The sequence below is a fragment of the Pseudorhodoferax aquiterrae genome (assembly GCF_014652235.1).
Classification (GTDB): Bacteria; Pseudomonadota; Gammaproteobacteria; order Burkholderiales; family Burkholderiaceae_C; genus Pseudorhodoferax; species Pseudorhodoferax aquiterrae.
Genome location: NZ_BMYK01000005.1, coordinates 226305 through 281331 on the forward strand (window position 1 = coordinate 226305; position 55027 = coordinate 281331).

General features: G+C 68.4%; 53 protein-coding genes and 8 tRNA genes (2 of these 61 only partly in view). 37 read left to right on the top strand and 24 right to left on the bottom strand.

The window, feature by feature from the left end:
* From IE209_RS11295 to IE209_RS11310, 4 genes are all read left to right on the top strand, one after another.
* A protein-coding gene (locus IE209_RS11295; protein WP_189687052.1) for a response regulator crosses the window boundary here: on the top strand, positions 1–634 show its 3' portion. 47 nt of this gene lie to the left of the window's left edge; only the last 634 of its 681 coding nucleotides appear in the window; its start codon lies beyond the left edge, outside the window; it ends in the stop codon at positions 632–634.
* Entirely contained in the window at positions 624–2000 is a 1377-nt protein-coding gene (locus tag IE209_RS11300; RefSeq protein WP_189687053.1) for a sensor histidine kinase, read from the top strand. Before IE209_RS11295 ends, IE209_RS11300 begins: the two co-directional genes overlap by 11 nt.
* 182 nt (positions 2001–2182) lie before the next feature.
* Positions 2183–2605, top strand: a complete 423-nt coding sequence (locus tag IE209_RS11305; RefSeq protein WP_189687054.1) for a tripartite tricarboxylate transporter TctB family protein — start codon at positions 2183–2185, stop codon at positions 2603–2605.
* A gap of 10 nt (positions 2606–2615) precedes the next feature.
* Positions 2616–4130 carry a tripartite tricarboxylate transporter permease gene (locus tag IE209_RS11310; protein ID WP_189687055.1) on the top strand — a complete coding sequence of 505 codons (1515 nt, stop codon included), beginning with the start codon at positions 2616–2618 and terminating at the stop codon, positions 4128–4130.
* Positions 4131–4194: 64 nt separating this feature from the next.
* On the opposite strand, the gene IE209_RS11315 is transcribed toward IE209_RS11310, so the two are convergent.
* The 5 genes from IE209_RS11315 to IE209_RS11335 all read right to left on the bottom strand — a co-directional run bounded on the left by IE209_RS11315 (position 4195) and on the right by IE209_RS11335 (position 10574).
* Positions 4195–5925: a bifunctional protein-serine/threonine kinase/phosphatase gene (locus tag IE209_RS11315; RefSeq protein ID WP_189687056.1), complete on the bottom strand. Its 1731-nt coding sequence runs from the start codon at positions 5923–5925 to the stop codon at positions 4195–4197.
* Positions 5915–6727, bottom strand: coding sequence for a formate/nitrite transporter family protein (locus tag IE209_RS11320; RefSeq protein ID WP_145546361.1), 813 nt, complete (start codon positions 6725–6727; stop codon positions 5915–5917). The genes IE209_RS11315 and IE209_RS11320 overlap by 11 nt, the downstream gene beginning before the upstream one ends.
* Positions 6728–6755: 28 nt before the next feature.
* Positions 6756–7094, bottom strand: a complete 339-nt coding sequence (gene nirD, locus IE209_RS11325; protein ID WP_189687057.1) for a nitrite reductase small subunit NirD — start codon at positions 7092–7094, stop codon at positions 6756–6758.
* Positions 7095–7108: 14 nt separating this feature from the next.
* Positions 7109–9625 (bottom strand): nitrite reductase large subunit NirB, encoded by a 2517-nt coding sequence (nirB, locus tag IE209_RS11330; RefSeq protein ID WP_189687058.1) that lies wholly within the window; start codon positions 9623–9625, stop codon positions 7109–7111.
* A gap of 364 nt (positions 9626–9989) precedes the next feature.
* Positions 9990–10574, bottom strand: coding sequence for a BPSL1445 family SYLF domain-containing lipoprotein (locus IE209_RS11335; protein ID WP_145546553.1), 585 nt, complete (start codon positions 10572–10574; stop codon positions 9990–9992).
* A gap of 300 nt (positions 10575–10874) precedes the next feature.
* Between IE209_RS11335 and IE209_RS11340 the strand changes: the two genes are divergently transcribed.
* The 7 genes from IE209_RS11340 to IE209_RS11370 are packed head-to-tail and all read left to right on the top strand — an operon-like array spanning position 10875 to position 18615.
* Positions 10875–12071: a substrate-binding domain-containing protein gene (locus IE209_RS11340; RefSeq protein WP_189687059.1), complete on the top strand. Its 1197-nt coding sequence runs from the start codon at positions 10875–10877 to the stop codon at positions 12069–12071.
* A gap of 7 nt (positions 12072–12078) precedes the next feature.
* Positions 12079–12837, top strand: coding sequence for an ABC transporter ATP-binding protein (locus IE209_RS11345; RefSeq protein WP_189687060.1), 759 nt, complete (start codon positions 12079–12081; stop codon positions 12835–12837).
* Positions 12834–13553 (top strand): ABC transporter ATP-binding protein, encoded by a 720-nt coding sequence (locus IE209_RS11350; RefSeq protein ID WP_189687062.1) that lies wholly within the window; start codon positions 12834–12836, stop codon positions 13551–13553. Before IE209_RS11345 ends, IE209_RS11350 begins: the two co-directional genes overlap by 4 nt.
* Positions 13550–14524, top strand: coding sequence for a branched-chain amino acid ABC transporter permease (locus IE209_RS11355; RefSeq protein WP_189687063.1), 975 nt, complete (start codon positions 13550–13552; stop codon positions 14522–14524). Before IE209_RS11350 ends, IE209_RS11355 begins: the two co-directional genes overlap by 4 nt.
* Entirely contained in the window at positions 14521–15588 is a 1068-nt protein-coding gene (locus IE209_RS11360; protein WP_189687064.1) for a branched-chain amino acid ABC transporter permease, read from the top strand. Before IE209_RS11355 ends, IE209_RS11360 begins: the two co-directional genes overlap by 4 nt.
* 26 nt (positions 15589–15614) lie before the next feature.
* On the top strand, positions 15615–17732 hold the full coding sequence (locus tag IE209_RS11365) for a 3-hydroxybutyrate oligomer hydrolase family protein (protein ID WP_189687065.1): 2118 nt from the start codon (positions 15615–15617) through the stop codon (positions 17730–17732).
* Between the two features lie 7 nt (positions 17733–17739).
* The gene (locus IE209_RS11370) at positions 17740–18615 is read left to right on the top strand and encodes an alpha/beta fold hydrolase (protein ID WP_189687066.1); all 876 of its coding nucleotides are present in this window, start codon (positions 17740–17742) and stop codon (positions 18613–18615) included.
* 15 nt (positions 18616–18630) lie between these two features.
* Here the strand turns inward: IE209_RS11370 and IE209_RS11375 are convergent, their stop codons facing one another.
* The 8 genes from IE209_RS11375 to IE209_RS11410 all read right to left on the bottom strand — a co-directional run bounded on the left by IE209_RS11375 (position 18631) and on the right by IE209_RS11410 (position 27469).
* Complete coding sequence (locus IE209_RS11375) at positions 18631–18819, bottom strand: hypothetical protein (RefSeq protein WP_189687067.1); 189 nt, start codon at positions 18817–18819, stop codon at positions 18631–18633.
* A gap of 413 nt (positions 18820–19232) precedes the next feature.
* Positions 19233–19308 (bottom strand) — tRNA-Thr (locus tag IE209_RS11380).
* A gap of 19 nt (positions 19309–19327) precedes the next feature.
* Entirely contained in the window at positions 19328–20335 is a 1008-nt protein-coding gene (locus IE209_RS11385; protein WP_189687068.1) for a class 1 fructose-bisphosphatase, read from the bottom strand.
* A gap of 22 nt (positions 20336–20357) precedes the next feature.
* Positions 20358–23048, bottom strand: coding sequence for an aminopeptidase N (gene pepN, locus IE209_RS11390; RefSeq protein WP_189687069.1), 2691 nt, complete (start codon positions 23046–23048; stop codon positions 20358–20360).
* A complete protein-coding gene (locus IE209_RS11395; RefSeq protein WP_189687070.1) occupies positions 23032–23706 on the bottom strand; it encodes an HAD family hydrolase in 675 nt (224 codons plus the stop codon). Before IE209_RS11395 ends, pepN begins: the two co-directional genes overlap by 17 nt.
* 2 nt (positions 23707–23708) lie before the next feature.
* A protein-coding gene (gene prfB, locus IE209_RS11400; RefSeq protein WP_145546416.1) for a peptide chain release factor 2 occupies positions 23709–24813 on the bottom strand; the annotation gives its coding sequence in 2 pieces (ribosomal slippage) (positions 23709–24731 and positions 24733–24813; 1104 coding nt in all).
* A 106-nt stretch (positions 24814–24919) separates the two neighbouring features.
* The gene (locus IE209_RS11405) at positions 24920–26479 is read right to left on the bottom strand and encodes a methyl-accepting chemotaxis protein (protein WP_189687071.1); all 1560 of its coding nucleotides are present in this window, start codon (positions 26477–26479) and stop codon (positions 24920–24922) included.
* A gap of 75 nt (positions 26480–26554) precedes the next feature.
* The gene (locus tag IE209_RS11410) at positions 26555–27469 is read right to left on the bottom strand and encodes an alpha/beta fold hydrolase (protein WP_189687072.1); all 915 of its coding nucleotides are present in this window, start codon (positions 27467–27469) and stop codon (positions 26555–26557) included.
* Positions 27470–27573: 104 nt separating this feature from the next.
* Between IE209_RS11410 and IE209_RS11415 the strand changes: the two genes are divergently transcribed.
* From IE209_RS11415 to plsY, 3 genes are all read left to right on the top strand, one after another.
* A complete protein-coding gene (locus IE209_RS11415; protein ID WP_189687073.1) occupies positions 27574–28638 on the top strand; it encodes an aldo/keto reductase in 1065 nt (354 codons plus the stop codon).
* A 2-nt stretch (positions 28639–28640) separates the two neighbouring features.
* Positions 28641–29129: an aminoacyl-tRNA deacylase gene (locus IE209_RS11420; RefSeq protein WP_189687074.1), complete on the top strand. Its 489-nt coding sequence runs from the start codon at positions 28641–28643 to the stop codon at positions 29127–29129.
* Between the two features lie 63 nt (positions 29130–29192).
* The gene (gene plsY, locus IE209_RS11425) at positions 29193–29813 is read left to right on the top strand and encodes a glycerol-3-phosphate 1-O-acyltransferase PlsY (RefSeq protein ID WP_189687075.1); all 621 of its coding nucleotides are present in this window, start codon (positions 29193–29195) and stop codon (positions 29811–29813) included.
* Between the two features lie 7 nt (positions 29814–29820).
* Here the strand turns inward: plsY and IE209_RS11430 are convergent, their stop codons facing one another.
* The 3 genes from IE209_RS11430 to IE209_RS11440 are packed head-to-tail and all read right to left on the bottom strand — an operon-like array spanning position 29821 to position 31939.
* On the bottom strand, positions 29821–30810 hold the full coding sequence (locus tag IE209_RS11430; RefSeq protein ID WP_189687076.1) for an HD-GYP domain-containing protein: 990 nt from the start codon (positions 30808–30810) through the stop codon (positions 29821–29823).
* Entirely contained in the window at positions 30810–31448 is a 639-nt protein-coding gene (locus IE209_RS11435) for a retropepsin-like aspartic protease family protein (protein WP_189687077.1), read from the bottom strand. Before IE209_RS11435 ends, IE209_RS11430 begins: the two co-directional genes overlap by 1 nt.
* Positions 31449–31453: 5 nt before the next feature.
* Positions 31454–31939: a YajQ family cyclic di-GMP-binding protein gene (locus tag IE209_RS11440; protein ID WP_145546423.1), complete on the bottom strand. Its 486-nt coding sequence runs from the start codon at positions 31937–31939 to the stop codon at positions 31454–31456.
* Between the two features lie 75 nt (positions 31940–32014).
* Between IE209_RS11440 and murB the strand changes: the two genes are divergently transcribed.
* Positions 32015–33067 carry a UDP-N-acetylmuramate dehydrogenase gene (gene murB / locus IE209_RS11445; RefSeq protein ID WP_189687078.1) on the top strand — a complete coding sequence of 351 codons (1053 nt, stop codon included), beginning with the start codon at positions 32015–32017 and terminating at the stop codon, positions 33065–33067.
* An 11-nt stretch (positions 33068–33078) separates the two neighbouring features.
* On the opposite strand, the gene ppnP is transcribed toward murB, so the two are convergent.
* A complete protein-coding gene (gene ppnP, locus IE209_RS11450; protein WP_189687079.1) occupies positions 33079–33405 on the bottom strand; it encodes a pyrimidine/purine nucleoside phosphorylase in 327 nt (108 codons plus the stop codon).
* 27 nt (positions 33406–33432) lie between these two features.
* Entirely contained in the window at positions 33433–33780 is a 348-nt protein-coding gene (locus tag IE209_RS11455; protein WP_189687080.1) for an ArsC family reductase, read from the bottom strand.
* Between the two features lie 43 nt (positions 33781–33823).
* On the opposite strand from IE209_RS11455, the gene folC reads away from it, so the two are divergent.
* The 11 genes from folC (at position 33824) to IE209_RS11510 (ending at position 40169) form a co-directional block, all read left to right on the top strand.
* A complete protein-coding gene (folC, locus tag IE209_RS11460; RefSeq protein ID WP_189687081.1) occupies positions 33824–35113 on the top strand; it encodes a bifunctional tetrahydrofolate synthase/dihydrofolate synthase in 1290 nt (429 codons plus the stop codon).
* A 9-nt stretch (positions 35114–35122) separates the two neighbouring features.
* Positions 35123–35944 (top strand): SPOR domain-containing protein, encoded by an 822-nt coding sequence (locus IE209_RS11465; protein WP_189687082.1) that lies wholly within the window; start codon positions 35123–35125, stop codon positions 35942–35944.
* 9 nt (positions 35945–35953) lie between these two features.
* Entirely contained in the window at positions 35954–36439 is a 486-nt protein-coding gene (locus tag IE209_RS11470) for a CvpA family protein (protein ID WP_189687083.1), read from the top strand.
* A gap of 47 nt (positions 36440–36486) precedes the next feature.
* Positions 36487–37989: an amidophosphoribosyltransferase gene (gene purF, locus IE209_RS11475; RefSeq protein WP_189687084.1), complete on the top strand. Its 1503-nt coding sequence runs from the start codon at positions 36487–36489 to the stop codon at positions 37987–37989.
* A gap of 14 nt (positions 37990–38003) precedes the next feature.
* Positions 38004–39395 (top strand): glutamate--tRNA ligase, encoded by a 1392-nt coding sequence (gene gltX / locus IE209_RS11480; RefSeq protein WP_189687085.1) that lies wholly within the window; start codon positions 38004–38006, stop codon positions 39393–39395.
* An 87-nt stretch (positions 39396–39482) separates the two neighbouring features.
* Positions 39483–39558 (top strand) — tRNA-Ala (locus tag IE209_RS11485).
* 43 nt (positions 39559–39601) lie between these two features.
* Positions 39602–39677 (top strand) — tRNA-Glu (locus tag IE209_RS11490).
* A 46-nt stretch (positions 39678–39723) separates the two neighbouring features.
* A tRNA-Asp gene (locus IE209_RS11495) sits at positions 39724–39800 on the top strand.
* Between the two features lie 78 nt (positions 39801–39878).
* A tRNA-Ala gene (locus IE209_RS11500) sits at positions 39879–39954 on the top strand.
* Between the two features lie 16 nt (positions 39955–39970).
* Positions 39971–40046 (top strand) — tRNA-Glu (locus IE209_RS11505).
* Positions 40047–40092: 46 nt separating this feature from the next.
* Positions 40093–40169 (top strand) — tRNA-Asp (locus IE209_RS11510).
* Positions 40170–40235: 66 nt separating this feature from the next.
* On the opposite strand, the gene IE209_RS33805 is transcribed toward IE209_RS11510, so the two are convergent.
* Both IE209_RS33805 and IE209_RS33810 read right to left on the bottom strand, forming a co-directional pair.
* The gene (locus IE209_RS33805; protein WP_229882808.1) at positions 40236–40853 is read right to left on the bottom strand and encodes an RnfABCDGE type electron transport complex subunit B; all 618 of its coding nucleotides are present in this window, start codon (positions 40851–40853) and stop codon (positions 40236–40238) included.
* Positions 40854–40858: 5 nt separating this feature from the next.
* Entirely contained in the window at positions 40859–42208 is a 1350-nt protein-coding gene (locus IE209_RS33810) for a polyhydroxyalkanoate depolymerase (protein ID WP_229882809.1), read from the bottom strand.
* A gap of 200 nt (positions 42209–42408) precedes the next feature.
* On the opposite strand from IE209_RS33810, the gene IE209_RS11520 reads away from it, so the two are divergent.
* Positions 42409–43638: a spore maturation protein gene (locus IE209_RS11520; RefSeq protein WP_189687087.1), complete on the top strand. Its 1230-nt coding sequence runs from the start codon at positions 42409–42411 to the stop codon at positions 43636–43638.
* Positions 43639–43696: 58 nt separating this feature from the next.
* Here the strand turns inward: IE209_RS11520 and IE209_RS11525 are convergent, their stop codons facing one another.
* Positions 43697–44893: an amino acid aminotransferase gene (locus IE209_RS11525; RefSeq protein ID WP_189687088.1), complete on the bottom strand. Its 1197-nt coding sequence runs from the start codon at positions 44891–44893 to the stop codon at positions 43697–43699.
* A 143-nt stretch (positions 44894–45036) separates the two neighbouring features.
* Between IE209_RS11525 and uvrB the strand changes: the two genes are divergently transcribed.
* The 10 genes from uvrB (at position 45037) to IE209_RS11575 (ending at position 53557) form a co-directional block, all read left to right on the top strand.
* Positions 45037–47130 (top strand): excinuclease ABC subunit UvrB, encoded by a 2094-nt coding sequence (gene uvrB, locus IE209_RS11530; protein WP_189687089.1) that lies wholly within the window; start codon positions 45037–45039, stop codon positions 47128–47130.
* A 208-nt stretch (positions 47131–47338) separates the two neighbouring features.
* A complete protein-coding gene (gene iscR / locus IE209_RS11535) occupies positions 47339–47875 on the top strand; it encodes a Fe-S cluster assembly transcriptional regulator IscR (protein WP_189687090.1) in 537 nt (178 codons plus the stop codon).
* Positions 47876–47926: 51 nt separating this feature from the next.
* A complete protein-coding gene (locus IE209_RS11540) occupies positions 47927–49147 on the top strand; it encodes an IscS subfamily cysteine desulfurase (protein ID WP_189687091.1) in 1221 nt (406 codons plus the stop codon).
* A gap of 27 nt (positions 49148–49174) precedes the next feature.
* Positions 49175–49561: a Fe-S cluster assembly scaffold IscU gene (gene iscU / locus IE209_RS11545; protein WP_145546438.1), complete on the top strand. Its 387-nt coding sequence runs from the start codon at positions 49175–49177 to the stop codon at positions 49559–49561.
* Positions 49562–49563: 2 nt separating this feature from the next.
* A complete protein-coding gene (gene iscA, locus IE209_RS11550) occupies positions 49564–49887 on the top strand; it encodes an iron-sulfur cluster assembly protein IscA (RefSeq protein WP_145546439.1) in 324 nt (107 codons plus the stop codon).
* A gap of 84 nt (positions 49888–49971) precedes the next feature.
* Positions 49972–50517 (top strand): Fe-S protein assembly co-chaperone HscB, encoded by a 546-nt coding sequence (gene hscB, locus IE209_RS11555; protein WP_189687155.1) that lies wholly within the window; start codon positions 49972–49974, stop codon positions 50515–50517.
* A 4-nt stretch (positions 50518–50521) separates the two neighbouring features.
* A complete protein-coding gene (hscA, locus tag IE209_RS11560) occupies positions 50522–52393 on the top strand; it encodes a Fe-S protein assembly chaperone HscA (RefSeq protein ID WP_189687092.1) in 1872 nt (623 codons plus the stop codon).
* A 5-nt stretch (positions 52394–52398) separates the two neighbouring features.
* On the top strand, positions 52399–52737 hold the full coding sequence (fdx, locus tag IE209_RS11565) for an ISC system 2Fe-2S type ferredoxin (protein ID WP_189687093.1): 339 nt from the start codon (positions 52399–52401) through the stop codon (positions 52735–52737).
* Entirely contained in the window at positions 52734–53456 is a 723-nt protein-coding gene (dnaQ, locus tag IE209_RS11570) for a DNA polymerase III subunit epsilon (RefSeq protein WP_189687156.1), read from the top strand. Before fdx ends, dnaQ begins: the two co-directional genes overlap by 4 nt.
* 26 nt (positions 53457–53482) lie before the next feature.
* Positions 53483–53557: transfer RNA gene (locus IE209_RS11575), tRNA-Val, on the top strand.
* A gap of 134 nt (positions 53558–53691) precedes the next feature.
* Here IE209_RS11575 and IE209_RS11580 read toward each other — a convergent pair.
* The 3 genes in view from IE209_RS11580 to IE209_RS11590 are tightly spaced (at most 23 nt apart) and all read right to left on the bottom strand, a layout consistent with a single transcriptional unit that may run on beyond the window.
* Positions 53692–54036, bottom strand: coding sequence for a hypothetical protein (locus tag IE209_RS11580; RefSeq protein WP_189687094.1), 345 nt, complete (start codon positions 54034–54036; stop codon positions 53692–53694).
* Positions 54033–54479 carry a hypothetical protein gene (locus IE209_RS11585; protein WP_189687095.1) on the bottom strand — a complete coding sequence of 149 codons (447 nt, stop codon included), beginning with the start codon at positions 54477–54479 and terminating at the stop codon, positions 54033–54035. Before IE209_RS11585 ends, IE209_RS11580 begins: the two co-directional genes overlap by 4 nt.
* A gap of 23 nt (positions 54480–54502) precedes the next feature.
* A protein-coding gene (locus IE209_RS11590) for a Bug family tripartite tricarboxylate transporter substrate binding protein (RefSeq protein ID WP_189687096.1) crosses the window boundary here: on the bottom strand, positions 54503–55027 show its end. It continues 528 nt past the right edge of the window; 525 of the gene's 1053 nt are visible here — the last part of the coding sequence; its start codon lies off the right edge, out of view; the stop codon is at positions 54503–54505.

The window sequence follows — 55027 nt, forward strand, 5'->3', positions numbered from 1 at the left end:
CGCCGGCGCCCTGCAGGCGCAGGGCTGGCGCGTGGACGTGAGCGCGCGCGGCGAGCCCGTGCCGCGCTCGCTGCTGCAGGACGCCTACGACCTGCTGGTGCTGGACCTGGGCCTGCCCGGCATCGACGGGCTGGAAACGCTGCGCCGCGTGCGCGCGAGCGGCTGGCTGCAGCCGGTGCTGGTGCTGACCGCGCGCGACAGTGTGGAAGACCGCGTGGCCGGCCTGGAAGCGGGCGCCGACGACTACATGTGCAAGCCCTTCGCGCCGGCCGAGCTCGTGGCCCGGCTGCGCGCGCTGGTGCGCCGGCACGAGAACCGGCGCGAAGGCCGGCTGGCGCTGGCGGCGCTGCGCTTCGATCCGCAGGGCATGCGCGCAGCCATCGGCGATCAGCCACTGCCGCTCAGCGCGCGCGAGTCCGCGCTGCTGCAATACCTGATGACGCGTGCCGGCCAGATCGTCGCGCGCGAGCAGCTCATGGCCCTGGTGCCGGGCTGGGCCGCGGGCACCTCCGACAACGCACTGGAACTGCAGGTGTCGCGGCTGCGCGCCAAGATCGAGCCGGCCGGCGTGCGCTTGCGCACCGTGCGCGGCCTGGGCTATCTGCTCGAAGCCGCGGACCCCGATGGCGGCTGAAGCGCCCAGCCTGCGGCGCACGCTGCTGGTCTGGCTGCTGGCGCCGCTCGTGGTGCTGGTGCCGCTGGCCACGGCCCTGCTGTACCTGCTGGCCGTGCAGCCGGCCATGGACAGCCTGGACCGCGCGCTGACCGACACGGCCGTGGCGCTCGCCCAGATCCTCGAAGAGCGCGATGGCCAGACCGCCCTGCCGCTCAGCGCGCAGACCGCGCATGCGCTGCGCGCCGACCTGGTCGACGAGGTGGTGTTCGCGGTGGGCGATGCGCAAGGCCGCCTGCTGGGCGGCGAGCACGCACTGCTGGCCCAGAACCCGCATCTCGCGCGGGGCGCCTGGCGCTTCTTCGACGGTCAGCTGCGCGGCAAGGCCATGCGCATGGTCGCCCACGGCGCGGCCTGCGGCGCGCAGACCTGCCCCATCCTCGTGGCCGAATCGCTGGGCAAGCGCGATGCCGCGGCGCGCGCCGTGGCGCTGGCCGCGGCCGGCGTGAGCCTGCTGCTCGCGCTGTGCCTGGCGCTGCTGGCCTGGCTGGCCGTGGGGCGCGGGCTGCGGCCGCTGCAGCAGGCCTCGCAGGAGCTGGAACGGCGTTCGCTGCAGCAGCTGGACCCGCTGCCGCTGCAGCAGCTGCCGCGCGAGGTGGCCTTCTTCGGCACGGCGCTCAACGCACTGTTCGGCCGGCTGCGCCAGGCGGTGGGCGCGCAGCGCAGCTTCCTGGACGATGCCTCGCACCAGCTGCGCACGCCGCTGGCGGTGCTGCTGTCCGAATCGGCCCAGGTGCTGGAGCAGCCGCACCCGCCCGAACTGCATGCGCGGCTGCAGCGCCTGCACGCCGCGGCCGAGCGCAGCGCCCATCTGTCGCACCAACTGCTGACACTGGCGCGCGCCGAAGGCGCGGCGCTGGAGCGGCGGGGCCAGGCCGCGCGCATCGACCTGGCCCGCCTCGTGACCGAGGCCGCGGCCGACTGGGTGCGGCCAGCCCTGGCCGCAGAGCAGGACCTCGGCTTCGATCTGCAGCCGGCCATGGTGCAGGGCGAGGCCTGGCTGCTGCGCGAGCTGCTCGCCAACCTCGTGCACAACGCCCAGCAGCACGCGGGCCGCGGCGCGCAAGTGACGGTGCGCACGCGCACCGAAGGCGACACCGTCTGGCTGGAGGTGGAGGACGACGGCCCCGGCATGGACGCGGCCGACCAGGCCCGCGCCTGGGACCGCTTCCACCGCGGCCGCAGCGCCACCGGCCCTGGCACCGGCCTGGGCTTGCCCATCGTGCAGCACATCGCGCAGCTGCACGCAGGGGCTGCGGAACTGCAGACCGGACCTGCCGGCCGCGGGCTGTGCGTGCGCGTGCGCCTGCCGCGCGCGGACCGCTGACGACAGCGCCCACGCGCCAAGCTGTCACCAAGCTGTCGTAAGTGGTACCCGATGGCCGCGGCCCGGGTGCAAGGCCAAAGAATTCCGTCCAAGGCCATCGGGTTGCGACCCGCCCGGCCCACAGGCGTTCGCGCAGCCACCCGGCCGCGCGGGCGTGGAGACAAACTCAACGGAAGTTCATGATGATCGACCGCAATCTCGCGAGGGGCCTGTTCCTGGCCCTGATCGCGCTGGTGTTCGGCGGCTATTCGCTGCAATACCAGGCTGGCTCCCTCGGCCGGGCCGGCCCCGGCCTGTTTCCCCTCATCGTCAGCGGCGCGCTGCTGGTCATCTCCCTGATGATCATCGTGCGCTCGCGCTTCCAGGCGCGCGAGCCGCTGGACCTCAACTTCAAGAACATCGGCCTGCTGCTGGTCGCGCTGTGCGTGTTCGCGTTCCTCTCGCTGTACGTGAACATGCTGGTGGCGATCGTGGCCATGGTCTTCATCTCGGGCAAGGCCGCGACGACCTACTCGGTCTCGCGCAACATCAAGATCAGCATCGGCCTGGTCATCGTGGCCTTCGCGTTCCAGAAGCTGCTGGGCCTGTCCCTGCCGCTGATCTGAGGTCGCCGCCATGGACGTCATTCACAACCTCATGTTCGGCTTCGGCCATGCGCTGACGCTGAGCAACCTCATGTACTGCGCGCTGGGCTGCACCGTGGGCACCATGGTCGGCCTGCTGCCGGGCCTGGGCCCGCTGGCCACCATCAGCCTGCTGCTGCCGCTGACCTACTCGATGCCGCTGGACGGTTCGCTCATCATGCTGGCCGGCATCTACTACGGTGCGCAGTACGGCGACAGCGTGAGCGCGATCACGATGAAGATCCCGCACGCGAGTTCCATCGTGGCCTGCATCGACGGCTACGCCATGACGCTCAAGGGCAAGACCGGGCTGGCGCTGTTCACGGCGGGCTTTTCCAGCTTCATCGGCGGCACCATCGCCATCGTGGTGCTGGCCTTCCTGGCGCCCACGCTGAGCCAGGTGGCCTTCCTGTTCGGCCCGGCCGACTATTGCGCGCTGATGCTGGTGGGCTTCGTCTGCGTGAGCTTCGTGACCACGGGCAGCCTGATCAACGGCCTGGCCATGTGCATGGTCGGCGTGCTGCTGGGCGCGATCGGCACCGACGTGAACAGCGGCGTGGCCCGCTTCACGCTGGACATGCCGTTCCTGGCCGACGGCATCGGCCTGGTCAGCATCGCGCTGGGCTGCTTCGGCATCGCCGAGATCACCAAGAACCTGGACGCCAAGGAAGAGCGCACGCCCTTCAATGGCGCGATCAAGCTGATCCCGACCTGGGCCGAGTTCAAGCGCATCATCCCGAGCGCCTTGCGTGGCAGCGCGCTGGGCTCCTTCCTGGGCATCCTGCCCGGCGGCGGCCCGGTGATCGCCCAGTTCGCCGCCTATGCCGTGGACAAGAAGGTCAGCAAGTACAAGCACGAGATCGGTGACGGCGCCATCGAGGGCGTGGCCGGCCAGGCGGCTGCCGACGAATCGGCCGCGCGCACGAGCTTCATCCCGCTCATGAGCATCGGCATCCCCGAGAACGCCGTCATGGCGCTCATGATGGGCGCGTTCATGATCAAGGGCGTCACGCCCGGCCCGAACCTGATCCCCGAGCACCCGGACCTGTTCTGGGGCCTGGTGGCCAGCATGTGGGTGGGCAACTGCTTTCTGCTGATCCTGAACGTGCCGCTGGTGCGCTGGTGGCTCACGCTGTTCAAGATCCCGTACAGCGTGCTGTTCCCGGCCATCCTGTTCTTCTGCTGCATCGGCTCGTTCAGCGTGAACAACAACGTCGACGACATCTTCGTGACGGCCGCCTTCGGTGCCATGGGCTACATGTTCATGCGGCTGGGGCTGGATGCCGCGCCGCTGATGCTGGGCTTCATCCTGGGCCCGATGCTGGAGGAGAACTTCCGCCGTGCCATGCTGCTCACGCGTGGCAGCTTCCTGGAAATGGCGCACCGGCCGATCGCCGGCACGCTGTTCAGCCTGGTGGCCGCGTTCATCGTGTGGCAGATGGGGTTGGCGGTCTGGAAGCTGCGCAAGGGGGGCGGGCAGGCGGCGCCAGCCGTCACGGCGCACTGAGCGCTGCCCGATGCAAACAGGGCCCGCACGCGCAAGCGTGCGGGCCTTGCGGTTCTCGGGGCACTCAGCGCCCCAGCGCACGCAGACCCGTCAGCACCACGGTCGCCAGCCCGAGCACCACCGTGCACACCTGCCAGAACAGCACCGGATTGCGCTGCACCAACGGCAACGCGCGCGGGCGCAGCAGCGCGGCGCCGGGCCGGTGCAGGTCGTGCACGAACTCCGAGACGGCTTCCTGACGGCGTGCCGGATCGGGCTGCAAGGCCTTGTGCAGCACGGCGTCCAGCCAGGCCGGCAACTCGGGCCGGTGGTGGCGCAGCGGCACGTAGCGCAGGCGTTGGAGGTCCGCGGGCGCGCGCAGCTGCGTGACCTGCAGGCCATAGGGCAGCTGGCCGCTGAGCATCTGGTAGCTCAGCACGGCCAGCGCGAACAGGTCGGCGGCGGCCGTGGGCGGGCCGCCGACGAAGTACTCGGGCGCGGTGTATTGCAGGGAGCCCACGATGCGCGTGGCCCGCAGCGCCGGCGTGGCCTCGGCCAGGCCGGCCACATGGCTCGATGCGAGATCGATGATCTTCACGGTGCCGTTGCGGTCGACCATCACGTTCTCGGGCCGCAGATCCTGGTGCAGCATCTCCTTGCCGTGCAGGGCCTGCAGGCCCTTGGCCAGTTGGGCGACCAGGCCGCGCACGCTGTCCAGATCAGGCCGCGGGTGGTCGGTCATCCATTGCGCGAGCGTCTGGCCCTCCACGTACTCCATGGCGACGCAGAGGTGTTCGCGCGCACGCTCGCCCGCCCAGGCTTGCAGCACGTGCGGACTGCGCACGCGCCGGGCCACCCATTCCTCGAGCAGGAAACGGTCCAGCGCCTCGGCATCTTCGCGCAGATCGACGGCCGGCACCTTGACGACCAACTGGCCGCCGGTCTGCGGATCCAGTGCCAGGAACACCTGGCTGCGCGCGCTTGCATGGAGTTCGCGCACCAGCGTCCAGCCCTCGAAGACCATGCGCGGCGCCAGCGGCGGCGGCAGCCGCAGCTGCGCGCGCCGCGCCTGCCAGGGCTGGGCCTCCTGCGGCGGCAACGCGTCGATGCGCAACAGCTGCACGGTGGCGTCGTCGGTGCTGCCGCGTTCGCGCGCCACCTGCACGAGCACGCGCGCCGCTGCGTCGAAGTCATGCGGCCAGCAGGCCAGCGCGGTGTGCACGCTGGCCGCATCCAGCCGCTCGTAGGCGCCATCGCTGGCCAGCAGGTAGAGCGCGCCGGCTTCGGCCTCCAGGCAGCGGTGGTCGATCTCCACATGCGGCGCAGCGCCCAGGGCCCGGCCCAGGTAGGACTGTTGCGCGCCCAGCTGCACGCGGTGGTCTTCGGTGAGCTGCTCCAGCGCCTGCGCGTGCACGCGGTAGACCCGCGTGTCGCCCACGTGCAGCACATGGATGTCGCGGCCCTTGAGCACCAGGGCGCTGAAGGTGCAGCAGTGGCCACGGTCCTTGTCGAAGCGGGCGTCGCCGCGCTGGTTCTGCGCGTGCAGCCAGGCGTTGGTGGCGCCCAGCACGCGCTGGGCGGCGCGGCGCACGGACCAGGCCTCGGAGGTGGCGTAGTAGTCGTCGAGGAAGCCGCGCACGGCCGCGGCGCTGGCGATGTGGCTCACGGGGCTGGAGCCGATGCCGTCGGCCAGCGCGACGGCGATGCCCTTGAGCTGCAGCGCCGAGCCCGTGGGAACGACGGCGCCGTGGAAGTCCTGGTTCAGCCCCTTGCGGCCCGCCAGCGAATGCTGGCCCAGTGTGACTTCAAGCGGCACGGCGCTTGGCCGCCGTTTTGTAGTGGGTGGAGTACAGCGTCGCGCCCACGAAGGTCAGGCCGCCGACGAGGTTGCCCAGCACGGTGGGGATCTCGTTCCAGACGATGTAGTCCATCAGCGTGAAGTTGCCGCCCAGCATCAGGCCGGTGGGGAACAGGAACATGTTGACGATGCTGTGCTCGAAGCCCATGTAGAAGAACACCATGATGGGCATCCACATGCCGATGGCCTTGCCCGACACGTTGGTCGACATCATGGCCGCCACCACGCCGGTGGACACCATCCAGTTGCACATCACGGCGCGCACGAACAGCGTGAGCATGCCGGCCGCGCCGTGCGCGGAGTAGCCCACCGTGCGGCCCTCGCCGATGTGGCCCAGCTTCTCGCCGATGGCGTTGGGCGCCTCGGAGAAGCCGAAGGTGAAGATGATGGCCATGAACACGGCCACCGTCAGCGCGCCCGCGAAGTTGCCGCAGAACACCAGCCCCCAGTTGCGCAGCACGCCGCGCCAGGTGGCGCCGGGGCGCTTGTCGAGCACCGCGAGCGGCGTCAGCGTGAACACGCCGGTCAGCAGGTCGAAACCCAGCAGGTACAGCATGATGAAGCCGACCGGGAACAGCACGGCGCCCAGCAGCGGGTTGCCGGTGTTGACCGTGACGCTGACCGCGAAGGCCGCGGCCAGCGACAGGATGGCGCCGGCCATGTAGGAGCGGATCAGCGTGTCGCGCGTGGACATCAGCAGCTTGGATTCACCGGCATCGACCATCTTGGTCACGAATTCGGTGGGGGCGAGGTAGGCCATGGTGTGTCTCGGTTCGATAAGGGGTGGGTCAGTTCAGGGCGACGAGCACGCGGCCGTCTTCCACGCGCACGGCGTGCACGGCCACGGAATGCTCGGGCGCTTCCAGGCACTCGCCGGTGGCCAGGTCGAAGTGGTTCTTGTAGAGCGGTGAGGCGACGACGGTGCGCTCGCCCAGGCTGCCGATCAGCCCGCGCGCGAGCACGCTGGCGCCGGACTTGGGGTCGATGTTGTCGATGGCGTGGACGCGGTCGTCGCCGAGCCGGAACACGGCGACATGGTGGCCGTTGACGAGGGCGCAGACGCCGGTGTGGGGCACGATGGCGTCCAGCGCGCAGACGGGGGTCCAGGTGTGGGTCTTGGCAAGCATGGTGGGGCTCCGGGTCAGGCTGCGGCGGTGTCGCGTTCGTCCAGGCGGGCGGGGCGGATCTGGCCGCGCTCTTTCACGAACACGATGCGCTGGTCGGGCTGGTCGCTGTTGACGAAGCTCTTGAAGCGCGCGCGCACGGCCGGGTCGGTCACGGCGGTCTTCCACTCGCACTGGTAGGTGTCGACCACGTGCTGCATCTGGGCTTCGAGTTCGGCGGCGATGCCCAGCGAATCCTCGATCAGCACCTGCTTCAGGTAGTCCAGCCCGCCCTCCAGGCTCTCGCGCCAGGTGCTGGTGCGCTGCAGCCGATCCGCCGTGCGCACGTAGAACATCAGGAAGCGGTCGATCAGCGCGATCAGCGCCTCCTTGCTGAGGTCGCTCGCGATCAGTTCGGCATGGCGCGGCTTCATGCCGCCGTTGCCGCAGACGTAGAGGTTCCAGCCCTTGTCGGTGGCGATCACGCCCACGTCCTTGCCCTGGGCCTCGGCGCATTCGCGCGTGCAACCCGAGACGCCGAACTTGATCTTGTGCGGCGCGCGCAGGCCCTTGTAGCGGTTCTCCAGCAGCACCGCCAGGCCCACGGAGTCGTCCACGCCGTAGCGGCACCAGGTAGAGCCCACGCAGCTCTTCACCGTGCGCAGCGACTTGCCGTAGGCATGGCCGCTCTCGAAGCCGGCGGCGATCAGCTCTTCCCAGATCAGCGGCAGCTGCTCCAGCCGCGCGCCGAACATGTCCACGCGCGCGCCGCCCGTGACCTTGGTGTACAGGCCATACTTCTTGGCCACCTGGCCCACGGCGATCAGGCCGTCGGGCGTGACCTCGCCGCCCGGCATGCGTGGCACCACGGAGTAGGTGCCGTCCTTCTGGATGTTGCCCAGGAAGTAGTCGTTGCTGTCCTGCAGCTTGGCCAGCTGCGGCTTGAGCACGAACTCGTTCCAGATGGAGGCCAGCACGCTGGCGGCCACGGGCTTGCAGATGTCGCAGCCCAGGCCCCTGCCGTGCCTGGCCAGCAGCTCGTCGAAGGTCTTGATGTTGCCCACGCGCACCAGGTGGTAGATCTCCTGGCGCGAATAGGCGAAGTGTTCGCAGACATGGTTGTTGACCGCCATGCCGCGGCGCGCCATCTCGAACTTCATGACCTGCGTGACCAGCGGCACGCAACCGCCGCAGGTGGCGCCAGCCTTCGTGCAGGCTTTCAGATCGCCGATCGTGCAGGCGCCTTCGCCCACGGCCGCGCAGATCTGGCCCTTGCTGACGCTGTTGCACGAGCAGATCTGCGCGCTGTCGGGCAGGGCGTCCACGCCCAGGCCGGGCTTGGCCTTGCCGTCGCTGGAGGGCAGGATCATGAACTCGGGGTCGTCCGGCAGCGTGATGCCGTTGAGCGCGGTCTGCAGCAGCGTGCCGTACTCGTCGGCGTTGCCCACCAGCACCGCGCCGAGCAGCTTCTTGCCGTCTTCGCTGACCACGATCTTCTTGTAGATCTGCTTGCGCTCGTCCACATATTGGTAGTTGCGGCAGCCGGGCGTCTTGCCCTGCGCATCGCCGATGCTGGCCACGTCCACACCCATGAGCTTGAGCTTGGTGCTCATGTCGGCGCCTGTGAATGCGGCCGCCACATCGCCCGCGATGTGCCGGGCCGCCACGCGCGCCATGTCGTAGCCCGGCGCGACCAGGCCGAACACCTGCTCGTTCCACGACGCGCATTCGCCGATGGCGTAGACATCGTGGTCGCTGGTGCGGCAGTGGTTGTCGATGACCACGCCGCCGCGCGGGCCGATGGCCAGCACGCACTGGCGCGCCAGCTCGTCGCGCGGGCGGATGCCGGCGGAGAACACGATCATGTCGGTCTCCAGGTGCGTGCCATCGGCGAACACCATGCGGTGGCGCGCGGTGGCGCCGTCGGTGATCTCCGTCGTGTTGCGGCCCGTGTGCACCTGCACGCCCAGCGCCTCGATCTTGGTGCGCAGGGTGCGGCCGCCGCCTTCGTCCACCTGCACGGCCATGAGCCGCGGGGCGAACTCGACCACGTGCGTTTGCAAACCCATGTCGCGCAGCGCCTTGGCGCATTCCAGGCCCAGCAGGCCGCCGCCGATGACGACGCCGCTGGTCGACTTGGCGCCGGAGGCCTGCATGGCCTGCAGATCCTCGATGGTGCGGTAGACGTGGCAGTGGGGGCGGTCGCGGCCCGGCACACCGGGAACGAAGGGGTTGGAGCCGGTGGCCAGCACCAGCTTGTCGTAGGCGATGACTTCGCCGTCGGCCGTGGTCACGGTCTTGTCGCGGCGCTCGACGGCTGCGGCGCGCGCGGCCAGGCGCAGCTTGAAGCCGCTCTTCTCGAAGAAGCCGGGTTCCACCAGCGAGAGTTGTTCCGCCGTCTTGCCGCTGAAGAACTCCGACAGGTGCACGCGGTCGTAGGCTGCGCGCGGCTCCTCGCAGAGCACGGTGACATCCAGGTCGGGCAGGCCGCTCTCGGCCAGGCTTTCTAGGAATTTGTGGCCCACCATTCCGTGGCCGACGACGACGATCTTCATGGCGCTTGCGCTCCTGGCTGCGGGCTGGCCGCTGCGCAGCGAGCGCTGGGGCCGACCCTGGCGGGTGGCGCTCGCGCGCTCCGCCGGTTGGTTGGAACACCGCCTGCGCGCGGCCCGGTCGGACCGCCAGCAGGCAGAGGTTCCGCCACCGTTGGCGGAGAGTCGGACGGATGTGGAACCGCCCCGTCACCCGGCTACGGCGCCGGGGGACGGGGCGGTTGTTGCAATTGATGTGCCAGTTGCCTGCGCAATGGAAATCAAGGGTTTGCGCGCGGCAGGCCGTTGCGGCCCCGACGCGCATGGTGCATGGCCAGCCCCAAATTGGGGCATCCCAGGCCGGCATGGGCCAGCCTGGGGCAATGCATCACGGCGTGACAGGACTGATCTTGGCGCCCTGCAGCGCGACGCCGGCCTCCAGGCCCGCATTGGTCAGCACGTAGCCGACCACGGGCTGGCGGATGGTGTTGCTGTCGACCTGGCCGTTGGCGCCCACGGTGGCCAGGGCCACGGTGGCGTCTGCGCCCACGGTCCAACCCTTGCTGGCGCGGAACTTCTCCAGCGCATCGCGCGTGCTGAACACGTAGATCACGGCGCGCGACTGGGCGCCGGCCTGCCAGCCGACCGAGCCGGCCGTGGTGCTGTAGTAGCCCACCGTGCGGTTGCCTTCGCGCAGTGCGCCGCGGCCGTACTCGGCACCCAGGCCCAGGCTGGCGCTGATCACGGAGGGGAACACCAGCGTGCCGGCCGAACGGGCCACGAGTTCGCGCGAGCCGGGCACGGTGTTGTAGAGCTTGGACAGCGCGGCGTCGACGTCGGCGTCGATGGCGTGGCGGGCCGAGGCCGGGGCGCTGGCCGTGCCCGGCTTGGTGGTCGTGCAGCCGACGAAGGCGAGGCTGCAGGCGCCCAGCAGGGCCGTGGCGGCGAGGGTGCGAAAGCGGTTGTTGTGCATGTTGTGCATGTCGGTTCCTTGGGGTAGCTCCATCAGGCCCGAAAGGGCGATGGCAATGCTAGGCCGGCGCGCGCGGCAAGGGCTTTGGCTTGCGGCACCGGCCTACAGCCGGCCGCAGGCGCCGACCACAGGAAAACCCTGTAGAGCGCCAGGGCAACTGTCTGAAATTTGGTCATGTGAATTGTCTGTCCTGTGGGCGGTTGCTGGCATGGTTCGGTCTTAAGTTATTGATTTTCAAAGGGTCGCGCAGATGGCATGGACTGTGCAATTTCCAGCCACCAACCATTTGGAGACTACGCCATGAACCGTCGCTGTCTGGCACGCTTGTCAGCCGTTGCCGCACTCGTGCTGTGCGCCGCAGGGAGCTTCGCCCAGTCCAAGGACATCCGCATCGCCCATGTCTACGGCAAGACCGGCGCGCTGGAAGCCTATGGCAAGCAGACGCAGACCGGTTTCATGATGGGCCTTTCTTACGCCACCGGCGGCACCATGGCCGTCAATGGCAAGAAGCTCGTGGTCATCGAGAAGGACGACCAGGGCAAGCCAGACCTGGGCAAGTCGCTGCTGGCCACGGCCTATGCCGACGACAAGGCCGACCTGGCCGTGGGCACCACGGGTTCGGGCGTGGCGCTGGCCATGCTGCCGGTGGCCGAGGAGTACAAGAAGGTGCTCATCGTCGAGCCGGCCGTGGCCGACTCGATCACGGGCGACAAGTGGAACAAGTACATCTTCCGCACCGGCCGCAACTCCAGCCAGGACGCCATCAGCAACGCCGTGGCGCTGGACAAGGAGGGCACGACCATCGTCACGCTGGCGCAGGACTGGGCCTTCGGCCGCGACGGCGTGAAGGCCTTCAAGGACGCGGTCAAGAAGGCGAAGATCGGCCACGAGGAATACCTGCCGCCGACCACAACCGACTTCACGGCCGGCATCCAGCGCATCGTCGACCAGCTCAAGGACAAGCCGGGCCGCAAGGTGGTCTGGGTGGTCTGGGCCGGCGCCACCACGCCGTTCAACGCGCTGGCCGATGCCGACCTGCAAAAGCGCTTCGGCATCGAGGTCAGCACGGGCGGCAACATCCTGCCGGCCATGACGGCCTACAAGCGCTTCCCGGGCATGGAAGGCGCCACCTACTACTACTTCGGCCTGCCCAAGAACCCGGTCAACGAGGCCATGGTCGCGGCCCACTACAAGGAGTTCAAGACGCCGCCCGACTTCTTCACGGCCGGCGGCTTCTCGGCCGCGATGGCGGTGGTCACGGCGCTCAAGAAGACCGGCGGCGAGACCGCCACCAACAAGCTCATCGCCGCCATGGAGGGCATGAGCTTCGAGACGCCCAAAGGCACGATGACCTTCCGCAAGGAAGACCACCAGGCGATGCAGAGCATGTACCACTTTCGCATCAAGCAGGACCCGGCTTTCGCCTGGGGCGTGCCGGAACTCGTGCGCGAGATCAAACCTGAGGAGATGCAGGTTCCCATCCGCAACAAGCGCTGAACGCAGCGTGCTGGAAACCAGAGACCTGACGGTCCGCTTCGGCGGGCACGTCGCGGTGAACGCCGTCAGCTGCCGCTTCGCGCCGGGCACGCTGACGGCCATCGTGGGCCCCAACGGCGCGGGCAAGACCACCTACTTCAACCTGATCTCGGGCCAGCTCAAGGCCACGGCCGGTACCGTGGCGTTGAACGGCCGCGATCTCTCCGGCCTTGCGCCCTCGGCCCGCACGCGGGCCGGCCTGGGCCGGGCCTTCCAGCTCACCAACCTGTTTCCCCACCTCACGGTGCTGGAAAACGTGCGCCTGGCGGTGCAGGCCACGCAGGAGGGGCCGCACCGGCGCGGCCTGAACCTGTGGAGCATCTGGAGCGACCACCGCGATCTGACGGCGCGCGCCGACGCCATCCTCATTGAGGTGGCGCTCAAGGCGCGTGAGCACGACACCGTGGCAAGCCTGCCGCACGGCGACCAGCGCAAGCTCGAAGTGGCGCTGCTCATGGCGCTGGAGCCGCAGGTCTTCATGTTCGACGAGCCCACGGCCGGCATGAACGCGGCCGAAGCGCCCGTGATCCTGGACCTGATCCGCAAGCTCAAGCGCGACCGCAGCAAGACCATCCTGCTCGTGGAGCACAAGATGGACGTGGTGCGCGAACTGGCCGACCGCATCATCGTGCTCGTCAACGGCCAACTCGTGGCCGACGGCGAGCCGGCCGAGGTGATCGCCTCGCCCATCGTGCAGGAAGCCTATCTGGGAGTGGCCAAGGCATGAACCTGCTCGAGCTCAAGGGTGTGCACACCCACATCGGCGCGTACCACATCCTGCACGGCGTGGACCTCGTGGTGCCGCAGGGGCAGGTCACGATGCTGCTGGGCCGCAACGGCGCCGGCAAGTCGACCACGCTGCGCACGGTGATGGGCCTGTGGCATGCCTCGCAGGGCCGCGTGGTGCTGGCGGGCCAGGACATCACGGCCGCCGCCACACCGCAGATCGCCGCGCTGGGCGTGGCCTACGTGCCCGAGAACATGGGCATCTTCGCCGACCTCACGGTCAAGGAGAACATGCTGCTGGCCGCGCGCGCAGCCAGGCGCGCCGACCAGATGGACGCAGGCCGGCTGCAGTGGATCTTCAAGATGTTCCCGGCCGTCGAGAAGTTCTGGAACCACCCGGCCGGCAAGCTCTCGGGCGGGCAGAAGCAGATGCTGGCGGTGGCCCGCGCCATCGTCGAGCCGCGCCGGCTCTTGATCGTGGACGAGCCCAGCAAGGGCCTGGCGCCGGCCATCATCGACAACATGATCGACGCCTTCGCCGAACTCAAGGCCCAGGGCGTGACCATCCTGCTCGTCGAGCAGAACCTCCACTTCGCGCGCCGCCTGGGCGACAGCGTGGCCGTGATGGACAACGGCCGCGTCGTGCATGCCGGCGCCATGGCGGCGTTCTCGGCAGACGCCGCGTTGCAGCAGTCGCTGCTGGGATTGGCGCTATGAGCTTCGATTGGAAACCACTGGCACTCGTGCCCGTGCTCGCGCTGCTGGCCTTGCCCTTGGTCGGTTCTCCCTCGACCTGGCTCACGCTCACGGTGGCGGGCCTGGCCATGGGCATGATCGTCTTCATCATCGCCTCGGGCCTCACGCTGGTGTTCGGCCTCATGGACGTGCTGAACTTCGGCCACGGCCTGTTCATCGCGCTGGGCGCCTTCGTCGCGAGCAGCGTGCTGGGCCTGATGGCCGACTGGACCGGCTCGCAGGAACTGTGGCGCAACCTCGTCGCCGTGTTCCCGGCCATGCTGGTGGCCATGGCCGTGGCGGCCGCCGTGGGCCTGGCCTTCGAGCGCTTCATCGTGCGGCCGGTCTACGGTCAGCACCTCAAGCAGATCCTGATCACCATGGGCGGCATGATCATCGGTGAGGAGTTCATCAAGATGGTCTGGGGCCCGGCGCAGCTGCCGCTGCCCTTGCCCGAGGCGCTGCGCGGCTCGCTGTTCATCGGCGAGGCGGCCATCAGCCGCTACCGGCTGCTGGCGGTGGCCGTGGGACTGGTGGTGTTCGTGGCGCTGGCCTGGCTGCTGTCGCGCACCAAGATCGGCCTCTTGATCCGCGCCGGCGTGCAGGACCGCGAGATGGTCGAATCGCTGGGCTACCGCATCGGCCGTCTGTTCGTGGGCGTGTTCGTGGCCGGCAGCGCGCTGGCCGGCCTGGGCGGCGTGATGTGGGGCCTGTTCCAGCAGAACCTGGTCCCGCAGATGGGCGCGCAGGTCAACGTGCTGATCTTCATCGTCATCATCATCGGCGGCCTGGGCTCCACGCTGGGCGCGCTGATCGGCGCGCTGCTGGTGGGCCTGATGGTCAACTACGTGGGCTTCGTGCTGCCGGTGGCCACGCAGTTCGCGAGCATCGCGCTGATGGTGGCCGTGCTGATGTGGCGGCCGCAAGGCGTCTATCCGGTGGTGAAGGTATGAGCCGAATCCTGTCGCACGACCTGCCGCGCAGCCGCTGGCTGGCCGTGATCCTCGTGGCGCTGCTGCTGGGCCTGGCCTTCGCGCCCTTCCTGTTCCCGGGCGTCAAGGCGCTCAACGTCGCTGCCAAGGTGCTGGTATTTGTGGTGCTGGTCGCCAGCTTCGACCTGCTGCTGGGCTACACCGGCATCGTGAGCTTCGCCCACACCATGTTCTTCGGCATCGGGGCCTACGGCGTGGCGATCGCGTCCTCGCGCATGGGCGCGGGCTGGGACGCGCTGGCGGTGGGCGTGGGCGCGGCGCTCGCGCTGTCCTTCGTGCTGTCGCTGGCCATCGGCCTGTTCTCGCTGCGCGTGCGCGCGATCTTCTTCGCGATGATCACGCTGGCCGTGGCCTCGGCCTTCCAGACGCTGGCCTCGCAGCTCTCGTCCTTCACGGGCGGCGAGGACGGGCTGACCTTCAAGATGCCCGAGCTCATCTCGCCGAGCTTCGAGTTCGCCGAGGAGCCCTTCCTGGGTGCCTCGCTCGATGGCCGGCTGCTGTGCTACTACGGGCTGTTCGTGCTGGCCGTGGGCCTCGTGCTGGCGTTGCTGCGCATCGTCAACTCGCCGTTCGGCCGCGTGCTGCAGGCCATCCGCGAGAACGAGTTCCGCGCCGAGGCCATCGGCTACCGCGTGGTGGTCTACCGCACGACGGCGGCCGTGCTGTCGGCGCTGTTCGCCACGCTGGCCGGCGCCATGCTGGCGATCTGGCTGCGCTACAACGGGCCGGACACCTCGCTCTCGTTCGAGATCATGGTCGACATCCTGCTCATCGTCGTGATTGGCGGCATGGGCACGGTTTACGGCGCGGCCATCGGCGCCACCTTGTTCGTGGTGGCGCAGAGCTACCTGCAGGACCTGCTGCGACTGGCCGGCGAGGCCGTGGCCGGCGTGCCCTGGCTGGCGGCCGTGTTCACGCCGGACCGCTGGCTGCTCTGGCTGGGCCTGTTGTTCGTGCTCTCGGTCTACCACTTCCCCACCGGCATCGTCGGGCGCCTGCGGGCGCGCGCGCTGGCGCGGCGCTGAATTCGTTCAACCAGAGGAGACAGACCATGCGATGCGAGAAGTTGCGGCCCATGCCGCTCTGTGCCGTGGCCCTCGCGGCGGCGACCCTGTTGGCGGCCTGCGGCGGCGACGACGGCCCCAAGGCCAACGTCAAGCCCGAGTTCGTCGGTACGGTGACCATGCTCGAGTACGACGGTGGCCAGGACGACCTGCTGACCGCCGGCCTGGGCAAGACCGGCTTGGCGGGCGCCGCGCCCGGCTATGCCGATGCCGCCGCACCGCGGGCCGACGAATTGCGCCGCAACGCCATCTACAACAACTACCGCGCGCTGCTGGACATGACGGCCGCGGGCGGCTACGGCGTGCTCTACGGCCCCAACGTGGCGCTGGACGGCAGCGCCTCGCTGGGCGAGGGCAAGGTGGCCGGCGGCGAGTACATCGCCTACAGCGACGACGGCACGGGCCGGCGTAACGTGACGCTGATGGTGCAGGTGCCGAACAGCTTCGATGCGAAGCAGCCCTGCATCGTGACCGCCACCTCCTCGGGCTCGCGCGGCGTCTACGGCGCGATCTCGGCCGGCGAATGGGCGCTCAAGCGCGGCTGCGCCGTGGCCTACACCGACAAGGGCACGGGCGCGGCACCGCACGACCTTTCGAACGACACGGTGCCGCTGATCGACGGCACGCGCGCGGCCTCGGGCGCGGCCGGCACTTCGGCCGCGTTCCGCGCGGCGTTGACGGACAGCGAGCGCGCGGCCTTCAACGCGGCCACGCCCAACCGCTTCGCGTTCAAGCACGCGCACTCGCAGCAGAACCCCGAGAAGGACTGGGGCCGCTTCACGCTGCAGGCCGTGCAGTTCGCGTTCTACGTGCTCAACGAGCGCTTGGGCGAGCGCGCGGCCGACGGCACGCGGCGGCAGACCTTCACGCGCGGCAACACGCTGGTGATCGCGTCCAGCATCTCCAACGGCGGCGGCGCGGCGCTGGCGGCGGCCGAGCTGGACGACGCGGGCTGGATCGACGCCGTGGCGGTGTCGGAGCCGGCCGTCGAGTTGCCGGCCGATCCGGGTGTGAGCATCCGGCGCGGCAGCGCCGCCGTGCCGGTCAGCGCGAAGACGCTGGTGGACTTCACGACCTACGCCCAGGTGTTCCAGTCCTGTGCAGCGCTGGCGCCGAGCCTGAGCGCCGCACCTTTCCAGTCGAGCTACGTGACGTTGGTCGGCGCCGTCGCCACGCAGCGCTGCACGTCGCTCAAAGCCAAAGGCTTGCTGACGGCGGCCGATACCGCATCGCAGGCCGAAGAGGCGCTCGCCAAGCTGCAGTCGTACGGATGGGAGCGCGAGGCGCAGGTGCTGCATCCCTCCCTGGCGGGCTCTGAGGTGGCCCCTGCCGTGGCTGTGACGTTTGCCAACGCGCTGGCCCGTGCCGGAGTGCAGGACCGGCTGTGCGGCTATGGCTACGCCGGCGCGAGCGCCCTGGGTGTGCCGCAGCCGCTTGATGCCGCAACGCTGGCCACCCTGTTCGCCACAGGCAATGGCGTGCCTCCACAGCCCAACAGTGTGCAGCTGATCAACGAGAACGCCGTGGGTGGCGCCGCGCGCGATCTGCTCTCGCGCTCGCCCTCGACCAATGCCTTCGACATGAACCTGGACGGCGCCCTGTGTCTGCGCAACCTGGTCGAGGGCAACGACGCCTGGGCGCAGCGCCTGAAGGCTGGCGTGGACGAGACGCGCCGCAACGGCAACCTGCGCGGCAGGCCTGCCGTGATCGTGCACGGGCGTGCGGATGCGCTGCTGCCGGCATCCCACACTTCCCGGCCCTATACCGCGTTGAACAAGCGGGTCGAGGGCGCGGCCAGCAAGCTCAGCTACATCGAGGTCACCAACGCGCAGCACTTCGATTTCTTCAACCAGGCGTTCCCTGGCTACGACAACCGCTACATCCCGCTGCACGTCTACCTGAACCGCGCGCTGGACGCGGTCTGGGCGAACCTCAAGAACGGCACGGCGCTGCCGCCCAGCCAGGTGGTGCGCACCGTGCCGCGCGGCGGCACGCCCGGCGCGGCGCCGGCCATCACGGCGGCCAACGTGCCGGCCATCGCTGCCACGCCAGCCGCGGCCGACCGCATCGACTACGCCACCGGCGTGCTGACCATTCCCGACTGAGCCTTCCATGACCCCCAGTTCGCACTACGTCGTCTGCGCCGGCCGCGAGATCCACTACACCGCCTGGGGCGCCGCCGACGCCCCCGTGGTGGTCGCCTGGCATGGCCTGGCGCGCACCGGGCGCGACATGGACGAACTGGCCATGCACCTGGCCGACCGCTACCGCGTGGTCTGCCCCGACACCATCGGCCGCGGCCTGAGCCAATGGAGCCCGGCGCCGCGCGCCGAGTACTGCATCGCGTTCTACGTGCGGCTGGCCGAGGCATTGTTCGATGCCCTGGACATCGCCAGCGCGCACTGGGTCGGCACCTCCATGGGCGGCGCCATCGGCATGGCCTGCGCCGGGGGGCTGGTGGCGCCGGGCATGCGTGCGCGCATCCGCAGCCTGGTGCTCAACGACAACGCGCCGCAGCTGGCCGATGCCGCGATCGCGCGCATCCGCGCCTATGCGGGGCAGCCGCCGGCCTTCGCCAGCGTGACGGAGCTCGAAGCCTTCTTCCGCCAGGCCTATGCGCCCTACGGCTGGCTCAGCGATGCGCAGTGGCGCCGGCTGACCGAGACCTCCACGCGGCGCCTGCCCGACGGCCGCGTGACGCCGCACTACGACCCGGCCATGGTCGGGCAGTTCGTGGACCACCCCGACGACTACCTGCTGTGGGACGCCTACGACGCCATCGCGGCGCCTGTGCTGTGCCTGCGCGGCGCGCAGTCGGACCTCGTGCTGCCCGGGACGGTGCAGGCCATGCGCGGCCGCGGGCCGGGCGCGGCAGGGCGCCTGCAGGTCATCGAGGTGCCGGATTGCGGGCATGCGCCGGCGCTCAACGTGGCGTCGCAGCTCGATCCCGTGCGCGCCTTCATCGACGCGGCGCAGGCCGCCGCCTGAGCGGCGAGCGGCGCGTCATTCGGCCACCAGGACGAGCGGCTCCGGCGGCGGCAGCAGCCACTCGGGGCCGCGGCTGGGCGGCTCCGTGCCGCCGACCTCGCTGTCTTGGGCGTAGAGGGTCTCGTCGGCGTCCTCGCCGCCGCCGCATCCGGGCAGCAGGAGGGCGGCGAGCAGCAGGGCGGTGAGGGACGGGAATGCGGGCATGGTCTGCAAAACTCGGCTGGACATGCTGGTTGGGTCCGCCGAGCGCCCGCCGGTTCTGCGTGCGTCACAGTCTCGCCACCTTTGCACGGCAGCGCTGCGGCGGCGCGCCATCGCCGACAGGCGCTCTGCCCAGTGTGCATGCGGGCTGCGCGGGGTGAACGGTGCTGCCAGACCGCTTACCGATCGACACACCTCCGTTCAGCGGAAAGGGGCGCCGCCCGCCCCGGGCGACTTGTCCCTGCGCGGCGTGGGCAAGGCTGTGGACAAGCCCTTGAGGAACTCCGGCAAGCCTTGTCCGGCGCGGCTTGCGACGCGGTGCCTGCGAAACAGGCAGGGGTGCCGGGGGTGGCCACGCGCAGCGTCGAACGCCCAAAAAAAAACCCCGCCACCTTGCGATGACGGGGTTTTTGGTCTGGTGCCGGAGAAAGGAATCGAACCCTCGACCTTCTCATTACGAATGAGCTGCTCTACCGACTGAGCTACACCGGCGTAGCCCGCGATTATAGCGTCATTTTTCCGTGTGGTAGCTGGTCAGGCGCTCAACTTCGTTTTTCGAGCCCAGGATCACGCTCACGCGCTGGTGCAGCTTGGTCGGCGCGATGTCCAGGATGCGCTCCTTGCCGTTGGTGGCGGCGCCACCGGCCTGTTCGACCAGCCAGGCCATGGGATTGGCCTCGTACATCAGGCGCAGCTTGCCCGGCTTTTCGGGCTCGCGCTTGTCCCAGGGGTACATGAAGATGCCGCCGCGCGTGAGGATGCGGTGCACGTCCGCCACCATGCTGGCGATCCAGCGCATGTTGAAGTCCTTGCCGCGCGGACCTTCCTTGCCGGCCAGGCATTCGTCGATGTAGCGCTTCACCGGGGTGTCCCAGTGGCGCATGTTGCTCATGTTGATCGCGAATTCCTTGGTGTCCTCGGGGATGCGCAGGTTTTCCTGCGTCAGCACGAAGGAGCCCTGCTCGCGGTCCAGCGTGAACTGGGCCACGCCGTCGCCGACCGTCAGCACCAGCGTGGTCTGCGGGCCATAGATGCAGTAGCCGGCCGCGACCTGCCTGGCGCCGGCCTGCAGGAAGTCGGCCTCCTGCACACCGGGGTGGTCGTCGGGCTTCTTGAGCACGCTGAAGATGGTGCCGATGCTGACGTTCACGTCGATGTTGGACGAGCCGTCCAGCGGGTCGAACATCAACAGGTATTCGCCCTGGGGATAGCGGTTGGGCACCACGTAGATGCCCTCCATTTCCTCGGAGGCCATGGCCGCCAGGTGGCCGCCCCATTCGTTGGCCTCGATCAACACCTCGTTGGCGATGATGTCGAGCTTCTTCTGCACCTCGCCCTGCACGTTCTGGGTTTCTGCCGCACCCATCACGTCGCCGAGTTCGCCCTTGTTGACGGCGAAGCTGATGCGCTTGCAGGCACGGGCCACCACTTCCAGCAGCAGGCGCAGCTGGGCCGGGATCAGGCCGTCGACGCGCTGCTGTTCGACCAGGTAGCGGGTCAATGAGACTTTCTGGGACATCGGATTCCTTCGAGGTTGATGATCAGTCCAATGCGCGGGTCACGACCTCGCGCACGTCGTTGGAGAGGTCGGCCTTGGCGGCCACGCGGGCCAGCGCCTCGCGCGCGGCCGTGCGGTAGGGCTCGGCCAGCTTCTTCCAGCGGTCCAGCGCACGCGCGAGCCGGGCGGCGACCTGCGGGTTGATGGCGTCGAGCTCGATCACGCGGTCGGCCCAGAACACGTAGCCGGCCGCGTCCGCGCGGTGGAAGCCGCCCGGGTTGGCATTGCAGTAGCTGAAGATCACGCTGCGCGCGCGGTTGGGGTTGCGCAGGTTGAAGTCGGCATGCTTCATGAGCTGCTTGACCGCCGGCAGCACGTTGCCGTTGCGGTCGGGGCTGCCGGCCTGCAGCGCGAACCATTTGTCCAGCACCAGGGCCTCGTCCTTGAACAGCGCATGGAAGCGCTGCAGGGCCGGAGCCGCGAGCTCGTGGGCGCTGGCCACCAGGGCCGACAGCGCATTGAAGCGGTCGGTCATGTTGCCGGCGTCCTTGAAGCGCTGGTAGGCCTTGCCGGGCCAGACGGTGTCGCCGCTCGTGCGTGCGGCCAGGCACAGCTGGGCCAGCGCCAGGCCGGCCAGAGCGCGACGGCCCGACGAACGCGGGTCGGGCTGGTAGGCGCCGTTGTCGCGGTGTTCCTCGTAGGCCCATTGCCAGTCCTCCAGCAGCGCCTCGGCGAGCTGCGCGCGCATGGCTTCGCGCACAGCGTGGATGCGCTGCGGATCGACCACGTCCAGCTGCTCGGCCAGGTAGGTCTCCGACGGCAGCGTCAGCACCAGTTCCTTGAAGGCCGCATCGAGCCGCGGGTGGCGCAGCACCTCGCGCATGGCGTCGATGAAGGCGGCGTCCAGCACCGTCTGGCCGTCGGCGAAGCCATCGTCGCCGATGGCCTTGAGCGCGCGGCGCAGGGCCAGGCGCTGGCCGGCTTCCCAGCGGTTGAAGGGGTCGCTGTCGTGCGCGAGCAGGGTCAGCAGCTGGGCGTCGCTGTAGTCGATGTCCAGGATCACCGGCGCCGAGAAGCCGCGCAGCAGCGAGGGCACGGGCTCGGCCGCGAGGCCTTCGAACACGATCTGGTGCTGCGCTTCGGTCATCACGAACAGCGCGGGCTGTTGCGTCTGCAGCTCCTGGCCATCGGCGCCCAGCAGGCCCAGCGCGACCGGGATCACGAAGGGCTCCTTGAGCGCCTGGCCCGGCGTGGGCGCGCAGCTCTGCGTGAGCGTGAGCGTGTAGCGGCCCGCGCCAGCGTCCCACTGGCCCGCGGCATGCACGCGCGGCGTGCCGGCCTGGCTGTACCAGCGCTTGAACTGCGGCAGCAACCGCGCGAGTTCGGAGCCCGGGTTGGCATCGGCGATCGCCTGGGCGAAGTCGTCGCAGGTCACGGCCTGGCCGTCGTGGCGCTCGAAGTACAGTTTCATGCCGGCGGCGAAACCGTCGCGGCCCACCAGGGTCTGCATCATGCGCACGACCTCGGCACCCTTCTCGTAGACCGTGACGGTGTAGAAGTTGTTGATCTCCACGTAGCTGTCGGGCCGCACCGGGTGCGCCATCGGGCCGGCGTCCTCGGGGAACTGCGCGGTGCGCAGCACGCGCACGTCCTCGATGCGCTTGACGGCGCGGGCCGAGGGCTCGGCGCACAGGTCCTGGCTGAACTCCTGGTCGCGGAACACCGTGAGGCCTTCCTTCAGGCTCAGCTGGAACCAGTCGCGGCAGGTCACGCGGTTGCCGGTCCAGTTGTGGAAGTACTCGTGGCCCACCACCGATTCGATATTGGCGAAGTCGGTGTCCGTAGCCGTGGCCTGGTTGGCCAGCACGTACTTGGTGTTGAAGATGTTGAGGCCCTTGTTCTCCATGGCCCCCATGTTGAAGTCGCTGGTCGCCACGATCATGAAGCGTTCGAGGTCCAGCGGCAGGCCGAAGCGGGCCTCGTCCCAGGCCACCGAGGCCATCAGCGACTGCATGGCATGCTCGGTCTTGTCCAGGTCGCCCGGGCGCACGTAGACCTGCAGCAAATGGTCGCCGCCCAGGCGCGAGCGGATGCGCTGCTCGCGCGCCACGAGCTTGCCGGCCACCAGCGCGAACAGGTAGCTGGGCTTCTTGTGCGGATCGACCCACTTGGCGTAGTGGCGGTTCTCGTTGCCTTCGCCTTGCAACGGCCCGTGCTCGACCAGGTTGCCGTTGGACAGCAGCACGGGGTAGGCCGTCTTGTCGGCCCGCAGCGTCACCGTGTAGCTGGCCATCACGTCGGGACGGTCCAGGAAGTAGGTGATGCGGCGAAAGCCCTCTGCCTCGCACTGCGTGAAGAATGAGCCGTTGCTGACGTACAGGCCCATCAGCTTGGTGTTCTTGGCCGGGGCGCAGGTGGTGAAGATCTCCAGCGCGAACGGGCCTTCCTCGGCCGCGGGCAGGTTCTCCAGCACGAGCTGGCCGCCTTCGATGCGGAACGAGGCGCCCTGGCCATTGACCAGCACGCGCGCGAGGTTCAGCTCCTCGCCGTCCAGCCGCAGGGCCTGGGCCGGCACGTCGGGGTTGCGGCGCAACACCATCTTGTTGAGCACCCGGGTCTTGGCCGGGTCCAGGTCAAAGCAGAGGTCGACCGTGTCGATCCAGAACGCCGGTGCCTGGTAGTCCTCGCGGCGGATCGCCACGGGGGCACTCTGCGCATCACGCAATTGCAACATCGAGCATCTCCAGAAAATTCGAATGGGCGAGTTCGTCGTAGTGGCGCACGGCCGCGATCACGTGCGGGCCGGCGAGTTCTTCGGCGCTGTGGGTGCTGCACACGGCCACGGCGCGCATGCCGCCGCGGCGCGCGGCTTCGATGCCGAAGGGCGCGTCCTCGAACACGATGCAGCGTTCGGGCGCCGCGCCGATGCGGCGCGCGGCTTCCAGGAAGATGGCTGGCGTGGGCTTGCCCGAGAGGCCCTCGTCGCCGCCGACGATGGCCAGGGGCAGCGGGTCCATCCCCAGGCGCGACATCACGAATGCGATGTTGTGCTTGTCGCCCGCGGTACCCACCGCCAGCTTGAGCCCGCGCGCCGCCGCGTGGCGCGCGAACGCCGTGAAGCCCGCCACCTCGCGGAATTCGGCTGCGAACAGCGCGCGGTAGATCTCTTCCTTCTCGTGCACGAAGGCCAGGGCGTCGGCCTCGGCCAGCGGACGGCCGAAGACCTCGGCCATGCACTCCACGCCGGTGCGGCCCGTGGTGCGCGCGAGGATTTCGGCCGCTTCCATCTGGATGCCGTGCCGGCGGCAGAACGCCACCCAGGACTTCGCATGCCAGGGCATGGAGTCGACCATGGTGCCGTCCATGTCGAAGATCAGGGCCTCGGTCTTCATCCTCAGATGCCTTGCTTGAGCGAGGCTTCGATGAAGGCGTCCAGGTCGCCGTCCAGCACCTTCTGCGTGGCCGAGATCTCCACGTTGGTGCGCAGGTCCTTGATGCGGCTGTTGTCCAGCACGTAAGAACGGATCTGGTGGCCCCAGCCCACGTCGGTCTTGCTGTCCTCCAGCTTTTGCTGCTCTTCCTGGCGCTTGCGCATCTCGTGGTCGTACAGGCGCGAGCGCAGGCGCTTCCAGGCCACGTCGCGGTTGCTGTGCTGGCTGCGGCCGTCCTGGCACTGCACGACGATGCCGGTCGGGATGTGCGTGAGCCGCACGGCCGAGTCGGTCTTGTTGATGTGCTGGCCGCCCGCGCCGGAGGCGCGGAAGGTGTCGGTGCGCACGTCGGCCGGGTTGATCTCGATCTCGATGGAGTCGTCGATCTCCGGGTAGACGAAGATGCTGGCGAAGCTGGTGTGGCGTCCGCCCGAGCTGTCGAACGGCGACTTGCGCACCAGGCGGTGCACGCCGGTCTCGGTGCGCAGCAGGCCGAACGCGTACTCGCCCTCGACCTTGACCGTGGCGCCCTTGATGCCGGCCGTGTCGCCCGGCGACTCGTCTTCCACCGTGGTCTTGAAGCCCTTGCGCTCGGCGTACTTGAGGTACTGGCGCAGCAGCATGCTGGCCCAGTCGCAGGCCTCGGTGCCGCCGGCGCCGGCCTGGATGTCGATGAAGCAGTTCAGCGGGTCGGCCGGGTTGCTGAACATGCGGCGGAACTCCAGCGCCTCGACCTCGGCCGCCAGCTTGGCGCCTTCGGCTTCGATGGTGGCCAGGCCGGCCTCGTCGCCTTCTTCCTTGCTCATCTCGTAGAGTTCGGTGTTGTCGGCCAGCTCCCGCGCGAGCCGCTCCAGCGTCACGACGACGTCTTCGAGCGCCTTCTTCTCCTTGGCGAGTTCCTGGGCCTTTTTGGGCTCGTTCCAGACCGCGGGGTCTTCCAGCGCGGCGTTGACGGTCCTCAGGCGTTCGGCTTTGGCATCGGCGTCAAAGATACCCCCGTAGTTCCTGGGTCCTGGCGGCCAGGTCCGTCAGTTGGGTGCCGATCTGGTTGATGTGTTCTGCGTCCATGGTGATCTCGCTCGGTTCGGTGGTGCCTTGCGGCAAAACGTGCGATTTTCTCATGCGCACCCCGCCGCCCGCCGAGTCCTTGCGGCGGGCAGGGGAGGGCGGCCGTTCAGGCGGCCGCGTGGGCGAGGCGAGGCTGGCCGGCGCCGAGCCGGAACACCGCCACGGCCTGGACCAGGTCATGAGCCTGGGATTTGAGGCTGCTGGCCGCGGCGGCGCTCTGCTCGACCAGGGCTGCGTTCTGCTGGGTGGCGTGGTCCATCTGCGTCACGGCCTCGCCGATCTGGGCCACGCCCGAGCTCTGCTCCTGGCTGGCGGCGCTGATCTCGCCCATGAGGTCGGTCACGCGCTGGATCGCCGCGACCACCTGCTGCATGGTGGCGCCGGCCGCGTCGACCTGGGCCGACCCTTCCTCCACGCGCGCGGTGCTGGTGCCGATCAGCGCCTTGATCTCGCGCGCGGCCTCGGCGCTGCGCTGGGCCAGGTGGCGCACCTCGCTGGCCACCACGGCGAAGCCGCGGCCCTGCTCGCCGGCGCGGGCGGCCTCCACGGCGGCGTTGAGCGCGAGGATGTTGGTCTGGAAGGCGATGCCGTCGATGGTGCCGATGATGTCGGCGATGCGGCGCGAGGCGTCGGCGATGCCCTGCATGGTCTGCACCACGCGGCCCACGGCGGCGCCGCCCTCGGCCGCGATGCGCGAGGCCTCCTGCGACAGGCCGTTGGCGCTGCGGGCGTTGTCGGCGTTCTGGCGCACGGTGGCACTGAGCTGTTCCATGGAGGCCGCCGTCTGCTCCAGCGCCGAGGCCTGTTGCTCGGTGCGCGCCGACAAGTCGTTGTTGCCCAGCGCGATCTCGGCGCTGGCCGTGGCCACGCCCTCGGCGTTCTGGCGCACGTTGCTGACCACGCTGGACAGCGCCCCCTGCATGGCATGCAAGGCGTTGAGCAGTTCGGCCACCTCGTCCTTGCCCAGCACCTGGGCGGCGGCGGTGAGGTCGCCGGCGGCCACGGCGCGCGAGACGGCCACGGCCCGGTCCAGCGGCCGCACGACCGAGCGGCTGAAGGCGATGGCCCCGCCGATGGCCAGCACGCAGACCACGGCCATGGTGGCCAGGCTGATGGACAGCGCCCGGCGCGACTGCGCAGCCGCCACCTCGGCGATGCCGCGGCTTTCTGCCGCGATCTTCTCGCCGGCCTGGTCCAGCAGCTGGGCCGGCTCGCGGTCCATGCCCTGTACGGCCTTGTCGCCGGCGCTCGATTCGAAGGCTGCGGCCTCGAAGGCCGCATAGCCCTTGCGGTAGCCCGCGCCCATGGTGGTGTGCGCTTCGCGAAAGCGCGCGATCAGCCGGCCGGCCTCGCGATCGCCCAGGGCGGCGGCGAGCTGCTGCGCGCCGCGGGCCACATCGGCCTCCTTCTTCTGGAAGGCGGTCCAGTAGCGTTCGCGCTGCGCCGGGTCCTTGCCGCGCAGCAGCACGTTCTTCCACTCCTGCACCTGGGTCTTGAAGTCGTTGAGCAGCCCTGCCACGTCACGCTCTTGGGCAGTGTGCGCACGCACGGTGGTCTCGTAGGTGGCAAGGCCCTGGTTGAGCTGGAACATGCCGAACAGAGCGGCGCAGAGCAGGGCGGCCAGTGCGGCGACGAAGGCCAGGGGGAGCTTGAGGCTCAGTTTCATGCAGTTCTCCGGAAGTTCCCGGAGGGCATTGGACGGCAATTGCAGGGCGACTGCAACGCCTTGTAACGTGCCCTGCTACGCGATGAAGCGCTCGATGGCCTGCGCCACCGCCTGCGGCTGGTCGTGCTGCAGCATGTGGCCCGCGTCGTCGATGCGCAACACCGTGCAATGCGCAATGTGCTCCAGCCGGCGGTGGTAGTCCTCCAGCGTGTAGCGTCCCTTCCACCATTGCGACAGGCTGTCGTCGGAGGCTTCCACCGCCAGCACGGGTGCCGTGATCGCGCGGTACAGCGCCAGCACCTCGTCCACGCGCATGGCCTGCGCGAAGATGGTCTTGTGCGCGGCATCGCCACGGATGCGCCATTCGGCGCTGCCATCGGCACGCCGTGTCTCGTGGGCCCACTGGCGCGCGAGCCAGTCGGCCTTGTCCTGCGGCAGCCGCCGGTTGGTCTTCATGAGCCGGCGCGCGACGCCATCGGCGCTGTCGTAGGGTGCCAGGCCCATCTCGCCGCGGTGGAACTGCTTGAGCTCGTCCATCCAGCGCGCGTAACGGCGCGGCGCTTCCTCGGGCCGGTGTTCGGGCGATCCGAAGCCCTCCAGGTTCACGAGTCGGCGGATGCGCGCCGGCCGCACGCCCGCGTACATCATGGCCACGTTGCCGCCCATGCTGTGGCCGACCAGGTTCACAGGCTGGTCGCCCGCGTAATGGTCGAGCAGGAAGTCCAGGTCGCCGAGGTAGTCGGCGAAGCAGTAGCTGTCCACCGGCGCGGCCTCGGTCAGGCCGTAGCCGCGCCAGTCGGGCGCGACGATGAAGTGGTCCTGGGCGAGCGCGTCCACCACGAACTGCCAGGAGGCCGAGACGTCCATCCAGCCGTGCACCAGCACCAGCGGCACGCGGCCGGGCGCGGGCTCGCCCCACAGGCGGACATGGGCGCGCAGCGTGCGCAGGGGGATCATGTCGCTGCGCGAGGGGCGAAGAGGCTGGTACATGGGCGGCGATGGTAGGGCAGGGGCGGCGCCGGGAACGGTCAGCCGCGCGACAGGAAAACTGCGACACTCGCGCGCTTCTTTAGGCTGTACCGACAAGCATCTCCATGCACACTGTTCCGCTGGGCCGCAGTGGCCTGCACGTGACGCCGCTCTGCCTGGGCACCATGACCTTCGGCGAGCAGGTCGACAGCGCCACGGCGCACACCATCCTGGACCGCTCGCTCGCGCTGGGCATCAGCTTCATCGACACGGCCGAGATGTACGCCGTGCCGGCACGCGCCGAAACCTATGGCGCGACCGAGACCATCCTCGGCGACTGGTTCGCGGCCCGCCCCGGCGTGCGCCAGCGCGTGCTGCTGGCGACCAAGGCGGCCGGGCCGCCGCGCGGCATGCCTTGGATCCGCCACGGCCGGGCCGAGTTCAAGGCCAGCGACATCGTCGAGTCGTGCGAAGCGAGCCTGAAGCGCCTGCGTACCGACGTGATCGATCTCTACCAGCTGCACTGGCCGGCGCGCAACCTGCCGTCGTTTGGCGCACGCTACTTCGATCCCGCGCTGGACAAGCCCGCGCCCGCGATCGAGGAGCAGCTGCGGGCGCTCGACAGCCTGGTGCGCGCGGGCAAGGTGCGCGCCATCGGCCTGTCCAACGAGACGCCCTATGGCGTGCACGAGTTCGTGCGCCTGGCCGAAAGCCAGGGGCTGGCGCGCGTGGCGTCCGTGCAGAACGCCTACTGCCTGATCAACCGCAGCGTGGAGCATGCGCTGGACGAAACCCTGCACCGGCTGGACGTGGGCCTTTTGGCCTACTCGCCGCTCGGCTTCGGCCTGTTGACCGGCAAGTACGACACGGGCGGCACCAGCGGGCCGGCAGCTCCGAGCGAGGCGCGCATCGCCCGCTATGCCTCGGTGCGTTCGGGGCGCTGGGGGCGCGATGCGGCGCTGGCGGCCGCGCGCCGCTACAACGCGCTGGCGCGCGAACTGGGACTCACGCCCACGCAGCTGGCGCTGGCTTTTTGCCGCAGCAAATGGCAGGTGACCAGCACCATCCTGGGGGTGACCAGCGTGGCGCAACTGGAAGAGGATGTGGCCGCCTTCCAGACCGAGCTGCCGGACGGCGCCATGGCCGCGCTGGACGCACTGCACCTGGAGCTGGGCGACCCGGCGCTCTGAGCATGGCCAAGCAGCACGTCTCCGAAACGCCGGCCACGCAGCTGCTGCGTGCGCACAAGGTCTTGTTCACCGAGCACCCGTACGAGTACCTGGAGCACGGCGGTGCCCAACACAGCGCCGAGGTGCTGGGGCTGGACCCGTTCACGGTCGTCAAGACCCTGGTCATGCAGGACCAGGATGCCAAGCCGCTGCTGGTGCTGATGCACGGCAACCGCAAGGTCTCGACCAAGAACCTCGCGCGCCAGATCGGCGCCAAGTCGGTCGAAGCCTGCGCGCCCGAGGTGGCGAACCGGCACAGCGGCTACCTGGTGGGCGGGACCTCGCCGTTTGGCACCAAGAAGCGCATGCCGGTCTACATCGAGGAGACCATCCTGGCGCTGCCGCGCATCGCCATCAACGGCGGGCGGCGCGGCTTTCTGGTCGGCATCGATCCCCAGGTCTGCGTGCAGTTGTTGGGTGCCAAGCCGGTGCAGTGTGGCCTGCCGCTGTGAGCGGCCTGTGACGGGCGGCGCTGGCACAATGCGCGCGCCTTTCGCCGGAGACATTTGCAACCCATGAATTCCTTCCTCGCCACGTTGGCCGCCTACCTGCTGGGTTCGCTGTCCTTCGCCGTGATCGTCAGCCGCGTGATGGGCCTGTCGGACCCGCGCAGCTATGGCAGCAAGAACCCCGGGGCGACCAATGTGCTGCGCTCGGGCAGCAAGGTCGCGGCCCTCGTCACCTTGCTGCTCGACGCGCTCAAGGGCTGGCTGCCGGTGGCGCTGGTGGTCTGGTATGGCGAACGCTTCGGCCTGCAGGAAGGCACGGTGGCGCTGGTCGGCCTGGCGGCCTTCCTGGGCCACCTGTACCCGGTGTTCTTCCGCTTCCAGGGCGGCAAGGGCGTGGCCACGGCACTGGGCGTTCTGTTCGGCGTGGACTGGCTGCTGGGCCTGGCAGCGGCACTGACCTGGCTCATCATCGCCTTCTTCTTCCGCTACTCCTCGCTGGCCTCGCTGGTGGCGGCCGTGTTCGCGCCGGTCTACTACCTGTTCGGCAACGGCCTGGCCTGGTATGCCGACAAGCGCATCGCGCTGGCCCTGGGCGCCATGGCGCTGTTGCTGTTCTGGCGCCACCGCGAGAACATCGGCCGGCTGGCCCAGGGCAAGGAATCGCGCCTGGGCAGCAAGAAGAAGTAGGCGGCGCTCAGGCCGCGTGCGTGCGTGCGGCCTGCAGGCCTTGGCGCAGCAGGGCCTGGTGGTTGATGCGCACGCGGTTGCGCAGCAACTCGGGTGTCAGCGCCGACTGGATGGCCGGGCCGCCCTGGCCGATGCGCAGAAGGCGCGGCGCCGCGAGCTTGTCGCCGCTCCTGCCCAGCACGGTGGCCACCAGCGGATGGTTGGCCTGGCGGCCGCGGCGCAGCACCAGGGCCACCTCGCCCGAATCCAGCCGCACGAAGCTGCCCGGCGGACACAGGCCCACGGCGCGCACCAGCGCCATGCCGGCGGCTTCGCGCGCGACGTCGCCGCGGCCCAGCATGGCGCGCACGGTCTCGATCACGCTGCGTGCCGCGCGCGACTTGCGCGGGCTGATCATGGCGGCGTAGCGGTCGACCACCTGCAGGATGCGGGCCAGGCGTTGCACCGGCGCCAGCGTGTCCAGTGCGGCAGAGGGCAGGCTTTCGTGGTGCAGGGCGACGACCTGCAGCCAGTCCGCATCGCCCACGCCCAGGCGGCCCAGCAGCATGCTGCCGGTCGCGGCATGGGCGTCGATCTGTTCCTTCTGCTCCGCGCTGGGCGCCTCGGTCTGCTCGGCCAGGCGGTTCTGCAGTGCCGTCATGGACAGGTTCATGGTCAGCGCCGCGCCCACCAGGCTGTCGCGCTCGGCCTGTGGCAGCGCCAGTTCGGCCGCCAGTACATGGCACAGCACGCCGCAGACCAGTGCGTGGGCGCTGCTGTAGCCCAGCGTGCGGTTGGCCGCGAGCTGGTACAGCAGGTACAGGCCGGTGTCCATGTCGTGTTGCAGCAGATCCTGCATCCAGCGGTCGTACTGCTGCACCTTGCGCGGGAACTCGGCCACCTGCCGGGGCCGCAGCAGCAGCGTGGACAGGCCGGCCTCGAGCTCGGACCACAGGCCCAGCAGGTCTTCGTATTCCGCTTCCTGCGGGTGGGGGACGGCGGTGGGCTGCATGGCCATCAGTAGCGCTGCTCCAGCACCATCTGCTGCGGGCCGCGGCTCATCTGGAAGCGCGCCAGCACGTTGTTGCCGAGCAGCACATAGGGCATGGGCTGGGGCACGACGGCGGCCTCGATGTCCGTGAGTTCGCTCTCGCCGATGCGCAGCGATGCCAGGCGCACGACCCACACCTGGGTGCTGCCGTTGGCCGTGCTGACGCGTGCCTGGCGGCCCTTGCGGTAGTCCAGGCCCAGGCGTTCGGCCTCGGTGGTGTCCAGTGCCACGGTGCTGGCGCCCGTGTCCACCATGAACTGCACGAGTTGGCCGTTGATGCGGCCCTGGCCCATGAAGTGGCCGCGGCCGTCGGCCTGCAGCACCACACGCCTGCCGGCGCCGGCCCCCGCCATGCTGACCGGCGAGGCGCCCAGGCGTACGCTGCTGCGGCGACCGCCGACCTCGATCTCGGCCTGCTCGCCCTGCAGCGCGAGCAGCTTGACGCCGCGCCAGCTCTCGCCGACGGCCAGGCTGCGCGGGCCGGCGCCGTCCACGACCAGCAGCGCGCGCTGGCCCAGCACGCCCGTCAGCGCCACGGACTGCGCCTGCGCCGGACCCAGCCCGGCGGCCAGCAGCAGGGCCGCCAGCGCGGCAGCCGGGCGCATGCGCATCAGTCCCTGAAGTTGTTGAACGACAGCGGGATGTCGGTGATGTCCTTGCGGATCAGCGCCATCGCGGCCTGCAGATCGTCACGCTTGGCACCGGTCACGCGCACGGTCTCGCCCTGGATGGCGGCCTGCACCTTGAGCTTGCTGTCCTTGATCAGGCGCTGCAGCTTCTTGGCCAGTTCGGCCTCGATGCCGTTGCGCACCTTGATCACGCGCTTGACCTTGTCGCCGCCCATCTTCTGCACGTCGCCCATGTCCAGGAAGCGCACGTCGACCTCCTGCTTGGTGAGCTTGTTGCGCAGCACGTCGGCGATCTGGTCGAGCTGGAAGTCGGCGTCGCCGATGACGGTGATTTCCTTGTCCTTGAGCTCGATGGCGGCCGAGGTGCCTTTGAAGTCGAAGCGGGTGCCGATTTCCTTGGCGCTGTTGTCCACAGCGTTGCGGACCTTGACGAGGTCGGCTTCACAAACGGTGTCGAAAGAAGGCATGGGTGAGGTTCCTGGAGGTTGCGCCGGGCCATGAGCGCGGGCGTCAGGGCCGGCATGCGATGCGACAATTCCGGGATGTTAGTCGAGATGAATGTGCCGCTGCGGGCCTACAACGCCTTCGGCATCGTCGCGCGCGCGCAGACCCTGGTGCGTGTGGCATCCGAGGCCGACGTGGCGGCCGTGCTGGCCGATCCGGAACTCGCCGCGCGCCCGAAGTTCGTGCTCGGCGGCGGCAGCAACATCGTGCTGACGGGCGACGTGCGCGCGCTGGTGCTCAAGGTGGAGATCATGGGCCGGCGCGTGGTCGCCGAGACCGACCGCGCCTGGATCGTCGAGGCCGGTGCCGGTGAGAACTGGCACGACGTCGTGGCCTGGACGCTCGCGCAGGGCATGCCGGGCCTGGAGAACCTTGCGCTGATCCCGGGAACCATGGGCGCATCGCCCGTGCAGAACATCGGCGCCTACGGCGTGGAACTGCAGGACCGTTTCGAGTCGTTGGACGGCATCGACCTCGCGACCGGCAAGGCCTTCACGCTGAACGCCGCGCAATGCGCCTTCGGCTACCGCGATTCGGTGTTCAAGCATGCGGCCGCCGAGCTGTCGGACTTCGGCCTCGCGGGCCGGGCGCTGATCACGCGTGTGCGGCTGCGCCTGCCCAAGGCCTGGAAGCCCGTGCTGGGCTACCTGGACCTGGAACGCAAGCAGGCCGAGACCGGCGTCGCCGCGCCCACGGCCCGGCAGATCTTCGACTGGATCTGCGAGATCCGGCGCCACAAGCTGCCCGACCCGCAGGTGATCGGCAACGCGGGCAGCTTCTTCAAGAACCCGACCGTGACGCCCGAGCAGTGCGCCGACATCATCGGCCGCGACCCGCGCGTGGTGCACTACCCGATGGCCGACGGCAGCATCAAGCTGGCCGCGGGCTGGCTCATCGACGCCTGCGGCTGGAAGGGCAAGAGCGTGGGCAATGCCGGCGTTTACGAGAAGCAGGCGCTGGTGCTCGTGAACCGCGGCGGCAAGGACAACCCCGCGACGGGCGGTGAGGTCATGACGCTGGCGCGGGCGATCCAGACCAGCGTCTACGAGCGCTTCGGCATCCGGCTGGAGCCGGAGCCGGTGGTGGTCTGATCGGGCGCCGTTCAGCCGTAGTGGCAGATGTAGTGGTACGGCCCGGTTTCGGCCGTCACGCGGATGTCGAACTTCGTGTTGCCCGGCACGCTGAATTTCTCGCCGGCGGCGGACTTGATCCAGCCGTCGGTGCCGGCCAAGCGGTATTCGCAGGCACCGCCCACGCATTCCATGATCTCGGGCGCGGCCGTGCCGAAGGTCAGTTCGGCCGGCAGGACCACGCCCACGCTCTTCTTGGTGCCGTCGGGGAAGGTGATGGCGTGGCTCACGCACTTGCCGTCGAAGTACACGTTGGCCTGGGTCGTGACGGTCACGCCGGCGATGCTGCTGGTGGTCATGGTCTCAAAAAGACAGAGTGAAAAAAACTAGTGGCGACGCGCGGCCCAGGCCTCGGGGGCGAAGCCTGCGGTCACACTGCCGTCGTCCCATTCGACGATGGGGCGCTTGATCGCGCTGGCCTGCGCGCGCAGCAGCGTGGCGGCGCTGGCCGCATCCTGCACGGCGGCCTGCTCGGCCGCGTCGAGCTTGCGCCAGGTCGTGCCCTTGCGGTTGAGCACGGTCTCCCAGCCGAGTGCGGCGATCCAGGCGTCCAGCTGCGGCGGCACGCCGGCCTTCTTGAAATCGTGGAAGGTGTAGGCGACGCCTTGCGCGTCCAGCCAGGCGCGCGCCTTCTTGACGGTGTCGCAGTTGGGAATGCCGTACAGGGTGGTCATGGCGGGCGATTATGGCGAACGCGTTTGCGACAATCCGGCCTCTATGCAAACCCTTGCTGAATGGCTCGCGCACTGCGAGCAACTGCACACCCGACCGATCGACCTGGGGCTGGAGCGCGTGCGCCAGGTGGCCGAGCGCATGCAGCTGCGCTTCGACTGCACCGTCATCACGGTGGCGGGTACCAACGGCAAGGGCTCGACCTGCGCCATGCTGGAATCCATCGCCGGCCAGGCCGGCTGGCGCACCGGCGTCTACACCTCGCCGCACCTCGTGCATTTCGAGGAGCGTTGCCGCATCGCAGGCCAGCCGGTGAGCGAGGCGGCGCTGCTGCCGCAGTTCGCGCGCGTGGAGGCCGCGCGCGGCGAGACCACGCTGAGCTATTTCGAGTTCACGACGCTGGCCATCCTGGGCTGCATGGCCGATGCCAAGCTGGACCTGGCGGTGCTGGAGGTGGGACTGGGCGGGCGCCTGGACGCCGTCAACGTGATCGATGCCGACTGCGCCGTGATCACGAGCATCGACCTGGACCACATGGAGTTCCTGGGCCCGGACCGCGAATCCATCGGCTTCGAGAAGGCCGGCATCCTGCGTCCGGGTCGCCCGGCCGTGGTCAGCGACCCGGTTCCGCCGGCCAGCATCGCGCGCCATGCGCAAGCCATCGGCGCCGACCTCTGGCAGTCCGGCGTGGACTTCAACTTCTCGGGCGACCAGCAGCAATGGGCCTGGGCAGGCCGCGGCAAGCGCTACAGCGGCCTGGCCTACCCGGCGTTGCGCGGTGCCAACCAGCTGCTCAACGCCGCCGGCGTGCTGGCCTCGCTGACGGCCGTGCGCGAGCGCCTGCCGATCCCGGCCCAGGCGGTGCGCGCCGGCCTCGCGCTGGTCGAACTGCCGGGGCGCTTTCAGATCGTGCCGGGCCAGCCCACGCTGGTGCTGGACGTCGCGCACAACCCGCATGCGGCGTCCGCACTCGCGGCCAACCTGGACGCGATGGGTTTTTTCCCCAACACGCATGCGGTCTTCGGCGCCATGGCCGACAAGGACCTGGACGGCATCCTGCGGCGCATGGGCCCGGTCGTGGACCGCTGGTACTTCTGCGATCTGCCGGGCCCGCGCGCGGCACGGGCCGACGATCTGCTGCAGCGCTGGCAGGCCCTCAACACGCGCAAGGACGCATCGGCCAGCCGGCATGCCGGCCCCACGCAGGCGCTGGCGGCGGCCGTGGCCGCGGCAGACCCCGCTGATAGAATCCTCGTCTTTGGGTCATTCCTGACCGTAGGTGGCGTGCTGGAGCAAGGCCTCCCCAAATTGCACGCCAAGCACCTCGGTAGCTGAACTCACTCCATGGCCTTTTTCAAGTTTCGCGCGCGCGGCCCCCAAGGCGACGAGCAGCCGGCCAGCCCTGCGGAAACCATCGACGACATGCGCCGCCGTGCGCGCCACCGGCTGATCGGCGCCACCGTGCTCGTGCTGGTGGGCGTGCTGGGATTCCCGCTGCTGTTCGATTCGCAGCCGCGGCCGATCCAGGTCGACATTCCCTTCAACATTCCCGACCGCGACAAGGCCCCAGTGCCGGGTGCCGGCGCCGGCGGCAAGGTGGCCCAGGCGGCGCCGGAGCCCGCACAGGCCACCGGCACCGTGGCCGCCGACGCGAGCCTGAACCCGAGGGAAGAGGTGCTGCCGCCGGCCCCGCCGCCAACCCGCAGCGAGCCCAAGGCAGAGCAGAAGGCTGAAGCCAAGGTCGAACACAAAGCCGAGCCGAAGGCCGAAGCCAGGAACGAGCCCCGGCACGAACCCAAGGCGGAGGCCAAAGCGCCTGCGCCTGCTCCGACCCCCGCGCCAGCCCCGGCCGCCGACAGCGGCGCGCGGGCGCGTGCGTTGCTGGACGGCAAGACCGCGGCGCCTGTCGCCGCGCCCGCCAGCGCCGCGGAGCAATCCGGTCGCTTCGTGGTGCAGGTGGGTGCGTTCGCCGATGCCGACAAGGCGCGCGAGACGCGCCAGCGCCTGGAGCGCGCCGGCCTCAAGACCTACACCCAGGAGGTGCAGACCAAGGAGGGCGCGCGCATCCGCGTGCGCGTCGGGCCCTACGGCGTGCGGGCCGAAGCCGACAAGGCGGCCGAGCGCATCAAGGCACTGAGCCTGCCGGCCTCGGTGCTCTCGCTCTGACGTCCGTGCATGCCTGTCCTCGACTGGATCCTGTTGGCCGTGCTGGCTTGTTCGCTGCTGCTGGGGGCCTGGCGTGGGCTGGTGTTCGAGGTGTTGTCGGTGCTGGGCTGGATCGCTGCCTTCGTGCTCGCGCAATGGCTAGCACCGGACGTGGCACCGCACTTGCCAATGGGCGGCGCAACCGCTACGGTGCGCTATGTGGCAGCGTTCGCGCTGGTGTTCGTGCTGGGCGCGTTCGCCTGCGGGTTGCTGGCCGCGCTGTTCAAGCGGCTGGTGCAGGCTGTGGGCCTGCGGCCGGTGGACCGTGTGCTGGGCATGGTGTTCGGCCTGTTGCGTGGCGCCATCTTGATTCTGGCGGCCGGCGTCATCATCTCCAACACGCCACTGCAGCGCGAGCCCTGGTGGCGCGAGTCCTACGGGGCCGGCATCACGGTGTCGGTGCTGCATGCATTCAAGCAGGCCCTGCCGAGCGGGCTTGCCGAGTATCTACCCTGAGTCCTGCGGCCTGAGCCTGGCCGCCCTTTTTACCTGCGGGATCAACCATGTGCGGAATCGTCGGCGTCGTCAGCAATGCCCCTGTCAACCAGCTGATCTATGACGCGCTGCTGCTGTTGCAGCACCGCGGCCAGGATGCGGCCGGTATCGTGACGCAGCAGGAGCGCAAGTTCTTCATGCACAAGGCCAAGGGCATGGTGCGCGACGTGTTCCGCACGCGCAACATGCGCGCGTTGCCCGGCAACTGCGGCCTGGGCCAGGCGCGCTATCCCACGGCCGGCAATGCCTACAGCGAGGAAGAGGCCCAGCCGTTCTACGTCAATGCGCCGTTCGGCATCGTGCTGGTGCACAACGGCAACCTGACGAACGCGCATGCGCTCAAGGCCGAGCTGTTCAGCACCGACCACCGCCACACCAACACCGAGAGCGACTCCGAGGTGCTGCTCAATGTGCTGGCGCACGAGCTGGAGCGCGCCACACGCGGCGTGCCGCTCAAGGTCGCCGACGTGTTCGCCGCCGTGCGTGCCGTGCACAAGCGCGTGCGCGGTTCCTATGCCGTGGTGGCGCTGATCGCGGGCTATGGCCTGTTGGCCTTCCGCGATCCCTACGGCATCCGTCCGCTCGTGATGGGGCGCAGCGGCGACACCGTCATGGTGGCCAGCGAGTCCGTCACGCTGGAAGGCACGGGCCACGATTTCGAGCGCAACGTGGAACCCGGAGAGGCCGTGTTTATCGACCTGCAGGGCCAGGTGCATGCCGAACAGTGCGCGGAGTCGCCCCGCCTGAACCCCTGCATCTTCGAGTACGTGTACCTCGCGCGGCCCGATTCGGTCATGGACGGCATCTCGGTCTACCAGGCCCGTCTGAACCTGGGCGAGGCCCTGGCCAAGCGCCTGGTTTCCACCTTGCCGCCGAGCAGCGTGGACGTGGTGATCCCGATCCCCGAATCCAGCCGCCCGAGCGCCATGCAGCTGGCGCAGCTGCTGGGCATTCCCTACCGCGAAGGCTTCGTCAAGAACCGCTACGTGGGCCGCACCTTCATCATGCCGGGGCAGGGCGTGCGCAAGAAGTCCGTGCGCCAGAAGCTCAACGCCATCGCCAGCGAGTTCAAGGACCGCAACGTGCTGCTGGTCGACGACTCCATCGTGCGCGGCACCACGAGCCGCGAGATCGTGCAGATGGCGCGCGACGCCGGTGCCCGCAAGGTCTACCTGGCCAGCGCCGCGCCGCCGGTGCGCTATCCCAACGTCTATGGCATCGACATGCCGACCAAGGACGAGCTGGTCGCCCATGGCCGCACGGTCGAAGAGGTGCGCGCCATCATCGGCTGCGACGCGCTGATCTACCAGGACGTGGACGGCATGAAGAAGGCCGTGGGTTCGCTGAACCCGGCCATCGCCGGCTTCGATGCCTCCTGCTTCGACGGCGTCTACGTGACCGGCGACATCTCCGACGGCGACATCGCGCGACTCAACGAGCGCCGCGTGGGCGGCAGCGAGGACGATGCCGACAGTTCTCGCCTGGCCCTGCCGAACGCCGAAGCCGCCTGATTTCCAAGCCCGACATGCCGACCACTTCCGTCCGTACCCGTTTCGCGCCGTCACCGACCGGCTTCATCCACCTGGGCAACATCCGCTCGGCGCTGTACCCCTGGGCGTTCGCGCGCGCCAGCGGCGGCACCTTCGTGCTGCGCATCGAGGACACCGACCTCGAGCGTTCCTCGCAGGCCGCTGTCGACGTGATCATCGAAGGCATGCGCTGGCTGGGCCTGGACCACGACGAAGGGCCGTTCTACCAGATGCAGCGCATCGCGCGCTACAAGGAAGTGCTGGCCCAGATGCAGGCGCAGGACCTGGTCTATCCCTGCTACATGGGCGTGGCCGAGCTCGATGCGCTGCGCGAGCGCCAGATGGCCAACAAGGAGAAGCCGCGCTACGACGGCACCTGGCGGCCCGAGCCCGGCAAGGTGCTGCCGCCGGTGCCTGCGGGCGTGCAGCCCGTGCTGCGCTTCAAGAACCCCCAGGGCGGCTCGGTGGTCTGGGAGGACAAGGTCAAGGGCCGCATCGAGATCCGCAACGAGGAGCTCGACGACCTCGTGATCGCGCGGCCCGATGGCACGCCGACCTACAACTTCTGCGTGGTCGTGGACGACATCGACATGGACATCACCCACGTGATCCGTGGCGACGACCATGTCAACAACACGCCACGCCAGATCAACATCTTCCGCGCGCTCGGCAAGGAGCCGCCGGTCTACGCGCACCTGCCCACCGTGCTCAACGAGCAGGGCGAGAAGATGAGCAAGCGCAACGGCGCCAAGCCCGTCACGCAGTACCGCGACGAGGGCTACCTGCCCGACGCCATGGTCAACTACCTCGCGCGCCTGGGCTGGAGCCATGGCGACGACGAAATCTTCAGCCGTGCCCAGTTCCTGGAATGGTTCGACCTGGACCACCTGGGCCGCAGCGCCGCGCAGTTCGACGAGGCCAAACTGCGCTGGGTCAATGCGCAGCACCTGAAGGCCACGGCCGACGAGGTGCTCGCACCGCTGGTGGCCGAGCAGTTGCACAAGCAAGGCATTGCCGCCGATGAACGCCTGCCCGCGATCTGCGGCCTGTTCAAGGACCGTTGCGACACCACCGTGGCGCTGGCTGAATGGGCCGCGGCCTTCTACCGCGGCGTGCAGCCCAAGCCCGAGGAGCTGGCGCAACATGTGACCGACGCCGTGCGCCCGGCGATCTCTGCGCTGGCCGACAAGCTCGAGGGCACGCCCTGGGACAAGCCGGCCATCGCCGCCGCGCTCAAGGAAGTGCTGATGGCCCACGGCCTCAAGATGCCGCAGCTGGCCATGCCGGTGCGTGTGCTGGTCATGGGCACGGCGCAGACCCCATCGCTCGACGCCGTGCTCGCGCTGTCGACGAAAAAAAATGTGATCGAAATATTGCGAAGTGCTTAAAAAGCGTTCTATAATTTGAGGCTCGATAGATGATGAGAATGCAAGTCAAGTGACTTGCAAGCGAGTCAAAAATTGACGACCACCCAAGGGGGTATAGCTCAGCTGGGAGAGCGCTTGCATGGCATGCAAGAGGTCAGCGGTTCGATCCCGCTTACCTCCACCAAGTGAGTTGTCGGTTCTGTCGAACGGATTCGTCCGCAGGTTTTGACCCTATCGTCTAGAGGCCTAGGACATCACCCTTTCACGGTGAGTACCGGGGTTCGAATCCCCGTAGGGTCGCCAAGTTCGTAGCGCTTGGGTTTGCGAAAGCAGCCGAAGCTACCTACCAGGAGTGGTAGTTCAGTTGGTTAGAATACCGGCCTGTCACGCCGGGGGTCGCGGGTTCGAGTCCCGTCCACTCCGCCAAATTTCCTTCGGGAAATCAACGGGCTTGCAGCAGCAATGTTGAAGCCCGTTTTATTTTGAAGACAGATGGTTCACCCGGGGGGTATAGCTCAGCTGGGAGAGCGCTTGCATGGCATGCAAGAGGTCAGCGGTTCGATCCCGCTTACCTCCACCACGTGAACCATCTCGTGGACCCTATCGTCTAGAGGCCTAGGACATCACCCTTTCACGGTGAGTACCGGGGTTCGAATCCCCGTAGGGTCGCCAAGTTCGTAGCGCTTGGGTTGCCGCACGGCGCCGAAGCTACCTACCAGGAGTGGTAGTTCAGTTGGTTAGAATACCGGCCTGTCACGCCGGGGGTCGCGGGTTCGAGTCCCGTCCACTCCGCCAAGAACGTCAACGGGTTACGCAAGCGATTGCGTAACCCGTTTGTCTTTGGTCGTGAAGGTGCGAGGTTCAGCCTTGCGCGCGGCGGGCACGGGCGCGCGCCAAGGCGGCTTCAACGATGGCCTTTCGGGGGGCGCTGTTCGGATCGACGGCTTGTGCGCTTCCAGGGGGCTGAGCAGGCAAAGGCGCAGGGGCCCGTTCCCGCGACGCATGGTGCGCATAGCGAGCCCTTGCCGCGGCCGCCTGGCCTTCTGACCACGCGGCCCAGCCGGTCCGGTTGCCGCTCGCCGGCTCCAGCCGGATGCAGTCGACCGGGCAGACCGGAATGCAGAGTTCGCAGCCCGTGCAATGGGCTTCCAGCACGGTGTGCATGGCCTTGTTGCTGCCGATGATCGCGTCGACCGGGCAGACCTGCACGCACAGCGTGCAGCCGATGCACCAGTTCTCGTCGACGAAGGCCATCTGGCGCGGCCCTTCGGTGCCGTACGCAGGATCGAGCGGCAGCGCGGCCTGCGCGGTCAACCGGGCCAGACGCTGCACCCCCTCGGCGCCACCGGGAGGGCAGCGGTTGATGGGGGCCTGTGTCTCGGCGATGGCTTGCGCGTAGGCGGCGCAATCAGGGTAGCCGCAGCGCGTGCACTGGGTCTGCGGCAAGGCCGCCAGCACGCGCTCGGCCAGGGCGGACACAGTGCTCAGACCGTGCTCGTCTTCTTGGCCGCGACGCGGGCGGCCGCGGTGCGCGCCACGGCGCTGCTGCGTGCAGTGCTCGGCTTGGCTGCGTGGTTGTGCGCGAGGATGAAATCGCGCACCTTGGGGTAGACGGTCTCGCGCCAGCGGCGGCCGCTGAAGATGCCGTAGTGGCCAGCACCCTTGACCTCGAAATGCTCGCGCTGGTCGGCGGCGATGCCGGTGCACAGGTCGTGCGCGGCGGCGGTCTGGCCGGAGCCGGAGATGTCGTCCAGTTCGCCTTCGACGGTCAGCAGAGCGCAGCCCTGGATGTCCTGCGGCTGGACCAGCTCGGAGACGCCCTTGGCGTTGCGGACCTGCCATGTGCCGTTGACGAGCTTGAATTCCTGGAACACCGTGGCAATGGTCTCCAGGTAGTAATCGGCGTCCATGTCGAGCACGGCGTTGTACTCGTCATAGAACTTGCGGTGGGTTTCGGCGCCGACGTCATCGCCCTGCAGCAGGTGCTCGAAGTAGTCGTAATGGCTCTTGGCGTGGTGGTCCGGGTTCATGGCCACAAAGCCTGCATGCTGCAGGAAGCCCGGGTACACGCGCCGGCCCGCGCCCGGAAAGCTCTGCGGCACGCGGTAGATCACGTTGTTCTCGAACCACTCGAAGCTCTTGTTCATGGCCAGGTTGTTGACGGCCGTCGGCGACTTGCGTGCGTCGATGGGGCCACCCATCATGGTCATGGACAGCGGCAGACGCTCGCCGCGCGAGGCCATCAGAGAAACGGCAGCCAGCACCGGCACGGTCGGCTGGCACACGCTCATCACATGGCAGTCGCCGTAGACGGACTGCAGATGGCGGATGAACTCCTGCACGTAGTTGACGTAGTCGTCCAGGTGGAACTCGCCATCGGCCAGTGGAACGGTGCGCGCGTTCTTCCAATCGGTGATGTAGACCTTGTGGCCGCCCAACATGGACTTGACGGTGTCGCGCAGCAGCGTGGCGTAGTGGCCAGACAGCGGGGCCACGATCAGTACGGCCGGCTGGCCCTTCAAGGTCGCCAGCGTGGCGCTGTCGTCGGTGAAGCGCTTGAAGCGGCGCAGTTCGCAAAACGGCTTGTTGATCTCCACGCGTTCGTGGATCGCCACATCGACCCCGCCGACCTTCACGGTCTGCAACCCGAACACCGGCTTCTCGTAATCCTTGCCGAGCCGGTACAGCAGGTCGTAGCCGGCGGCCACGCGCTGGGCGAACGGGTTCTGGCCCAGCGGCGACGCCGGGTTGCCGAACAGCTTGGAGGCGGCATTTGCGAACTCGGCAAATGGCTCCATGAGGGAGCGCTGGGCTTCGTAGATCTGGTACAGCATCGCAGGAAAGGGGAAGGAAGTGGGATGTGCAGCGCAAAACTTGCTGCACTGCAGCAATATAGCAGTTGTCACACCTCTTTGCACGACGGGAAACACCAAGACAGTGCGCAATGCGCCATTTGCGCACGTTAGTGCATTCCATCTTGCACGCCATCGGTGCGTCCAAAGGAAGGCGACCACCCGCCACTACACTGCCGGCCATGCTGAACGGTTTGTGGCTGGGCTTCTTTCTGACCGCGGCCGCCAGCGCGGCCTGGCGTTGGCTCGTAGGGGGCGAGGCCGAGGTCTTCGCCGCGATGGTGCAGGCGCTGTTCGCGATGGCCAAGCTGGCGGTGGAAGTCATGGTGCTGCTGTTCGGCACGCTGACGCTGTGGCTGGGGTTCCTGCGCATCGCCGAGCAGGCCGGCCTCGTCAACTGGCTCGCGCGGCTGCTGTCGCCCTTGCTGTGCCGGCTCATGCCGCAGGTGCCGCCGGGCCATCCAGCGCTGGGGCTGATCACGCTGAACTTCGCCGCCAATGCCTTGGGCCTGGACAACGCGGCCACGCCAATCGGGCTCAAGGCCATGCGCTCGCTGCAGGAGCTCAATCCCAGCCCGACCGTGGCCAGCAATGCGCAGGTGCTGTTCCTGGTGCTGAATGCCTCGGCGCTGACGCTGCTGCCGGTCAGCATCTTCATGTACCGCGCCCAACAGGGGGCGGCCGATCCGACGCTGGTGTTCCTGCCCATCCTGCTGGCCAATGCGGCCGGCACGCTGGTGGCGTTGCTGGCGGTCGCTGCCGTGCAGCGCCTGAAGCTGTGGGACCCGGTGGTGCTTGCCTACCTGGTGCCCGGCGCCCTGCTGATGGGCGGCTTCATGGCGCTGCTGGCGGGCCTGTCGGCCACGGCGCTGGCGGCGTTGTCCTCGCTGCTGGGCAATCTCACGATGTTCGGCATCGTGCTGCTGTTCCTGCTGGCGGGCGCGCTACGCCGCGTGCCGGTCTACGAGGCCTTCGTTGACGGCGCCAAGGAGGGCTTCGAGGTCGCCAGAAACCTGTTGCCCTACCTGGTCGCGATGCTGTGCGCGGTGGGCGTGCTGCGCGCTTCGGGCGCGCTCGACCTGGCGCTGGACGGCCTGCGCAAGCTGGTGGCGCTGGCGGGCTGGGACACGCGCTTCGTCGACGCCATGCCGACCGCGCTGGTCAAGCCGTTTTCGGGCAGCGCCGCGCGGGCGCTGCTGCTGGAGGCCATGCAGAGCCAGGGCGTGGACAGCTTCGCCGCGCTGCTGGCCGCCACGGTACAGGGCAGCACCGAGACCACCTTCTACGTGCTGGCCGTGTACTTCGGCGCCGTCGGCATCCAGCGCGCGCGCCATGCCGTGCCCTGCGCCGTGCTGGCCGACGTGGCGGGTATCCTGGCCTCCATCGGCGTCTGCTACTGGTTCTTCGGCTGACGCGACAAAAGAAAAACGCCGCGCGGTGCGCGGCGTCTTCAGCGGCATCCGTGGTGGGTCAGACGACCTTGGCGATGCTGGCGCAGACGTAGTCGATGTTCTTGCTGTTCAGCGCCGCCACGCACATGCGGCCGGTGTCGGTGCCGTAGACACCGAACTCGTTGCGCAGGCGCACCATCTGGTCCTTGGTCAGGCCCGAGTAGCTGAACATGCCGACCTGGGTCGTGATGAAGCTCATGTCCTGCTTGACGCCGGCGGCCTTGAGTTTCTCGACCAGGGCCACGCGCATCTGCTTGATGCGGGTGCGCATGCCGGCCAGTTCCTCCTCCCACAGCGCGCGCAGTTCGGGCGTGTTCAGCACCGCGGCCACCACGCTGCCGCCGTGCGTGGGCGGGTTGCTGTAGTTGGTGCGGATCATGATCTTGAGCTGGCTCAGCACGCGGTCGGCCTCGGCCTTGTCCTGGCACAGCACGGACAGCGCGCCGACGCGTTCGCCGTACAGGCTGAAGCTTTTGCTGAACGAGGTGGAGACGAAGAACGACAGGCCGGCAGCGAGCGCCTTGGCCACGGCCACGCCGTCTTCGGCAATACCCTGGCCGAAGCCCTGGTAGGCCATGTCCAGGAAGGGCACGAGGTTGCCGGCCTTCACCGTGGCGATGACCTGGTCCCACTGCGCGGGCGTGAGGTCGTAGCCCGTCGGGTTGTGGCAGCAGGCGTGCAGCACGACGATGGTGCCAGGTGCGGCGGCCTGGAGGTCGGCCAGCATGCCTTCGAAGTCGACGCCGCGCTTGGCGGCATCGTAGTAGCGGTGGCTCTGCACCTCGAAACCGGCCTGCGTGAACAGCGCGCGGTGGTTTTCCCAGCTCGGGTCGCTGATCAGCACCTTGGCGTTCGGGTTCAGGCGCTTCAAGAAGTCGGCGCCGATCTTCAGGCCGCCGGTGCCACCGAGACCCTGGACGGTGGCGACGCGGCCGCTCTTGACAGGCTCGCTGTCGGCCCCAAATACCAGGTTCTTGACGGCGCTGTCGTACGCGGCGATGCCGTCGATGGGCAGGTAACCGCGGGCCTTGGGCGCTTGCATCATGGCCTGTTCGGCCTTCTGCACGCAGGCCAGCAGCGGCAGCTTGCCGTTGTCGTCGTAATAGACACCGACGCCCAGGTTGACCTTGTTGGGGTTGGTGTCGGCGGCAAACTGCTCGTTCAGACCCAGGATCGGGTCGCGCGGTGCCATCTCGACGGCGGAGAACAAAGACATTGAAGTTCCTGCAGAGGGTTGTCGCTAGCGGGGAGGGCCGTGCTGCGCTAGCCTATCGGGTTGCCCCTCGCTTGCACTGCGCGAGGAAGCCGGCGACGGCCTTGCACCAATTTTAAGCATTCCTGTCACGATCGGATTTCCTGATGTCAGAAGTTCTGGACCCACCTTTCGACGAGAAGAAGGGCGAATTCGTCCGCTTCCCCGGTTCGCCGTTCGAGTTGTTCCAGCCCTACCCGCCGGCGGGCGACCAGCCCGAGGCGATCGACCAGCTGGTCGAGGGTGTGCGCGATGGCGAGGTGTTCCAGACCCTGCTGGGCGTGACCGGCTCGGGCAAGACCTACACCATGGCCAACGTGGTGGCGCGGCTGGGCCGACCGGCCATCGTGTTCGCGCCGAACAAGACGCTGGCAGCGCAGCTCTACAGCGAGTTCCGCGAGTTCTTCCCCAAGAACGCCGTGGAGTACTTCGTGAGCTACTACGACTACTACCAGCCCGAGGCCTATGTGCCGCAGCGCGACCTGTTCATCGAGAAGGACTCGGCGATCAACGAGCACATCGAGCAGATGCGGCTGTCGTGCACCAAGAGCATCCTGGAGCGGCGCGACGTGCTGATCGTCGCCACGGTGTCGGCCATCTACGGCATCGGCGAGCCCGAGAGCTACCACCGCATGATCATGACGCTGCGCGCCGGCGACAAGCTGGGCCAGCGCGACGTGATCGCCCAGCTGATCCGCATGCAGTACCAGCGCAACGAGCAGGACTTTTCGCGTGGCAAGTTCCGCGTGCGCGGCGACACCATCGACGTGTTTCCGGCCGAGCATTCCGAGCTCGCGATCCGCATCGAGTTGTTCGACGACGAGATCGAGACGCTGCAGCTGTTCGATCCGCTGACCGGCCGCATCAAGCAGAAGATCCCGCGCTTCACGGTCTACCCGAGCAGCCACTATGTGACGCCGCGCGACAAGGTGCTCACGGCCGTGGAAACCATCAAGCTGGAGCTCAGCGAGCGGCTCCAGCAGTTGGTGGGCGCCGGCAAGCTGGTCGAGGCGCAGCGCCTGGAGCAGCGCACGCGCTTCGACCTGGAGATGCTCAGCGAGGTCGGCCACTGCAAGGGCATCGAGAACTACACGCGGCATCTGTCCGGCGCCGCGCCGGGCGATCCGCCGTCGACGCTGACCGACTACCTGCCCAAGGACGCCGTGATGTTCCTGGACGAAAGCCATGTGCTGATCGGCCAGCTTGGCGCCATGTACAACGGCGACCGCTCGCGCAAGACCACCCTGGTGGACTATGGCTTTCGCCTGCCCAGCGCGCTGGACAACCGGCCGCTCAAGTTCGAGGAATTCGAGCAGCGTATGCGCCAGGTCATCTTCGTGTCGGCCACGCCGGCCGATTACGAAAAGACCCATGCCGGCCAGGTGGTCGAGCAGGTGGTGCGGCCGACCGGGCTGATCGACCCCGAGGTGGAGGTGCGCCCGGCCGCGACCCAGGTCGACGACGTGCTGCAGGAGATCCGGCTGCGCGTGGAGCGCGACGAGCGCGTGCTGATCACCACGCTGACCAAGCGCATGGCCGAGCAGCTCACCGACTACCTGGCCGACAACGGCGTCAAGGTCCGCTACCTGCACTCGGACATCGACACGGTGGAGCGCGTGGAGATCCTGCGCGATCTGCGCCTCGGCAGCTTCGATGTGCTGGTCGGCATCAACCTGCTGCGCGAGGGCCTCGACATCCCCGAGGTCTCGCTCGTCGCCATCCTGGACGCCGACAAGGAAGGCTTCCTGCGCTCGGAGCGCTCGCTGATCCAGACCATCGGCCGCGCCGCGCGCAACCTGCAGGGCAAGGCCATCCTCTACGCAGACCGCATCACCGACTCGATGCGCCGCGCCATCGACGAAACCGAACGCCGGCGCGCCAAGCAGATGGCGCACAACACGGCCGAGGGCATCACGCCGCGCGCCATCGTCAAGAAGGTGCGTGACCTCATCGACGGCGTCTACAGCGAAAAGAGCGGCAAGGAGGCCGAGCGCATCGAGCAAGCCGCGCTGCAGCGCGCCAAGGTCGAGGACATGAGCGAGAAGGACGTGGCGCGCGAGATCAAGCGGCTCGAAAAGCTGATGCTGGAACACGCCCGCAGCCTCGAGTTCGAAAAGGCCGCCCGCGTGCGCGATCAGCTGGCGCAGCTCAAGGCCCAGGCCTTCGGCGCGGCGGGGGATGACCACATCCCGGGCGTCTGAGCCTTAATCCGAGCGATTCAATAGGGATTTCTGCTATACTTGAGTTAATTGATCGGGAACAAAAGCGCATCGAAGAAGTCCATCGCTGAGGGCTCCAAACCGCTTCCACATCGTCGACGAGTGAAGAGCTGGTGCAAAGCGCGTCGGGCCGGGTGAGACCCCCGCTCCGGCTTCAACGGTAGGTCAAGCAATTGAGAAGGAGCTTGCGATGCGTCTGACAACCAAAGGCCGTTTTGCGGTCACAGCCATGATCGATCTGGCCTTGCGCCAGAACAACGGTCCGGTCACGCTGGCGGCCATCAGCCAGCGCCAGCAGATCTCGCTGTCGTACCTGGAACAGCTGTTCGGCAAGCTGCGCCGCCACGACCTCGTGGAATCGACGCGCGGGCCGGGCGGCGGTTACACGCTGGGCCGCAAGGCCAGCGACATCACGGTGGCCGACATCATCGTCTCGGTGGACGAGCCCATCGACGCCACCCATTGCGGTGGCAAGGAAAACTGCCTGGGTGAGGCCGGCCGCTGCATGACACATGAACTGTGGGCCGCGCTGAACCAGCGCATGGTCGAGTTCCTCGACTCCGTGACGCTGCAAAAGCTCGTGGACGATCAGATCGCCAAGGGTGTTCAGGTGGAAAGCAAGCCCATGCTCAAGCGCGCCATCTCGCCGCAGCCGGTGGTCAAGCCGATCCGCGTGAATGCGCCCAACTCCGTGTTCGCGCTGGGCAACGCCTTCGCCAAATCCTGAATCGCCTGCGTTCGCCACTTCTTCAAGCCAGCCGCGACTGAAAGCTAGCCAATGTCAAGCACGCCCCATTTCCCGATCTACATGGACTACAGCGCCACCAACCCCTGCGATGAGCGGGTGGTGGACGCGATGATCCCGTGGCTGCGGGAGCACTTCGGCAACCCCGCGTCGCGCAGCCATGCCTGGGGCTGGGAAGCCGAGGCCGCGGTCGAGAAGGCGCGCGAGCACGTTGCCGCCCTGGTCGGTGCCGACCCGCGCGAAATCATCTGGACCTCCGGCGCGACCGAGTCCGACAACCTCGCCATCAAGGGCGCCGCCCAGTTCTACAAGGGCAAGGGCAAGCACATCATCACGGTCAAGACCGAGCACAAGGCCGTGCTGGACACCTGCCGCGAACTGGAGCGCCAGGGCTTCGAGGTGACCTACATGGACGTGCAGCCCGACGGGCTGCTGGATCTGGCGGCGTTCGAGGCCGCGATCCGCCCTGACACCATCCTCGCCAGCGTGATGTTCGTGAACAACGAGATCGGCGTGATCCAGGACATCGCCGCCATCGGCGAGATCTGCCGCGCCAAGGGCGTGGTGTTCCATGTCGACGCCGCGCAGGCCACCGGCCGCGTCGAGATCGACCTCGGCAAGCTCAAGGTCGACCTCATGAGCCTGACGGCGCACAAGACCTACGGCCCCAAGGGCATCGGTGCGCTCTATGTGCGCCGCAAGCCGCGCATCCGGATCGAGGCGCAGATGCACGGCGGCGGCCACGAGCGCGGCATGCGCTCGGGCACGCTCCCCACGCACCAGATCGTCGGCATGGGCGAGGCCTACCGCATCGCCAAGGAAGAGATGGCGGCCGAGAACCAGCGCATCCAGGCGCTGCACGACCGCATGCTCAAGGGCCTGCAGGACATCGAGCAGGTGTTCGTCAACGGCCACGCCACCCGACGCGTGCCGCACAACCTGAACATGAGCTTCAACTTCGTGGAAGGCGAGTCGCTGATCATGGGCATCAAGGGCCTGGCGGTGTCCAGCGGCTCGGCCTGTACCTCGGCCAGCCTGGAGCCCAGCTACGTGCTGCGTGCGCTGGGCCGCAGCGACGAACTGGCGCACAGCAGCCTGCGCATGACGATCGGCCGCTGGACCACCGAAGCCGACATCGATTACGCCGTGCAGACCATCCGCCAGAACGTGGACAAGCTGCGCGAGCTGAGCCCGCTGTGGGAGATGTACCAGGACGGCGTCGACATCTCGTCGATCCAGTGGACGGCGCATTGAACACACAACCTACCGAGTGAGAGAACCATGGCTTATTCCGACAAGGTCGTAGACCACTACGAAAACCCGCGCAACGTCGGCTCCTTCGACAAGGGCGACGATTCCATCGGCACCGGCATGGTCGGCGCACCCGCCTGCGGCGACGTGATGAAGCTGCAGATCAAGGTCAACCCGCAGACCGGCGTGATCGAGGATGCGCGCTTCAAGACCTACGGCTGCGGTTCGGCCATTGCCTCGTCCTCACTCGTGACCGAGTGGGTCAAGGGCAAGACGCTGGACGAAGCCGCTGCGCTCAAGAACAGCCAGATCGCCGAAGAACTGGCGCTGCCGCCGGTCAAGATCCACTGCTCCATCCTGGCCGAAGACGCGATCAAGGCCGCCGTGGACGACTACCGCAAGAAGCGCGTCCACTGACCATGGCCGTGACCTTGACCGAGGCGGCCGCCCGCCATGTCAACCGCTACCTGGCCAAGCGCGGCAAGGGCGTCGGGGTGCGCCTGGGCGTCAAGACCACGGGCTGCTCCGGGCTGGCCTACAAGCTCGAGTACGTGGACGAGCCCGCGCCCGAAGACCTGGTGTTCGAAGACCACGGCATCAAGGTGATGGTCGATCCCAAGAGCCTGGCCTACCTGGACGGCACCAAGCTCGACTTCGTGCGCGAAGGTCTGAACGAGGGCTTCCGCTTCGAGAATCCGAACGAGCGCGACAAGTGTGGTTGCGGCGAAAGCTTCCGCGTCTGAGCCTGCGTTCTTCCCGGCAACCGCCATGGCGCACTGCGTGATGGCGGTTTTTTCTTGGGTGCGCCGTGCGTGCCCACCATGACGATGAACCTGCAGTCCACCGATTTCGAACTGTTCGATGTGCCGGCCCGCTTCGCGCAGGACCTCGACGCCTTGCAACTGCGTTGGAAGGCCTTGCAGCGCGAGGCCCATCCGGACCGTTTCAGCGCACAGGGCGCGGCGGCGCAGCGCGTGGCCATGCAGTGGTCGGTGCGCATCAACGAGGCCTGGCAACGTTTGCGTGACCCGTTGCGGCGTGCGGCCTACCTGTGCGAACTGCATGGCGCGCCGGTCGATGTGCACGGCAACACCAAGATGCCGCCGGCCTTCCTGGTCCAGCAGATGGAATGGCACGAGCAGCTCGACGAGGCGCGCAGTGCGCAGGACTTCGATGCGCTGGACCGCGAACTGGCCGCCACGCACGCCGAGGGGCTGGCGCGCTGCGCGCAGCTGCTGGACGAGGCAGGCGATTTCGCGGCGGCCGCGGCCGAAGTGCGTGCGCTGATGTTCATCGAACGCCTGCAGGCCAGCGTGGACGACAAGCGCGATGCCAGTGCGGCCGCAGGGGGCGCTGCTTCCGGGGGACAATGAAACCATGGCGCTTCTTCAGATTTCCGAACCCGGCTTCTCGCCCGATCCCCACCAGCGCCGCATCGCCGTCGGCATCGATCTGGGCACCACGCATTCGCTCGTGGCGGCCGTGCGTAACGGCGTGGCCGAGTGCCTGCCGGACGAACAGGGCCGCGTGATCCTGCCCTCGGTGGTGCGCTACCTGGCGCCCTCTGCCGGTGGTTCCGGCCGCCAGATCGGTCACGAGGCGCTGGCCGCGCAGACGAGCGATCCTGCCAACACCATCGCATCCGTCAAGCGGCTCATGGGCCGAGGCTCGGCCGACGCGGCCGCCGCGGGCTTGCCCTACCGTCTTGCGGTCGGCGAAGGTGCCGGCATGCTGCGCATCGAGACCGCGGCCGGCCCCAAGACACCCGTGGAGGTCAGCGCCGAGATCCTGGCCACGCTGCGGTTCCGCGCCGAAGACAGCTTCAACGACGACCTGCACGGCGCCGTGATCACGGTACCCGCCTACTTCGACGATGCCCAGCGCCAGGCCACCAAGGACGCGGCCCAACTGGCCGGCATCCATGTGCTGCGCCTGATCAACGAGCCGACGGCCGCCGCGATCGCCTACGGCCTGGACAACGCAGCCGAAGGCGTCTATGCCGTCTATGACCTGGGCGGCGGCACCTTCGACATCTCCATCCTGCGCCTGTCGCGCGGTGTGTTCGAGGTCATCGCGGCCGGCGGCGATTCCGCGCTGGGTGGTGACGACTACGACCATGCACTGGCCGACTGGGCCCAGCAGGCCAGCGGCGTGCAGGCCGAAGGGCCGCAGCAACAGGTCGCTTTGCGCCGTGCGGCGCGCGCGGCCAAGGAGCAACTCACGGACCAGGAGCGCACCACGCTGCGTGTGCAGCTCGGGGAGCGCGAACTTGCCGTCGAGGTGACGCGCGCCGACTTCGAGGCCAGCACGGCCGCGCTGACGGCCCGCACCATGGCCGCCGTGCGCAAGGCCTTGCGCGACGCCAAGCTCACGCCTGCCGATGTGCAGGGCACGGTGCTCGTCGGCGGTGCCACGCGCATGCCCCAGGTGCGTCGCGCGGTCGAGGCCTTCTTCGGCAAGCCGCCGCTGACCAATCTGAACCCCGACGAGGTCGTCGCGCTGGGCGCGGCCATCCAGGCCGACCAGCTGGCCGGCAACAGCGGTGCAGCCGATCTGCTGCTGCTGGACGTGATCCCGCTGTCGCTGGGCATCGAAACCATGGGTGGACTGGTCGAGCGCATCGTGCCGCGCAACCAGACCATCCCGACCGCGATGGCGCAGGACTTCACGACCTACCAGGACGGCCAGACCGCGCTGGCGCTGCATGTGGTGCAGGGCGAACGCGACCTCGTGGCCGACTGCCGCAGTCTGGCGCGCTTCGTCTTGCGCGGCATCCCGCCGATGGCGGCTGGGGCGGCGCGCATCCGCGTGACCTTCACGGTCGATGCCGATGGCCTGCTGACCGTCAGCGCGCGCGAGCAGACCAGCGGCGTGGAGGCCAGCGTGGACGTGAAGCCTTCCTATGGCCTCAGCGACGACGAGATCGCGCGCATGCTGCAGGACAGCTTCAGCACCGCAGGCCAGGACATGCAGGCCCGCGCATTGGTCGAGGCCCGCGTCGAGCTGGACCGCATGCTGCTGGCCACCCACAGCGCCCTGCAGGCCGATGGCGACCTGCTGCCGGCACCGGAGCGCGCCGCCATCGACGCGCTGGTCGCCGCCGCCCAGTCCGCGCGCGCGGCCGACCAGGTGCAGGCCATGACCGCGGCCACCGAAGCCCTGGCCAAGGGCACGGAGGCCTTCGCCGCCTTGCGCATGAACGCCGGCATCCGCAACGCCCTGTCCGGCAAGAACATCGAGTCCGTCTGATCCCCATGCCCGTCATCAAGGTCCTGCCCCATCCCGAATACTGTCCCGCCGGTGCCGAGCTGCGCGCCGCGCCCGGCACCAGCGTCTGCGAGGCCCTGCTCGACAACGGCATCGCCATCGAGCATGCCTGCGACATGAGCTGTGCCTGCACCACCTGCCACGTGATCGTGCGCCAGGGCTTCAACACCCTGGAGGCGCCCGAGGAAGAGGAGGAGGACCTGCTCGACAAGGCCTGGGGCCTGGAGCCGCAATCGCGCCTGTCCTGCCAGGTCATGCTGGGCAAGGACGATCTGACCGTGGAAATTCCCAAGTACACGATCAACCACGCCCGCGAGAACCACTGATGCGCCAGATCGTCCTCGACACCGAAACCACGGGCCTGTCGGCCGCCACCGGCGACCGCATCATCGAGATCGGCTGCGTGGAGCTGGTCAATCGCAAGCTGACCGGCAACAACCGCCACCTGTACCTGAACCCCGAGCGCGACAGCCACGAAGACGCGCTCAAGGTGCACGGCATCAGCAACGAGTTCCTGCGCGACAAGCCCAAGTTCGCCGAGATCGCCGACGAGTTGCTGGACTACCTGCGGGGCGCCGAGATCATCATCCACAACGCACCCTTCGACGTGGGCTTCCTGAACAAGGAACTCGAGTTGCTGGGCCGCGGCCCGATCACGGACATCGTGGGCAACGTGGTCGACTCGCTGGTGATGGCCAAGGAGATGTTCCCGGGCAAGCGCAATTCGCTCGATGCGCTGTGCGGTCGCCTGGAGGTCGACAACTCGGGCCGCACGCTGCACGGCGCCTTGCTCGACGCCGAGCTGCTGGCCGACGTCTACATCAACATGACGCGCGGCCAGGACGCGCTCTTGATCGAGGTCGAGACCACCGACGAAGCGGTCACCACCAGCGAGGTGCCGCGCATCGACCTGTCCAGCATCGTGCTGCCCATCCTCGTCGCCAGCGAGGACGAGCTCGCCGCGCACGAGGCCGTGTTGGCCCAACTCGACAAATCGACGGGTGGGAAAACAATTTGGCGGACGGCCGAAAAAACTATGGCATAATCACAGGCTTTCCTGAACAAGATTCAGGGCGGTTAGCTCAGGGGTAGAGCACTGCCTTCACACGGCAGGGGTCGCAGGTTCGAAGCCTGCACCGCCCACCAATCCGAAGCCTCGCAAGTCACCGACTTGCGGGGCTTTTTGGTTTTCTGTCGGGGCCGAAAGATGTGCCGTGCTGGCCGGTCGCGGGTGTCGCGCACGTCAGCCTGCCGGCCGTGCATGCCCGGGCATTCGTCGCTCATGCGCGGTACAGGACGATCGCGCCCGTGATGAGCAGGCACATGCTGGCATTGCACAGGCTGACCGCCACCGCCTTGTCCAGCCGCTGTCCGTTGTGCTCGTACAGCCAGGCGGCCATCGTTGCGTTGGCGCCCGTCCAGGTGACCCATGTCCACAGCGAGTGCTGTGTCGAGCTGGCGCTCTGGACAATGGCCAAGAGGGTCGGCAGGTAGGCCGCCACGCGCGCTGTGCTGAACAGCGCGAATGCCCAGGCCAGCCAGCGCAGATAGCGCTGCCGTCCGCGGTCGCTGGCGAGCGTGGCGCAGCGGCCCTGCCGGGCCTGCGCCGGTCCGGCCGCTTTCATGGCACCCGCACCAGGAAGACGCGGGCAAGACCCAGGTCCGTGAGCCGGTCCACCACCTGGGCCGCATGCCACATGTCGTCGCCGAACACCAGCACGGGCACGGTGAGCGGAAGTCCCTCCGCGATTTGCGCATCGCGGACGCGGTGCACCGCGGCGTCCATGCCCGGCACGCCGCAGCACCCCACGCGCACCGCGATCGGTTGCCGGCCCGGGGCGGCTTGCATCGCGCGGGCCTGGGCCTCGGTGACATACAGGCCGGCACGCGTGCGGTGGTCGGGGCTGGCGGGAACGGCGTCGGGGTCGGCCGGTGCGCGCTCGGCGCGCTGGTCGGGCAGGGGACGCACGGCCTGCGTCGCGGCAGCAGGCTCCTGTGCCTGCGCATTGCTCCAGCAGGCCAGGCACAGCACGGCCGCACCGGCCAGGTGTTCGGCAAAGCGGTTCATGGTGGTTCTCCTTGGCCTGCGCGTCATTCCTGGGCAGCGCTCTCGTTCCGGGCGAACGCCCGCCATGCCGAGGTGGCGGCCTCCACCGCCTCGGCCAGTTGCTGCGGCGTGCTGCCCAGCAGTTCTGCGCCACCGGCCTGCAGCGGCCCCTGGACCGCAGGGTCCTGCAGCACCTGGGCGACCGCCGCCGCCACCTTGTCTGCGATGGCCTGGGGCGCGCCGGCAGGCGCGAACAGCGCATTCCATGTGGGGAGCGTCGCCGGTGGCACGCCGAGTTCGGCGAGCGCTGGCACGTCCGGCAGCAGCGCGCTGCGCTGTGGCAAGGCCGTGGCCAGCATCCGCAGCCGGCCGGCCTTGACGTGCTGCAGGCCGCTGAGGATGGGGCCGAAGTTCATGTGTACCTGGCCGCCGATGAGGTCTGGCATCAGCTGTGTGCTGCCCTTGTACGGCACATGCCGGGCCTTCACGCCCATGGCCGCGAGGACATGGGCGGCCACCATGTACTCGCCGGACGTGCCGGTGGCGAAGTGCAATTGATCGGGATGCGC

Excerpts from the sequence above, each read along its gene's own strand:
- IE209_RS11335 (WP_145546553.1), bottom strand. The coding sequence starts at position 10,574 with ATGCACAACAACCGCTTTCGCACCCTCGCCGCCACGGCCCTGCTGGGC.
- IE209_RS11585 (WP_189687095.1), bottom strand. The coding sequence starts at position 54,479 with ATGAACCGCTTTGCCGAACACCTGGCCGGTGCGGCCGTGCTGTGCCTG.
- IE209_RS11540 (WP_189687091.1), top strand. The coding sequence starts at position 47,927 with ATGTCAAGCACGCCCCATTTCCCGATCTACATGGACTACAGCGCCACC.
- IE209_RS11370 (WP_189687066.1), top strand. The coding sequence starts at position 17,740 with ATGACCCCCAGTTCGCACTACGTCGTCTGCGCCGGCCGCGAGATCCAC.
- uvrB (WP_189687089.1), top strand. The coding sequence starts at position 45,037 with ATGTCAGAAGTTCTGGACCCACCTTTCGACGAGAAGAAGGGCGAATTC.
- iscU (WP_145546438.1), top strand. The coding sequence starts at position 49,175 with ATGGCTTATTCCGACAAGGTCGTAGACCACTACGAAAACCCGCGCAAC.
- IE209_RS11435 (WP_189687077.1), bottom strand. The coding sequence starts at position 31,448 with ATGCGCCCGGCTGCCGCGCTGGCGGCCCTGCTGCTGGCCGCCGGGCTG.
- nirD (WP_189687057.1), bottom strand. The coding sequence starts at position 7,094 with ATGCTTGCCAAGACCCACACCTGGACCCCCGTCTGCGCGCTGGACGCC.
- IE209_RS11300 (WP_189687053.1), top strand. The coding sequence starts at position 624 with ATGGCGGCTGAAGCGCCCAGCCTGCGGCGCACGCTGCTGGTCTGGCTG.
- murB (WP_189687078.1), top strand. The coding sequence starts at position 32,015 with ATGTTAGTCGAGATGAATGTGCCGCTGCGGGCCTACAACGCCTTCGGC.
- purF (WP_189687084.1), top strand. The coding sequence starts at position 36,487 with ATGTGCGGAATCGTCGGCGTCGTCAGCAATGCCCCTGTCAACCAGCTG.
- IE209_RS11365 (WP_189687065.1), top strand. The coding sequence starts at position 15,615 with ATGCGATGCGAGAAGTTGCGGCCCATGCCGCTCTGTGCCGTGGCCCTC.
- IE209_RS11455 (WP_189687080.1), bottom strand. The coding sequence starts at position 33,780 with ATGACCACCCTGTACGGCATTCCCAACTGCGACACCGTCAAGAAGGCG.
- IE209_RS11405 (WP_189687071.1), bottom strand. The coding sequence starts at position 26,479 with ATGAAACTGAGCCTCAAGCTCCCCCTGGCCTTCGTCGCCGCACTGGCC.
- IE209_RS11340 (WP_189687059.1), top strand. The coding sequence starts at position 10,875 with ATGAACCGTCGCTGTCTGGCACGCTTGTCAGCCGTTGCCGCACTCGTG.
- iscR (WP_189687090.1), top strand. The coding sequence starts at position 47,339 with ATGCGTCTGACAACCAAAGGCCGTTTTGCGGTCACAGCCATGATCGAT.
- hscA (WP_189687092.1), top strand. The coding sequence starts at position 50,522 with ATGGCGCTTCTTCAGATTTCCGAACCCGGCTTCTCGCCCGATCCCCAC.
- IE209_RS11355 (WP_189687063.1), top strand. The coding sequence starts at position 13,550 with ATGAGCTTCGATTGGAAACCACTGGCACTCGTGCCCGTGCTCGCGCTG.
- ppnP (WP_189687079.1), bottom strand. The coding sequence starts at position 33,405 with ATGACCACCAGCAGCATCGCCGGCGTGACCGTCACGACCCAGGCCAAC.
- IE209_RS11465 (WP_189687082.1), top strand. The coding sequence starts at position 35,123 with ATGGCCTTTTTCAAGTTTCGCGCGCGCGGCCCCCAAGGCGACGAGCAG.
- IE209_RS11430 (WP_189687076.1), bottom strand. The coding sequence starts at position 30,810 with ATGGCCATGCAGCCCACCGCCGTCCCCCACCCGCAGGAAGCGGAATAC.
- IE209_RS11360 (WP_189687064.1), top strand. The coding sequence starts at position 14,521 with ATGAGCCGAATCCTGTCGCACGACCTGCCGCGCAGCCGCTGGCTGGCC.
- IE209_RS11410 (WP_189687072.1), bottom strand. The coding sequence starts at position 27,469 with ATGTACCAGCCTCTTCGCCCCTCGCGCAGCGACATGATCCCCCTGCGC.
- IE209_RS11420 (WP_189687074.1), top strand. The coding sequence starts at position 28,641 with ATGGCCAAGCAGCACGTCTCCGAAACGCCGGCCACGCAGCTGCTGCGT.
- plsY (WP_189687075.1), top strand. The coding sequence starts at position 29,193 with ATGAATTCCTTCCTCGCCACGTTGGCCGCCTACCTGCTGGGTTCGCTG.
- IE209_RS11385 (WP_189687068.1), bottom strand. The coding sequence starts at position 20,335 with ATGTCCCAGAAAGTCTCATTGACCCGCTACCTGGTCGAACAGCAGCGC.
- IE209_RS11415 (WP_189687073.1), top strand. The coding sequence starts at position 27,574 with ATGCACACTGTTCCGCTGGGCCGCAGTGGCCTGCACGTGACGCCGCTC.
- pepN (WP_189687069.1), bottom strand. The coding sequence starts at position 23,048 with ATGTTGCAATTGCGTGATGCGCAGAGTGCCCCCGTGGCGATCCGCCGC.
- IE209_RS11525 (WP_189687088.1), bottom strand. The coding sequence starts at position 44,893 with ATGTCTTTGTTCTCCGCCGTCGAGATGGCACCGCGCGACCCGATCCTG.
- IE209_RS11395 (WP_189687070.1), bottom strand. The coding sequence starts at position 23,706 with ATGAAGACCGAGGCCCTGATCTTCGACATGGACGGCACCATGGTCGAC.
- hscB (WP_189687155.1), top strand. The coding sequence starts at position 49,972 with ATGAACCTGCAGTCCACCGATTTCGAACTGTTCGATGTGCCGGCCCGC.
- IE209_RS11520 (WP_189687087.1), top strand. The coding sequence starts at position 42,409 with ATGCTGAACGGTTTGTGGCTGGGCTTCTTTCTGACCGCGGCCGCCAGC.
- nirB (WP_189687058.1), bottom strand. The coding sequence starts at position 9,625 with ATGAAGATCGTCGTCGTCGGCCACGGAATGGTGGGCCACAAATTCCTA.
- IE209_RS11440 (WP_145546423.1), bottom strand. The coding sequence starts at position 31,939 with ATGCCTTCTTTCGACACCGTTTGTGAAGCCGACCTCGTCAAGGTCCGC.
- IE209_RS11350 (WP_189687062.1), top strand. The coding sequence starts at position 12,834 with ATGAACCTGCTCGAGCTCAAGGGTGTGCACACCCACATCGGCGCGTAC.
- IE209_RS33810 (WP_229882809.1), bottom strand. The coding sequence starts at position 42,208 with ATGCTGTACCAGATCTACGAAGCCCAGCGCTCCCTCATGGAGCCATTT.
- IE209_RS11580 (WP_189687094.1), bottom strand. The coding sequence starts at position 54,036 with ATGAAAGCGGCCGGACCGGCGCAGGCCCGGCAGGGCCGCTGCGCCACG.
- folC (WP_189687081.1), top strand. The coding sequence starts at position 33,824 with ATGCAAACCCTTGCTGAATGGCTCGCGCACTGCGAGCAACTGCACACC.
- IE209_RS11320 (WP_145546361.1), bottom strand. The coding sequence starts at position 6,727 with ATGGCCTACCTCGCCCCCACCGAATTCGTGACCAAGATGGTCGATGCC.
- IE209_RS11470 (WP_189687083.1), top strand. The coding sequence starts at position 35,954 with ATGCCTGTCCTCGACTGGATCCTGTTGGCCGTGCTGGCTTGTTCGCTG.
- IE209_RS11305 (WP_189687054.1), top strand. The coding sequence starts at position 2,183 with ATGATCGACCGCAATCTCGCGAGGGGCCTGTTCCTGGCCCTGATCGCG.
- fdx (WP_189687093.1), top strand. The coding sequence starts at position 52,399 with ATGCCCGTCATCAAGGTCCTGCCCCATCCCGAATACTGTCCCGCCGGT.
- gltX (WP_189687085.1), top strand. The coding sequence starts at position 38,004 with ATGCCGACCACTTCCGTCCGTACCCGTTTCGCGCCGTCACCGACCGGC.
- IE209_RS11375 (WP_189687067.1), bottom strand. The coding sequence starts at position 18,819 with ATGCCCGCATTCCCGTCCCTCACCGCCCTGCTGCTCGCCGCCCTCCTG.
- IE209_RS11310 (WP_189687055.1), top strand. The coding sequence starts at position 2,616 with ATGGACGTCATTCACAACCTCATGTTCGGCTTCGGCCATGCGCTGACG.
- iscA (WP_145546439.1), top strand. The coding sequence starts at position 49,564 with ATGGCCGTGACCTTGACCGAGGCGGCCGCCCGCCATGTCAACCGCTAC.